Consider the following 57671-nt stretch of genomic DNA (forward strand, 5'->3'; position numbering starts at 1 on the left):
TTGACTGCCAGTCAAGCGCTCTAGCCAACTGAGCTACATCCCCAAATGTCTTATATACAGCGTTTAATAAGGCTTTACGCCCTTTAACTAGTGATGCATTTTGTTAAAACTATGCAAATGTATACATTTAATTACAAAAACCCACTACCAAAACCCAGAACCAAATAAATATATTATTTAAAATAATTATGATTATTTATTTGTAGAAAGTATCTTTAAAAAGTGTATTATATAAATACACCTAATGGTCATATATACAAGTAAACATATCCATTTATTAGATGTCATTAGAGAAAAAATTAAAAAAATATGAAAAGAACCGTTTTACTTTTATTCACTGCATTAATTCTTTTTAACTGTAAAAAGAGCGAAAATAAAGAGGGACAACAAAGTTCGATTGAAACAACTGAACCTAGAGGAGTTGAAAATGTCGCCTATAAGTGGGGATATATGGCGTTGACAGCTCAAGCTAATGATACTGAAAAATTTAAACCAAGACCAACTGTTACCTCTCGGTATTTGGGTTTGATATTCGTTTCCATTTTTGACGCTTGGTCAATGTATGACGAAAAAGCGACTCCTGTCTATCTTGAAGGAGCTGATAGAAGACCCACAACAGAGCATACGCTTAAAAATAAAGAAATTGCTATTAGCTATGCGGCATTTCGGGCAATGAATGAATATTATTTTTCAGATAAGGAATTGTTTTCGAACTTCATGAAAAAATTGGGCTTAGACCCAATGAATGAATCATTAGACTCTACAACACCCGAAGGTATTGGTAACTTAGCGGCTAAAGCTGTAATAGAGGCTCGAAAAGGTGATGGCTCTAATCAATACGGTGAAGAAGAGGGTTCGAACGGTGAGCCTTATTTTAATTACGTGGGGTACGAACCCGTTAATTCAGCTGATAAAAATGTTGACCCTAACCGCTGGCAACCAAAATATTTTTCAGATGGCAAAGGAGGGAAATATGCTCCAGGATGCTTGACTCCTTTTTGGGATAAAGTTAAACCTATCGCATTAAAATCAGCAGACCAGTTTCGTCCAGGACCTCCACCTATGATAGGTTCGGAACAATTGGAAAAAGAAGTTAAAGAGGTTATCGAAATGCAAGCTAACCTGACCGATTATCAAAAAGCTTTGGTGGAGTTTATGCGAGATGGGCCTCAATCAGTGCAGCAAGCTGGACATTGGTTGAAATTTGCTCAAGATGTCTCCCGAAGAGATAACCATACACTTGACGAAGATGTAAAAATGTATTTCTACAATCAGGTAGTTGCAATGGATGCTTTTATTGCTTCTTGGGATTCTAAAATGTTCTATGATTATGCAAGACCCTATGCATTGGTTCATCAATATTACGATAAACAAATAATCAAAGCTTGGGGTGGGGAAGGAAAAGGAATGATAAATATCGACGGAAAAGAATGGAGACCATATTCTCCCGAAATATTCTTGTGTCCTCCATTTCCAAGCTACACTTCTGGGCATAGTACTATCAGCGGAGGTTGTGCGGAAGCTTTGAAAATATGGACCGGAAGTGAGAAGTTTGGTTCCGAAGCAAAATTAGTTGCAGGAGCTTTAACAGAGCCTAATAATTTAGGAGACACAATTACCCTGAAATTTCCAACATTTACTGAGACTGCAGAAATGGCCGGTATTTCCAGAGTTTTAGGCGGTTATCATATACAATCTGATAATGTTGCTGGATTGGAATTGGGTAGAAATGTGGCTAAAGAAGTTTGGAAATTTTACAAAAAACATATAGGGGAAGAATAACAACACAAAATAAAGAATTAAATTAAATACTAACTTAAGATATCCATAAACCATATACACAGCCATAAGAAACACTAATTGTAATAATTATGAAAACAGATACAGATATAACTAAGTCTTGGCCTGACGAATTAGATGCTTTAACCGCTGCACCAAAACATCACAACCTGTTATTAGAAAATGATACTGTTAGAGTTCTTAACACGCTTATTCGTCCAAATGAAATGACAGCACTTCATACTCACAAATGGCCAGCAACACTTTATGTTTTGAGTTGGTCAGATTTCATCAGATATGATGACAAAGACAATGTTGTAATCGATTCGAGAAATTTTGATAAATCACCTCTATCGTCAACTTCCGTTTGGACTGAACCATTGCCACCTCATAAATTGAAAAACGTAGGTGAAAAGGACATACATATTATAAGTGTTGAAATCAAAAACAAATAAAAAGGCAGCTTTTACATATATATCCTGAGTTGAAAATATCTCAAATACAAGGGATACTAGAAATTAAGAATTCTGCCCTCATTAGATACCAATCAAGGGCTCTAGACAACTTAGCTGCATCCCCAAAATATTATTTGAGTCCACTTAAAACTAAAACCGGAATTTCACTTGAAAAATCTTTTTTCAGTATTACATTTTTTTCCCATTTTTTAGTAAAAAATCCTCTTTTTCGTCTTACTACACACAACATATCTGGATTGTGCGATTCATAATGTCTCAAAACACCGTGAAATGTTGTTGCATTTTCGGTTTTTAAAACCTCATCAACTAATGATGTTAGCTCTTCGTTAACATCAAAATCTCCTTCTTTATGATAAGGTGTTTTTACTAACAACAGATTTATTTTACTATTAAATTTTTCTTTGAAAAACCTTAGAGGATCTAAAACATGTTCTTTTTTAATAATAGCAGATTTCATTGCTGCTAAAATATTCTTCACTGGTTTATAGGTATACCCTTCTGGAACTATTAAAGATGCTGGACCGTTCATTTGCTTGATGATTTTTCCAGACGTTTCTCCAAGAAAGACCTCCTCTTCAATAGAGTTAGTTCTAGGTTGAATCAATATCAAATCAATGTTCGCTATCTTACACACCAAGTCTAAAGTATCAACTATTTTTCCTTTCAATACTTTTGCAACTATTTCGACATTTTTTGTGTCAATTTTAGAAATAAGTTCATTCAAATATTCTTTACTCTCTCGTTCAACTATATGATCTAAATTAATCATTGTTCCAGCTTTTGTAAAAACTTTATAGATATGAACAATGTAAAGTTTAGCCTCAAATGCCTCAGCAAAATCAACAGCATACTGCAAATGACTTATGGTGTTTTTTGAGGTTCCAACTGGTACTAAAATATTTTTCATGCGTAAAATTTTAAAATTTAAATTTACAATAAAAATGCGGTACAAAATTAAACATAAAAACGACTTGGAAGATAACTCTTAAATATATTCATACTTTTAAAAAAAATAATCAAGAAACTCTGTGAATTTAGATATCAGTATAAAAAACATAAATAGATTAGCTATTCCTGCTTTAATATCGGGAATTTCTGAGCCTATTATATCATTAACAGATGCCGCAATAGTTGGTAATATTCATGTTAATGCAACAGAGTCTTTAGCAGCCGTTGGTATAGTAGGTACTTTTTTATCAATGTTAATATGGGTTTTGGGTCAAACGAGAAGCGCAATTTCTTCAATTGTTTCACAATATGTAGGTGCTAATAACTTAAATAACGTTAAAAATCTTCCTGCTCAAGCCATTTTCATCATCACATCAATTAGTATTTTAATTATTGTATTTACTTATCCCTTTTCAAGATCTATTTTTAAACTATATAACGCGTCAGATTTAATTTTAGATTACAGTACTATATATTACAAAATACGTGTGTTTGGATTTCCTTTTACTCTCTTTACTTTTGCAATTTTTGGTTCATTCAGAGGTTTGCAAAACACCTATTACCCAATGATTATATCTCTTTTAGGTGCTATTATTAATATTGTTTTAGATGTGATTCTAGTATATGGTATTGATGGTTTTTTTGAACCAATGAATATTAGGGGAGCAGCTTATGCCAGTCTAATTTCACAATTCGTTATGGCTATCAGTTCTGCTTATTTTTTGATAAAGAAAACACCAATTTCTTTAAAAGTAACCTTTCCTTTTAACGAAGAGATAAGACGATTCGTTATTATGATTCTTAATCTTTTTATAAGAACTATTGCCTTAAATGTTACTTTATATTTTGCCAGCGCTTTTGCTACAAGTTATGGTGCAGAATATATAGCAGCTTATACAATTGCGATTAATCTTTGGTTTTTAGGAGCCTTTATTATTGATGGATATGCCAGTGCTGGTAATATTTTATCCGGGAAGTTATATGGTGCCCAGGCCTATAATTTATTAATACAATTAAGCAATAAACTTATTAAATACGGTATTATAGTTGGATTAATAACAGCCATAGTTGGTGCTATTCTTTATAAACCTATTGGCCATATTTTTACTTCAGATCCTGAAGTATTAAATGTTTTCTATGATGTATTTTGGTTGGTATTAATCATGCAACCCTTTTGTGCTTTAGCCTTTATTTTTGATGGCATGTTTAAAGGTCTTGGGAAAATGAAATATCTAAGGAATGTATTGTTATTTGCGACATTTCTTGTTTTTCTTCCTATTCTATTTTGGTTAGATACTTTGGGTTATAAATTATATGCCATTTTTATAGCCCTTACTGTTTGGATAATTGCGAGAGGAATTCCTTTAATTATCAAATTTAGACGCTTGTTTTTACCTCTTATTTAAAACTATTAACTTTGAAACTAATATTGATTTAAAATGCTATTATTAAGTCTAATTCAAGACATAAAGATTGAAGATAAAATTAAAAATGCTCCAGATTCTAGTTATGAAATCGGTGTTTTTATAGGATCTATGCTACCATTTGTTATTTTAGTAGCTTTAGCTTATTGGATGTATGCATATAATAAAAAAATAAAAAATAAAGACTAATAGATTTTCTGAATTTTTTAAGTGGTAACGGATTGTTTTTAATTCTAGGCTTAATACTAGTAGTCATTTTCATAGTTAACAGAGTAAAAAAACACTAATCAACGGGTTTTTAGCCATCCGGTAATACTTAATCGTTCTGTATTGACTGGTTTAACTTCATGCTCAATGATTTGACTTTCAAAAATTACAACTCTACCAGGAAATGGATAAATAACCTTTTCTGTTAAATTCATATGACCGGTCGGGTAAAGAACCAGTTCGCCTCCATTTTTAGGCTGCCATCCATCTTCATTTAAATAGCAAACAAAAGATAATTTGCGTCTGTCATCATTTTCAAAAGTATCAATGTGACGTTTATAAAAGGTGCTTTTTGGGTAAAGTGCATAATGAAATTCTTTATGTAAAATACCCATAAAGCAAGTTCTGTTTAAATAGGCTATTAAATCATTAATTTTTTTGAAAAACAAGGCTTCTGCCGTATCATATTTATGTTCATCTATCCATAAAATAACATCGCCCCTAATAGATTTTTCTATGGTTTCATTGACTCTATTTCCAATGGCCGCTTTTTTAAAGGCATCTTCTTTATATTTTTCCAACAAAGAGTGTCTGAGTAATTCGACCTCTTCGTTTGTGAAAAAATGTTCAACAATACTATACTTTTTTTCAATAATATCAGATATAATCTGCTCATAAAGCGGGTTTTCAACAAAATTAATAGCCTCAAAAAGATGATTCATATTCTAAAGAGTTAAAAAAACTACCAATTCATTTTTAAGAAAAGTGCCCAAATGTAATCTAAAAACCCATTACTTTCGCAAAATGAATATCTTTGTACTTTAATTTATAATAAATGGGAAACATTCGTATTACAAAACAATTTTCTTTTGAAACTGGTCATGCTCTTTATGGTTATGATGGTAAGTGTAAAAATGTGCATGGTCATAGTTATAAATTGTCTGTTACTGTTATTGGAAAACCAATAAAAGATACTACCAATGTAAAGTTTGGAATGGTGATTGACTTTAGTGATTTAAAGAAAATAGTAAAAGAAGAGATTGTAAATGTATTCGATCATGCCACTGTTTTTAACAAAAATACGCCACATGTTGAACTGGCCAAAGAACTCGAGAACAGAGGGCATAATGTGTTATTGGTCGATTATCAACCTACAAGCGAAATGATGGTAATTGATTTCTCTAAAAAAATTAAAAACCGATTACCTAATCATATAAAACTTCATTCCTTAAAACTTCAAGAAACTGATACCTCTTTTGCCGAGTGGTACGCAAGCGATAATGAATAGTAGCCACCAAATAACGGTTCCAAAAGGACAAAAAATATACTTTGCTTCAGACAACCATCTGGGCGCACCATCATATGAAAGCTCATTACCACGTGAAAAAAAATTCATTTCATGGCTTGATGAGATAAAACAAGATGCTGCAGCCATTTTTCTTTTAGGTGATTTGTTCGACTTTTGGTTTGAATACAAAACAGTAGTACCAAAAGGGTTTACTAGAACTTTGGGTAAATTAGCCGAAATTAGTGATTCAGGAATCCCTATCTATTTTTTTGTTGGGAATCACGATATGTGGATGGCTGATTATTTTAAAACAGAATTAAACATTCCTGTTTATCATAAATCCGAAGAATTTCAATTAAATAACACCTTATTTTTTATTGGGCATGGTGATGGTTTAGGCCCTGGGGACAAAGGTTATAAACGCATGAAAAAAGTATTTACAAACCCATTATTTAAATGGCTGTTTAGATGGTTACATCCTGATATAGGCATGCGTATTGCCCAATATTTATCCGTAAAAAATAAATTAATTTCCGGTGATGACGATGCTAAATTTCTTGGTGAGGAAAACGAGTGGTTGGCCCAATATAGCAAGAAGAAGTTAGAAGAAAAACACCGTGATTTTTTTGTGTTTGGCCATAGACATTTACCATTAGAAATTAATCTTTCAAACCGTTCAAAATATATTAATCTAGGTGATTGGATTCAATATTTTACCTATGGTGTTTTTGATGGAAACGAATTTGAACTCAAAACATATTAATCTTCTTTTTCGTGCTCCTCAATATCTTTAGTAAGATCTAATTTTCTAAATGATGGTAGCACTAATCCCGTTGTAACTACCGTAATTAAAGTCATTGTTCCACCAAAAACAACGGCGGTAACCGTGCCCATAAGTTTAGCGGTTAATCCACTTTCAAAAGCACCAAGTTCATTGGAGGATCCAACAAACATAGAGTTTACCGAGGCCACACGTCCGCGCATATTATCAGGTGTTTTTATCTGCAAAATGGTTTGCCTAATCACCATGGAAATACCATCAGTCACACCACTAAAAAATAAGGCTATTACCGAAATCCAGAACATCGAAGACAAACCAAAGACAATAATACAAACGCCAAAACCAAAAATAGCACCTAAAAGTTTCATCCCTGCATTTTTGCTTATTGGAATATATGCCGTAATCAACATGGTTAAAAAAGCTCCAACAGCTGGAGCTGCTCTTAAAACGCCAAACCCTTCTGAACCCACCTTTAAAATATCTTGTGCAAACACTGGTAATAAAGCAACGGCGCCACCAAATAAAACAGCAACCATATCTAAGGTTAAAGCTCCCAAAATAGCTTTTGTTTTAAAAACAAAGCGAACACCCTCTTTTAAACTTTGAATCACAGGTTCTCCTAATTTTGGATTCAATATGGGTTTTTTCTTAATCTGTAATAGAATGATTAATGATAAAATAACCAAACTAAAAATAATACAAAGCGACCAATGAACGCCAATCCAACCAATTGAAAATCCAGCAAACGCTGGTCCTAAAACCGATGCCATTTGCCATGTAGAACTGCTCCAGGTTGCAGCATTAGCATATGATTTTTTAGGAACAATAAGTGCAATTAATGAAAAGATAGTGGGACCAAAAAAAGAACGTAATAACCCTCCGAAAAAGACCAACGCATATATTGAATATATTATTCTTTTCGTAGACCATGTTGAAACTACAACCGGCCACGTAAGTAAAAAAAGTCCTAAACTAATCAAGGAAAAAAAGGCAATACATATGGCTAATAGATTTCGTTTTTCTTTTTGATCTACAATATGACCAGCAAATAATGCCATAGAAAGTGCTGGGATAATCTCCATTAAACCAATAAGACCTAATGATAATGGATCTTTAGTAATACTGTAAACCTGCCATTCTATCACAATAAACTGCATAGACCATCCAAATACTAAAACGAATCGCAACAATAAAAAAATCTTGAATTCTTGAATTCTTAAAGCTGAATAAGGATCGGTTTTGGCCATTTGTTTTTAGGCTTGCTCTTTAATATCCCTTAACTTTAATTGCAAACTTACATTGCCTTGCCATTCATTTTCATCAATAGAATAAACCGTTTTAAATACTTTTTTATTTGAAATTAAATCGTATTTATCTCCCATTCCAAAACCAATGCAAACGAGACTATTTGATTTTGGTTGTTTCACAGTAATTCTTAAATGAGTTTTATCGTCTCCAACACATTTTCCATAACCAGTATCAGTTAAATTCTCAGTCATAAAAACAGGTGTCATATTTTCTGGTCCAAAGGGAGCAAATTGTTTAAGTATTCTATAAAACTTAGGGGTGATATCCTTTAAGTTAATAGTGGCATCAATCTTTATTTCTGGAATTAATAACGATCTATCAATGGTCTTCGACACTTCATCTTCAAAGGCTTGTTTAAAAGCCTCATAATTTTCTTCTTTAAGTGTTAGTCCTGCAGCATATTTATGTCCGCCAAACTGCTCAATGTATTCACTGCAAGCTTCTAAAACATTATAAATATCAAAGCCTCTCACAGATCTTGCTGATGCTGCTAGTTTATCACCACTCCTGGTAAAAACGAGGGTTGGTCTGTAATAGGTTTCCGTTAATCTAGAAGCTACAATTCCTATAACGCCCTTATGCCAATCTTCTTGATAAACAACGGTCGCTAGTTTGGTTTCTTCTTTGTTTGTTACTATTTGTTTTAGTGCTTCTTCCGTGATACGCTTATCTTCTTCCCGTCTATCAGAATTATAGTCATCAATTTCACTAGCATACTGCTGTGCAGTTTCGTATTCCTCCTCAATTAACAATCTCACGGCATAATTACCATGTTTCATTCTTCCCGCTGCATTAATTCTTGGTGCAACAACAAAAACGACATCTGTTATAGTGAGTTCTGTTTTATTTACCTGTTCGAGAATTGCCTTTATTCCAGGTCTGGGGTTTGTATTAATAACTCGTAAACCAAAATAAGCCAGAATTCTGTTTTCCCCTGTTATAGGAACAATATCTGCACCAATAGCTGTGGCCACTAAATCGAGATAAAATATTAATTCATCAACGGTTTTTCCTTGTTTTGAAGCCAATGCCTGTATCAATTTAAAACCAACACCACATCCGCATAATTCTTTATAAGGATATAAGCAGTCGTCTTGTTTAGGGTCTAAAACAGCCACCGCATCCGGCACTTCTGCTCCTGGTCTGTGATGGTCGCAAATAATAAAATCAATACCTTTTTCTTTTGCAAAAGCAATTTTATCAACCGCCTTAATACCACAATCTAAAGCAATAATAAGCGTGAAATCATTATCTAAAGCAAAATTAATTCCTTTGTATGAGACACCATAGCCTTCATCGTATCTATTAGGAATATAAGTATAAACTAAGGGATATTCGGTTTTTAAAAACGAAGCCATTAAAGCTACTGACGTGGTTCCGTCTACATCATAATCACCAAAAACCAAGATATTTTCCTGATTAGCCATAGCTTTTTCAATACGCGCCACCGCTTTATCCATATCTTTCATTAAAAACGGATCATGCAAATCTTCTAAACTTGGCCTGAAAAACTTTTTAGCTTCATCAAAAGTTTGAATATTTCTTTCTAAAAGCAATGCAGCTGTAACAGCATCTACATTAAGCGTTTTTTGCAAAACTTCTATTTTTGAGGAATCTATTTTTGATTTAAGTGTCCAACGCATAGCAGCATTAATTTATTAACCAATAGAACTATTGGTTATGAAAATATGTTTCTACATTTAATTCTGAAAATTGACGAAACATCTCCATAACACCACAGTATTTTTCAATTGATAAATCAACGGCACGTTGAAGTTTGCTTTCGTTAAGTTCTGTTCCAAAAAAATGAAATGCCATGGTTACCTTATCATAAAATTTAGGATGCTCTTCAGTAAGGTTTGCATCTATTTCAATTTTAAAATCATCAACTTTTAGCTTCATTTTTTTTATTAATGACGCCACATCTAAACCAGAACATCCAGCAAGTGCAGACAGCATTAACGCTTTAGGACGATACCCTTCACCTTGTCCGTCGTTTTCTGGGCCTGCATCAATAAACAAATTATGACCTGAAGGGTTCGTGCTTTCAAACTTCATGCTCCCTAACCATGTTGTCGTAATATGATTTTCCATTTTTTTGAGTTTTTATTCCTTGTAGATATCAAAAATACTATATATTAACTTAAAACAGTATTACATGTTTTTAGATATTGATAAAAGCTCTGTTAAATTTTGATGAATATTCTACAATTAACTTACCTGCTATTGTGCCAAACAATGTGTTAACATCATCTTCGGCACCTATCTGCTTGGAAAAAAACGTTCCGCTTTATTAAAAATAGATAGTTTGATGTTTGAACTTTCGTAAAAGATTCGCATTTGTTTATACTTTGTAAAAGAATCTTCTAAAATTTGGTATTTGTTGAGAGTTATAAATAAGCGGTGTCAGCAAAAAATATTATCAACAATCATGTATTTCTAAATTAAAGAAACGCCTACTCCATTTAAAGAGCTATATGCTATTACTCCTTGTTTAATAGTAACGCCTGTTGCGATATCTTCTTCTAAAAGCAAAGTGCCATCCATATCTACATAATTTAAAAGCGGAAGTAAATGGGCAATGGCAGAAATTCCAACCGAAGATTCTGTCATACAGCCTACCATGGTTTTCATGCCTAAATCTTTAGCATGAGTGAGCATCCGTCGTGCTGAGGTTAAACCACCACATTTTACCAACTTTACATTAATACCGTGAAAGTGATTATGACACTTCGAAACATCGGCTTCAATCTGACAGCTTTCATCGGCAATAATAGGCAAAACCGATTTTTTAAAAACTTCTCTATGCGCATCCCAGTTATCTGCTTTCATGGGTTGTTCCAAAAATTCAACACCTAGTTCTTTTAAAGCTATGGCGTTTTTAATGGTTTCATCGACTGTCCATCCGCAATTAGCATCAACTCTAAAAATGGCGTTCGTATGTTTTCGTAATTCGGTTACTATTTTAATATCTTCTTTGGTTCCTAGTTTTATTTTATAAATCGGCCATGGCATTTCTTTCATTTTAAAAACCATTTTTTCAATAGTGTCAATTCCAATCGTATAATTCGTTAACGGATTGTTTGAAATATCGTAATTCCATAGTTCATGAAGTTTTTTACCTTTTTTACGAGCGTATAAATCATTGTAGGCCAAATCTAGCCCACACAAGGCAAACATATTATGTTTTAAATATGGATACATACTATCCCAAAATTCTTCTGGAGTACTTTGTTTTATTGCTTGAATTTTTGATTTTAGAGACATAATATCATCCATCATTTTTTGGACAGTAACGCCATAATATGGTTTAGAGGTTGCCTCTCCATAGCCTGAATATTTACCATCTTTCAGCGCAACAATTAAATTGGGTTGTGCATTATAAGATTCTCTTGAAATGGTAAACGTGTATCTTAATTTTAATTCGTATGGTTTTAAAATAACCTCCATAAAATAGCTTTAAATTATATATGAAAGTTAATAAAATTATACCTTTGATAAAAACGAAAACTTGAATTTATGCCTTTAGTTACACCGCTTTCAGCAGACCACGATTTGGAAACCAAAAAACTTGCCGAGTTCTTTAATGAAACCCTTGGGTTTTGTCCTAATTCGGTACTAACCATGCAACGCAGACCAGCCATTAGCAAAGCGTTTATTAATTTGAATAAAGCTGTAATGGCTAATGAAGGGCGCGTAACCTCTTCATTAAAACGCATGATTGCTTGGGTAAGCAGCAATGCTACGGGTTGCCGTTATTGTCAGGCACATGCTATACGAGCGGCAGAACGTTACGGTGCCGAACAAGAGCAACTCGATAATATTTGGGAATACAGAACCCATCCTGCTTTTAACGAGGCAGAACGTGCCGCCTTAGATTTTAGTTTGGCAGCATCTCAAATTCCTAATGCTGTCGATGAAACTATTAAAACGCGTTTACACGAACATTGGAATGAAGGCGAAATAGTAGAAATGTTGGGTGTAATTTCATTGTTTGGATATTTAAACCGTTGGAACGATTCTATGGGAACCTCTATTGAAGATGGTGCCGTTGAAAGTGGCGAACAATATCTTGGAAAACATGGATGGGGAAAAGGAAAACATGTTTAGATTGTTAGATAGTAGATTTTAAAATGCTTCGCTTATTTTGATTAACGATTAACCTATCTCACGATAGGTAGATCTACCAATAATTTTATTTAAGACCTTTCCGGAAATTTTTAATATTCTTTTTTAATATAATACCTCATTATAACTTTGATTCATAAAATATAGCTAATTAAAAAAATAATTAAGTGCCTTAAGGTTTCCCGCCAACTACAATCACAATCTCCCCTTTTGGTGGTTTGTTGGTGTAATACTCTAAAACCTCTTTAGCTGTTCCTCTTATGGTTTCTTCATAGAGTTTAGTAAGTTCTCTAGAAACCGAGACTTGCCTATCTTCACCAAAATACTCACAAAAATGAGTCAATGTTTTAATCAATTTATGTGGAGATTCATAAAAAATAATGGTTCTAGTTTCTTCTGCCAACAATAATAATCGTGTTTGTCGGCCTTTTTTAACGGGCAAAAATCCTTCAAAAATAAATTTATCATTAGGCAAACCTGAGTTTACTAAAGCAGGTACAAAAGCGGTAGCTCCTGGCAAACAGTCTACTTCAATATTGTTTTCAATACAGGCTCGCGTTAATAAAAATCCAGGGTCTGAAATAGCAGGTGTCCCAGCATCACTAATTAATGCAACCGTGGTGCCACCTTTTAGTTTTTGAATTAAATTTTGAACGGTTTTATGCTCATTATGCATGTGATGAGATTGCATATGCGTACTAATTTCAAAATGTTTTAAAAGTTTTCCAGAGGTGCGTGTGTCTTCAGCAAGAATTAAATCAACGTCTTTTAAAACCTCAACAGCTCTAAAGGTCATATCCTTTAAATTGCCTATTGGTGTGGGAACAATATAAAGTTTACTCATGAATTAAACTTGCTTTCAATAATTTCCATCAAACGATCTTCAACGTCTTCTTTACCAATCCAATTGTTATAGTCTGGTTTTACAATATTTTGAATAAGTTTACTCGCTTCGAAAAAACTACTAGAAGTATTTATTTGAGATAACACGCGTTCATAGTCTTCTGCTTTGCCTTCAAACAAGTGTTTAATAAATGCTAATTTATCATTTAAGCCAATATTTAGTGTATTCGCTTTCAACCTATCATTTAATGTTTTTTGCCTGTTTACTTCTACTTTATTGGCGTCTATAACAGGCTCAAACTCTGGCATATTTTTAAAACCTGCTGTTAATTCTTCAAAATCGGTTTCATAAATCCGTTTGATAGGTTCATTATCATCAATATCAGAATCGTCTTCCTCGGGCATATGCTCAACCATATCTTTAATGGTTTTCATACCTGGTTCCATAATGGAACCTTCATCTGCATCGTCAAGGTTAATGTAGATTTTATCTTCAACTTCTATGGTATCACTCAAGGTATTATTAAAAGCATTGTCAAGCATGCCAAAAAATGACGAATCATTTCCAATTGACGGAATATTATCTTCAAAATTATCATGGGCAAACTTTAATACAGACAATTTTTCAAAAAGAACGGATACTTCTGCATGCATTTTTATAACATCCTCTTTCCCTTTTAACTTGAGAATTCTGTGCGCTATACTTATCAATTCAGATTCCAATTTCTTCTTCATTGTTTTAATTTTTTAGAATTATATTATTTGGACTTTTATTTTTAATAAATTTACGTCACCTTTATGCAAACGAATATTTGATTTGTTTTAGTGTTAAAATTACAAAATGTTTCTTGAAAATACAGTAAATCATAAAGAACAATTTGGGTGGATTGAAGTAATCTGCGGCTCTATGTTTTCTGGTAAAACAGAAGAACTAATTAGACGTCTTAAACGTGCTCAATTTGCAAGGCAAAAAGTGGAAATTTTTAAGCCTGCAATTGATGTGCGCTATGATGAAGACATGGTAGTCTCTCATGATGCTAATGAAATACGCTCAACACCTGTTCCAGCGGCGGCAAATATTCCTATTCTTGCTGACGGTTGTGATGTGGTGGGCATTGATGAGGCTCAGTTTTTTGATGATGAAATTGTTCGTATATGCAATGATTTAGCCAACAAAGGGGTTCGGGTTATTGTAGCTGGTCTGGATATGGATTTTAAAGGTAATCCGTTTGGGCCAATGCCTAGTTTAATGGCAACCGCTGAGTATGTAACCAAAGTACACGCCGTTTGTACACGAACAGGGAATTTGGCACAATATAGCTACCGAAAATCTAAAAATGACAATCTTGTTATGTTGGGTGAGGTAGAAGAATATGAACCCTTAAGTAGAGCGGCCTATTATAAAGCCATGATGCGCGATAAAGTCCGTAATATGAAGGTTAATGATGCTGAAGAAGTGATTTCAAAACCTAAAAATTCGGATGCCTAAAGCCAAAGAAACCATCCTTGAAATTGATTTAAAAGCTCTTAAACATAATTTTGAGTATATAAAATCTAAAATTTCTCAAAAAACCAAAACTTTAGCAGTTGTTAAAGCGTTTGCATACGGCAGTGATGCTATTGAAATAGCGCTTTATTTACAACATCTTGATGTTGATTATTTTGCGGTCGCTTATGTAAAAGAAGGTATCGCTTTAAGACAAGCTGGAGTTAAAACACCTATATTGGTACTGCATCCACAGTCTGTAAATTTTAAAAAACTAATTGATCATTGTCTTGAACCTAGTTTATACAATGCTAAGATTTTAAATGAGTTTATAAAAGTATCTTCTGAAGAAAACCAAACGGATTACCCAATTCATATAAAATTCAATACAGGTTTAAATCGTTTAGGTTTTTTAGAACGCGATATTGATTATCTGGTATCTAAATTAGAAACAACCAAAAGTGTAAAAGTAAAATCTATATTCTCACATTTAGCGGCAAGTGAGGATTTAAACGAAAAAGAATTCACTTTAAATCAAATAAAAACCTTTCAAGTTATTTCTAAAGAATTTTGTTCTAAAATTAAAGATAAACCTTGGCTTCATATCTGTAATACATCTGGAATTCTAAACTATCCTGAAGCACATTTTGATATGGTTAGAACTGGCATTGGTTTATATGGTTTTGGTAATTCAGAAAAAGAGAACAAACACTTTAAACCTATTGGGACTTTAAAAACTATTATTTCACAAATTCATGTCATTGAAAAAGGCAAATCGGTTGGTTACAACAGAGCTTATAAAAGTGATACTGTCGTAAAAACTGCAACACTTCCAATTGGACATGCCGATGGTATAGGAAGGCAATATGGCAATGGAAAAGGATTTGTAATAATTAACAATCAGCAAGCGCCTATTATCGGAAATGTTTGTATGGATATGATTATGGTAAATATTACTAATATTGAATGCGAAGAAGGAGATGAAGTGGTTGTTTTTGGACCAAAATCTACGGCTGAGGAGTTGGCTCAACAAACAAACACTATTTCTTATGAGCTTATAACAGCCATTTCACAACGCGTTAAACGCGTCTTCATAAAATAATATTAAAAAGAAACTTTAAGTTTAGCTTTTTTGATTATTTTAGATTTTCACTAACTAAAACGTATAATCATGTTAAAAGAATTTAAGGAATTTGCAATGAAGGGCAATCTCGTTGATATTGCCGTTGCTTTTGTTATGGGTGCTGCTTTTAATAAAGTAGTGGCATCTTTCACTGGAGGTATTGTATCTCCATTAGTTGGATTAATTTTTAAATCAGACTTTAAAGATTTAAAATGGATTATTACTGAAGGAGTAGCCGATGAAGCAGGAAACCTTACTGGGGAAGTAGCTGTGCTTTATGGAAGTTTTATTACCAACTTAATAGACTTTATTATTGTTGCCTTTGTCATGTTTATGTTAATAAAAGGTATTACTAAAATGAAGAAAAAGGAAGAAGCAGCTGCACCTCCTCCACCTCCTGGTCCTTCCCAAGAGGATTTATTGACAGAAATAAGAGATTTGCTTAAAAAATAACTTTATGTTAAATAAATAACACTTTGTTATTTATTGTTAAAAAGACCTCGTTTTAAAAAAATGAGGTCTTTTTTTGGTTTTAAAAATAGAATTAATGCCTAATTTTGTTTACCAAATTTTATTAAAATAAAAAAATGAAAGTAGCTGTTGTTGGCGCCACTGGTATGGTTGGCGAAGTAATGCTGAAAGTTCTAGCAGAACGTAATTTTCCAATTACTGAATTATTGGTAGTGGCCTCAGAACGTTCGGTAGGTAAAAAATTAACGTATAAAAATAGTGAATACACCATAATAGGCTTAGCTGATGCTGTTGCTGCAAAACCAGATATTGCTATTTTTTCAGCTGGTGGAGGCACTTCATTAGAATGGGCTCCTAAATTCGCTGAAGCTGGAACTACAGTAATCGATAATTCTTCAGCATGGCGTATGGATCCAACCAAAAAATTAGTGGTTCCAGAAATAAATGCACATGAACTAACAAAAGACGATAAAATTATAGCAAACCCTAATTGCTCAACCATTCAAATGGTCTTGGCATTATCGTCACTTCACAAAAAATATAAAATGAAACGTGTGGTCGTTTCAACATATCAGTCGGTTTCTGGCACAGGCGTAAAGGCGGTTAAACAATTAGAAAATGAAATCGCTGGTATTGAAGGTGAAATGGCTTACCCTTATCCAATTGGTAGAAATGCATTACCACATTGTGATGTGTTTGAAGATAACGGCTATACTAAAGAAGAAATGAAATTAGCCAAAGAACCTCAAAAAATATTTAACGACAAAACGTTTTCTGTGACTGCTACAGCTGTTAGGATCCCTACTTCTGGAGGGCATTCAGAATCTGTAAATGTAGAATTTGAAAATGATTTTGAATTATCTGAAGTACGACAATTATTGAGCGAAACACCCGGAGTTATTGTTCAAGATAATACGGCAACAAACACCTATCCAATGCCTATTCTTGCCCATGACAAAGATGAGGTTTTCGTCGGTCGTTTAAGACGCGATGAATCACAACCAAACACATTAAACATGTGGATTGTTGCTGATAATTTACGTAAAGGTGCTGCAACTAATGCCATTCAAATTGGAGAATATTTAATAGAAAATAATTTAGTATAATCAACTTTAACAAACTAAACTTATACTAAACTTTAAGCTTCTACATTTTTTGTGGAAGCTTTTTTCTTTAAGGTTTATTTTTTTGACATCTTTAAAAGATATTATGGTAAATTTATTTGCAAAGTAAACACCCCTTTTTAACTAAAATATTTTTATATATTTTTGACATTAACCATCATTACATAACTTTGAAATATCCTAGAACAAAAACTATAAACACTGTTGACACCCATTTTGGTGTTGATATAAAAGACCCTTTTAGATGGTTAGAAGACGACAGAAGCAGTGATACCAAAGCTTGGGTAGACGCTCAAAACAAGATCACCTTTGATTATTTAAATAAAATCCCCTTTAGAAAAGACCTTAAAAAGCGTCTTACAAGTTTATGGAATTATGAAAAAATAGGAGCGCCTTTCGTTGAAGGAGATTACACCTATTTTTCAAAAAACAATGGGTTACAAAATCAAGATGTTTATTACAGAAAGAAAGGAGATGCTGAAGCTGAAGTTTTTTTAGACCCTAACACCTTTTCAAAAGACGGTACCATTTCACTTGATGGATTAAGCTTTTCAAAAAATGGAAAAATACTTGCCTATTCTATCTCTGAAGGAGGAAGTGACTGGCGTAAAGTGGTTATTATAGATGTTGAAACAAAAAATATTATTGAACAACCACTGATAGATATCAAATTCAGCCCTATTTCATGGTATAAAAATGATGGCTTTTACTATTCAAGTTATGATAAACCAAAAGGAAGCGAGCTGTCTGCAAAAACAGATCAACACAAAGTATATTACCATAAACTAGGAACTCCACAAAAAGAAGATAAATTAATTTTTGGTGGAACAGCAAAAGAAAAGCATCGTTACATCTATGGGACCGTTACAGAAGATGATAAGTATTTAGTATTAACACCGCGTATATCTACATCTGGGAACAAGTTGTATCTAAAGGATTTATCCGTTCCAAAAAGCAAATTGATAGCCATACTTAATAATACAGATAGTGATACTTTTTTAATTCAAAATCAAGAAAGCAACCTGTTTCTTATCACCAATCTTAATGCTCCAAATAAACGTGTGGTAATGGTTGATGCACAAAATCCAACACCAGAACATTGGGTTGATGTAATTCCAGAGACAGAACATGTATTAAATATTTCAACAGGGAATGGTTATTTATTTGCCGAATATATGGTAGATGCTATTTCAAAAATAAAACAATACGACTTTAACGGGACATTAATCAGAAATATTGAGCTACCTGGACCTGGTTCTGCTGGTGGTTTTTCAGGAAAAAAAAGCGATACTACTTTATATTATTCATTTACTAATTATAATACACCTTCAAGTCTTTATTCTTTAAATCCAAAAACAGGGGAAACTGCATTATATTGGAAACCTAGTATAGATTTTAACTCTAGTGATTTTGAAAGTAATCACGCGTTTTATACATCTAAGGACGGAACAAAAATCCCTATGATGATTACTCATAAAAAAGGGATTGAATTACATGGTAAAAATCCAACCATATTATATGGTTACGGCGGATTCAATATTAGTTTAACGCCTTCCTTTAGCATTACAAATGCTGTTTGGATGGAACAAGGAGGTATCCTAGCTGTTCCCAATTTAAGAGGTGGTGGCGAATATGGACGCGCATGGCATGATGCTGGAACGCAATTAAAAAAACAAAATGTATTTGATGATTTTATCGCTGCTGCCAAATACCTAATAACCAACAACTATACGTCTTCAGAATATTTAGCATTGAGAGGTGGTTCAAATGGAGGTTTATTGGTGGGTGCGGTTATGACGCAACGTCCTAATCTGGCTAAAGTAGCATTACCCGCGGTAGGCGTTTTAGATATGTTACGATATCATACATTTACAGCAGGTGCAGGTTGGGCTTATGACTATGGAACCGTTGAACAAAGCAAAGAAATATTCGAATACCTTAAAGGCTATTCTCCTGTTCATAATGTAAAAGAAGGCGTCAATTATCCTGCAACTTTGGTAACCACGGGAGATCACGATGACCGGGTAGTACCTGCGCATAGCTTTAAGTTTATCGCCGAATTACAACGAAAACAATCAGGAAACAACCCAACTTTAATTAGAATTGAAACCGATGCTGGTCATGGCGCAGGTACTCCTGTGAGTAAGACTATTGAACAGTATGCGGATATATTCGCTTTTACTCTATACAATATGGGTTATATCGCTTTACCCAAAAAAAAATAACCCATATCTTAAAAATTAAAACTACATGGAATTCAAGCGATTTTTTTATGGTATTTTTACAACATGTTACAGGTAAAAAACATTTCATTTGGCTATGGAAGTTCTCTCATTTTAAAGAATATTTCTTTTGAAGTTAATCAAGGCGAACACTTCGCTATTATTGGTGAAAGTGGTTCCGGAAAAAGTACGCTTTTAAAATTAATTTACGGAACATACGACCTAAATGAAGGACATATGTTTTGGAAAGAACAAGCTATTTTAGGTCCAAAATTCAATCTGATTATCGGACCTGATTATATGAAATACGTTGCTCAGGAATTTGATTTAATGCCTTTTACAACAGTTTCAGAAAACATAGGTGAATTTCTATCAAATTTTTATCCTGAGGAAAAACAAGAACGGATTACAGAACTTCTACAAGTAGTAGAATTAGAAGCTTGGGCTAACACTAAAGTAAAATTGTTAAGCGGCGGACAAAAACAACGTGTCGCCTTAGCAAGAGCCCTCGCGAAAGAACCTGAAATATTATTATTAGATGAACCTTTCAGTCATATTGACAATTTTAAAAAGCAATCTTTAAGAAGGCGATTTTTTAAACACTTAAAAGAAAAAAATGTTACTTGTATCGTGGCAACACACGATAAACAAGATGTCCTTGGTTTTTCTGATAAGATGATTGTTATTCACGATACTAAGGTTATAGCACAAAACACGCCCCAAAATATTTATAAAAATCCTGAAATTCCACTTATAGCTTCATTTTTTGATGAATTTAATATTTTTAAACCGCAAGGAATTAAATATGCCCATGAGCTTAAAATTGTTGACCAATCAGGTTTAAAAGGAATCGTAAAAGCCTCTTATTTTAACGGAAACTCATGGCTTATCGAAGTAGCATACAACGCTAAGACTATTTTTATTAAACATCATTCTCAATTAAAAGAAAACACCACTGTCTCTTTTAAAATAATTAACTAGCCTATTTGTCAAACGATTTTAATAACGCGGGTAAATAAAATATATCTGTAATTAAGGCTATGGCGACCGTTATAGCACATAGTAATCCAAAATCTCTAACCGAAGGTACCGCACTTGAACTTATTATTAAAAACCCAGCTACCAAAGCTATGGTCGTTGAAAAAAGGGCACTTCCTGTATAAAGCATGGCATTATTCATTCTCTTTTCTGGCGAACCAGAAATGGTTTTACTGCGACGGTATTTATAGACTAAATGAATCGTATCGTCCATCGCGATACCCAACATAATAGGTGTAATCATAGCGGTTGTAACATCCAACGGAATTTGTAAAAGACTCATAAAAATGGCTAATATCGCCAAAGGTAAAATGTTAGGTATTAATACCAAAAGCGTTGTTTTTATACTTTTAATAAAAAACCATAAACATAAAAAGGCAATAAAAAAGGCAGCGAAAAAGGACTTAAACTGCGTCTCTAAAATAAAATTATTGAGTTGTGCAAAAACAACCGCAAAACCATTAATCTTTAATGAATAATCCTTTGAATTAGGTGTACTATCAAAATCATTTTGAATATCTAATATTAGCTGTTCTAACTCAGCCGTGTTGATTTCTTTAAAACTTAAAGTAATTCCGGCAGATTTAACATCTTCAGAAAATAATTTAAAAAAGCTATTGTCATTATTATCGATTCCTGATAATGTATTCTCTATTGTTTCTTTGGATACAGTACCAAAAGAAGCTAGTTTGTTGCGCTTCTCTAAAAACGATTTTATATTCACTACGGAAACTGGAGCAGAAATAAACGGATTATTTTCAAGTTTCGTCTGAAAGTTTTCAATGAATGTAATCGCCTCTTTATTTACGATAGTTTCTTCACCTAATGTCGTGATATTTAATTGCAATCTTGAGCTTCCTTGTAATTGACTTTCAACGACTCTTAAATCTTGTTTTGCTTTACTTTCAGCCAACAGATCAAGAGAATTCGTGTCTATTTTAACCTGAAAAATGGCATATATTCCATAGATTAAAATAAGGGTAAATATTACAACAATACTTATATTATATTGGGATGTAATTCTGTTTAGCCATCCTATAAAATTGGTTTGGCTGATTTTTTTAAAGGACACTGTGGGTTTGGCTGATTTAAAACTCAAACTCATAAAACTAAACCCGATAATAGTAATAACATAAACCAACAAAAAGCTCAAAAACAAGCCTATACAGGTAAAAATTCCCATGTTTTTAAAAGCGGGTAATGGCGACAAGTATAAGGCAAAATAGCCCACAAAAGTTGTTAAAGTTGTATAAAAACAAGGGGTAAAACTCTTTCGAACCGCGAGCGCTATCAATGCTCTTTTTTGTCGTTCGGTATTAGCGATGCCTTCCTTATGATAAATATTAATAATATGCACCGCATCGCTTACACTATACACCATTAGAATGGTTGGAATAAGCATAGAAATCATATTCAAAGTAAATCCAAATGACGTAATAATACCAAATAAAAGCGTAACAGGAACCGCAACTGAAAGCAGCGAGACAATTAAATAACGCCTGTTAGGCAGCAAAAATAACAACATTAATGTTATGACCAACACCGTTAAAACACCAAACATTAAGCTTTCTTTGAAAATGCCTTGGCTGTAGGCTTCGTTTAAAACAGGCGGGCCGGTTAGATAATAGGTTTCATACTCTTTATCTATCTTATTTGTAAGTTCCCCTAAAATATGTTGACGTTGATTTTCAATGGTTGGAGTTGGATTAAGCTGAATGTAAAAAAATAGATTTTTATAATCGTTAGAAACCAATTGCGATGTGATATTCGGTAATTTAGAAAAGAGATTTTTTAAACCGTTTTCACTTCGTTTGGAATTATATAAATCATCAAATACTATTTTTTTATTGGAGTAAATAGGATATTTTGCCTTTGCTAAACTAAAGGTGGTTTTTACATACGAAAGCGAATCTATCGCCCGATGAAGTCTCGATAAAGTCTCGATTTCGTTAGAATCCAACGCATTTTTAGCTGGAAACATGGCAATATATATTTCATCGGAGCCAAATTCTTCCTGAAAATCGATATATGCTTTATAACTTGGGTCGTCTTCTAAAAACCAAATAGACAACGAATTATCTATTTTAAGATTTTTTAGTGTTTGAAATCCTGAAACCCCCATTAAAACAAATAGGATAGCAATGATTGCGAATCGATACCTAATAATTTGTTTTATAATCTGTTCTATTTGCTTCATCGCTAAATTTTATAAAATCTCCCTTTAGGTAATTTTGGTGATAGCAAAAGTACTGTTTCTAAATTGAATAGAATCCCCAACTTGCTTTGCTAACAAAGCTTTTGCAATAGGTGTTGAAAAAGAAATCGCATAAAATTTATCGTTGTTATAAAGTAACTCTCCAGCGCTAATGGATATAAAATAATGATGTTGCGACGTATAAACCAAACTTCCTAAACCGACTTTATTTGAGGTCGTTTCTATGTTAATTTTTCGAAGTCCTTGTTTTAAATTTTGAATACCTGCTAATTGTTGCCCTAGCTTTTCACGGTCAAGCTGAAGCATCGCTCTACCCGTTTCATGCTTATCGCCAGCAGTGCTTTTTGTTTCTGAAGACAATGATTCATACACTTCGCTAATCGCTTTTTGAATGGTATTCAAACGCGCATCAACAAAATTCAGACACTGTTTATAGAGTGCTTTTTTAATCTCTAAATCGGTATTCACTCCTTAATATTATAATCTAATTTGCCAAAGAAATTCATCTGTCTAACAATCCAGTTTTTTCTGCCTTGAATATAATTAGTAGCGGGATTCGCTCTGTATTTTAATGGATTTGGAAGAATAGCCGCGATGGCAGCCGCCTCATTTTTATTCAGTTTTATGGCCGGTTTTTTAAACCAAAATTTTGAAGCTTCTTCAACGCCATAAATACCATTACCCATTTCAATACTGTTTAAATATACTTCCATAATGCGTTCTTTAGACCAAAATAATTCAATTAAAAAAGTAAAATATGTTTCGAGTCCTTTTCTAAACCAACTGCGTTGTGGCCATAAAAATACATTTTTAGCTGTTTGCTGACTAATCGTACTACCGCCTCTTACCCGTCTTCCTTTTTTATTATAATCAATAGCCTTTTCAATGGCTTCAATATCAAATCCACGATGATTTAAAAAGTTTTGATCTTCACTACATATAACGGCTAATTGTAGATTTTTAGACATCTCTTCAATGGAAATCCAATCATGTTTTAAGACTACTTTTTTGTCGTTTCGAAGTTGTTCAACGTTTCTTATTAGCATTAATGGTGTGATTGGTACCGGCACCCATTTGTATAGAATAACAATAGCGACGGAAAACACAAAAAACCATAAAATCAGTTTATAAATAAATATGAAGAGTTTTTTTATCATGTTAATCTATTAACTGGGCTAAATCATTACCAATTATAGACCCAATGGCAACACCCATACCTCCAAGCCTGACACCACAAAACACATGATTTGATACCGGTTTTACAATGGCCTTCTTTTTATTTCCAACGCCCATAATGCCGCTCCATCTATGTTCAATTACAAAAGGAGTATGAGGCAAAATGGTTAATTTTAATAGATGTTCTAATCTGTTTTGAATGAACGCTGTTTGGTCAAAACTCATGGTTTCTTCTCCTTTAAAATCAAGATTTCTGCCACCACCAAACAAAATTCTATTATCAATATTTCTAAAATAATAATAGCCTTTATCTAAATGAAACGTGCCTTTAATGTGTAAATTATTTATAGGCTTTGTTATTAATACTTGCGCTCTTGCTGGTTTTACGTGTTCATTAATAAGTTGTGAAGCAAAACCATTGGTAGCAATCAATAATTTTGAAGTAGAAAACTCCAATAGATTTGTTTTTACAGTTACTGAATGGTGTAACTCCTTATGCGCCTCAACCGTAATATTATTTAATATTTGAATACCTTTATCTCTTGCTTTTTTTAGCAAAGATTTCATCATGTTTCCTGTATCGATCTGCCCTTCAAACTTATTAAAAATATACTGTTCGTGAATATTATTAAAACCGAAACTATTTTCTTGTACACTAAAAACATCGGCATTAAAAAGGGGTTTTAAAAAGGTGTTTATTTGTTCTCTTTGCGATAAACAATGTTCAAAAAGAGCGGTATCGTCTTTAGAAAAAAGTTCGTACCCTCCATATTGCAAATACTTTAGGTTTTTATCGCCTAAGTTTTTTCGTAAAAGATGTAAGCCTTGAACACGTTTTTTTACAATCTCAAAAACCTCTTCTTCTGAATGTGTTTTTAAATCGTCAAGAATTTCACTGAGACTTCCAAAACAAGCAAATCCTGCATTTTTTGTACTTGCGCCTTGTGGAAGTGTTCCCTTTTCAAGCACTAGAATATTGGCTTTAGGGAATCGTTTTTTTAGAGATAATGCACAACTTAGTCCCACAATACCGCTACCAACGATGGTATAATCTATATTTGAAAACCACGATTTTATTTCCCAGTATGATAAATTCACTCCTAACATTTTATTATGGGAATTTACTAAATTTTGTGTTAAGGATGGAAGCGGCATCCTTTTTGTTTTTTACAAAAGATATAGCGTACAGCCCGACGGTTCTTTGGGAAAAAAGAAAACGTAACACCATAAAAAAAGCTCCGAAAAAAATTTCAGAGCTTTATGTTTTATTCTTCGATTTGATTTTCTATAACAAAGTCTTCCATAAACTTGGTGGTATAATTACCTGCTATGTAATCTGGATGCTCCATTAATTGCCTGTGGAATGGTATGGTTGTTTTGATACCTTCTATCACAAACTCCTCAAGAGCGCGTTTCATTTTGTTAATGGCTTCTTCTCTAGTTTGCGCCGTAGTAATTAACTTGGCGATCATAGAGTCATAATTTGGCGGAATGGTATAACCTGCATACACATGCGTATCTAAACGAACACCGTGACCACCTGGTGCATGTAATGTTGTTATTTTTCCTGGCGAAGGTCTAAATCCGTTATAAGGATCTTCAGCATTAATTCTACACTCAATAGCATGAAGCTTTGGTGTATAGTTTTTTCCTGAAATTGGCACACCAGCTGCTACCAGAATTTGTTCACGTATTAAATCGAAATCAATAACCTGCTCGGTTATTGGATGTTCAACCTGAATACGTGTATTCATTTCCATGAAGTAAAAATTTCTGTGTTTATCGACCAAAAATTCGATGGTTCCTGCGCCTTCGTATTTAATATATTCTGCCGCTTTTACAGCAGCTTCACCCATTTTTTTACGTAACTCTGTAGTCATAAATGGCGAAGGTACTTCTTCTGTTAGTTTTTGATGACGACGTTGAATAGAGCAATCTCTTTCTGATAAATGACAGGCTTTTCCTGAAGAATCACCTACAATTTGTATTTCAATATGTCTTGGTTCTTCAATAAGTTTTTCCATGTACATATCGTCATTTCCAAAAGCTGCTTTACTTTCTTGACGTGCAGAATCCCAGGCATCTTTTAGGTTTTCAGGTTTAAAAACACCTCGCATTCCTTTACCACCACCACCTGCAGAGGCTTTAAGCATAACAGGATATCCTACTTCTTCAGCTACTTTTATACAATCTTCAAATGACTTAATAATGCCATCACTACCTGGTACACAAGGCACACCTGCAGCTTTCATAGTTGATTTTGCATTGGCTTTATCGCCCATTCTATCAATCATCTCTGGAGACGCTCCTATGAATTTAATCCCGTGTTCTCCACAAATTTTTGAGAATTTAGAGTTTTCAGATAAAAAGCCATAACCTGGATGTATCGCATCGGCATTTGTGATTTCTGCAGCAGCAATAATATTAGACATTTTTAAATAGGATTCGGTGCTTGATGGTGGACCTATACAAACAGCTTCGTCTGCAAATTTAACATGTAAACTTTCTGCATCTGCAGTAGAATAAACGGCCACTGTTTTAATGCCCATTTCTTTACAGGTTCTAATAACACGTAATGCTATTTCCCCCCTATTGGCAATTAGTATTTTTTTAAACATAACGTTTGGTATTAAAAATTTCAAATTCCAATCGCCAAATTCCAAATATTGGATTTTGAGATTTGTATATTGGAATTTTTAATGGTTATGATGGATCTACTAAAAATAATGGTTGATCGAATTCAACAGGAGAAGAATCGTCAACTAATATTTTAACAACTTTTCCAGAAACTTCAGATTCAATTTCGTTAAAAAGTTTCATGGCTTCGATAATACACAGTACATCACCTTCAGCAATCGTTTGTCCGACCTCAACAAATAAAGGCTTGTCTGGAGAAGGCTTTCTATAGAAAGTTCCTATAATGGGTGATTTAATTGTTATATATTTTGAATTGTCTTCGGCACTTGATGCAGGTGCTTGAGCTTCTGCTTGAGGTGCTGATTCTGCAATTGGAGCAACTACTTGAGGCATTTGTGCTGCTACTGGAGCATATTGTATAGCTGTGGCTTCTGGTTCTGATCCTGTTTTGATGGTAATTTTAATATCCTCCATCTCAAGTTTAACCTCACTTGCTCCTGATTTGGCGACAAACTTGATTAAGTTTTGAATGTCTTTTAACTCCATAATTTTGGTTTTAATTAATTAGTTTTTTGAATTATATGCCCATTTTAAATAAATGGCTCCCCAGTTAAATCCTCCTCCAAAAGCAGCGAAAATTAAATTATCACCCTTTCGAAGTTGTGATTCGTAATCATTTAATAATAACGGTAAAGTAGCCGATGTGGTATTTCCATATTTGTGTATGTTCATCATCACCTTGGCTTCTTCTAAATTTATTCTTCTGGCTGTCGCATCAATAATACGTTTATTCGCTTGATGTGCTACCAACCAATCAATATCATGATTAGTAAGGTTATTTCTTTCTGAAATTTTCATAGCAGCGTCTGCCATATTAAACACCGCATTTTTAAATACCGTTTGCCCTTCTTGAAACGCAAACTGTCCGCCTTTTTCCAGTATTTCTGGAGTCAGCGCAAATGAAGACCCCCCATAAGTGGCTTGTAGAAATTCTCTGCCAGTACCATCGCTTCTTAAATATTCGTCTTGCATTCCTAAATTTTCTTCATTAGGCTCAAATAATACAGCGCCCGCCCCATCACCAAAAATAATACAAGTCGCTCTATCTTTGTAATTAATTAAAGATGACATTTTATCGGCACCTATTAAAAGCACATTTTTATAACTGCCAGATTCAATATACTTGGCAGCAACAGACATACCAAACAAAAAGCTGGAACATGCTGCATCTAAATCGAATGAAAATGCATTAACCGCTCCTATATTAGTAGCTGTGTAAGCAGCTGTAGATGCTGCTTTCATATCTGGAGTTGCAGTTGCAACAATTACCAGTTCAATATCTTTAGGGTCTATTCCTTTTTTATTAATAAGGTCTTGAGCCGCTTTAATAGCAAGGTAAGAAGAACCTTTACCTTCCTCTTTAAGAATTCGGCGTTCTTTAATACCTGTTCTAGAAGTTATCCATTCATCATTCGTATCAACCATAGTCTCAAGAATCTGGTTGGTTAATACGTATTCTGGTACATAAGCACCTACAGCGGTAATGGCTGCTGATATTTTACCCATAACTTTTCTAGTTAATTTGACCAAAAAATCATTAAAATGACCAAAAATTTCAAAAATTTGTTCAAAATACTAATTTTTGACCTAATTATGACGCAAATTAAGTTGTTTTTGGCTGATAGAAAAACTTATCATAAAAAAAACGCTCACTAAGGAGCGCTTGATACGATACATTTATTGTTTTTTAAGCAATGTTTTCAACTGCTTCAGTGTTGTCAATTAAAACTTGACCTCTGTAGTATAATTTACCTTCGTGCCAGTGAGCTCTGTGGTATAAGTGAGCCTCACCTGTTGTTGGACACGTTGCAATCTGTGGCGCAGTTGCTTTGTAATGCGTTCTTCTTTTATCTCTTCTTGTTTTCGAGATTTTTCTTTTAGGATGTGCCATTTTTTATATTTATTTATCCGTTAATAGTTTCTTTAATGTATTCCAACGAGGATCAATGTCCTTATCTTCTTTAGTTTCGTCGTCAAGCTTTGGGCTTAACTCTTTTAATTTTTCAAGTATATCTGAATTTAATGTTCCGTCTTCAACACCAGGATGCACACGTTTAATAGGGACAGCTAATACAATTAATTCATAAATATATTGCTGTATATTAATTTCATAAGCGCCATGAGGAAGAATTAGAATGTCGATGTTTTCATCATTATATTCTTCTCCAAAATTCACTACCAATTCAAAATCATTATTAATGACTTGGTCAAATGGCTCATTTGTTAAATCACAATTTATATTAACTGATCCTGAGATTTTAAAATTTAGCTCTAATAATGTGGTGTTTTTTAACAGTGAAACATCAACATGTACTTTAACATCATTAAAATCTTCATACTCAAAATATTCAAAGAACGCTTTCTCAATTTCAAAATTAAAATGATGTAACCCTAATTTTAACCCTATAAAAGGGATTGTAAACTCTTTTAATGGCTTCATCATCACTTCTAATTTGAGCCTGCAAATATATAAATTTTTAATTTATGCAACAGCACTTATAAACATTTTTTTGTTTATAATTTTTTTTCTGTTTGCTTTAATGAATTTGATGTAAGCTGTTCATAATCAAATCTATTGTTAAAAATTTGAATGGCCGTGAAAACGGCTTCTTTAAAAGACCCTTCGTCTGCAATTCCTTTTCCCGCAATTTCATAAGCAGTTCCATGGTCTGGAGAGGTTCTTATTTTACTTAAACCGGCGGTATAATTGACGCCTTGACCAAAAGAAAGTGTTTTAAATGGAATTAATCCTTGATCGTGATAAGAGGCTATAATGGCATCAAAATTTTTGTAATTATTAGACCCGAAAAAACTATCGGCTGCATAGGGTCCGAAAACAAGCTTACCACTTTCTTTAATTTTTTTCAGCGTTGGTCGCATAATGTCGTCGTCTTCATTTCCTATAACACCATTATCCCCTGTATGCGGATTGATTCCTAAAACCGCTATTTTGGGTCTGTTTATTTTAAAATCTTTCTTAAGTGTTGTGTAAATAGTATCTATTTTCTTTTCAATTAAATCTGCCGAAATCTTAACGGCCACATCTTTTACAGGCACGTGATCTGTTAGCAAACCTACTCTTAAGGTATCTCTTACCATGAGCATGAGGCTATCACCTTCAAGTTGTTCTGCTAAGTAATCTGTGTGTCCAGGAAATTTAAATGTTTCAGACTGAATGTTATGTTTATTAATGGGTGCCGTTACCAATACGTTAATCGTATTGTTTTTTAATGCTTTTGTGGCTTCCTGAAGGGATTTAATGGCATATTCTCCTATTTTAAAATCCTCCTTACCAAATTCAATAGTTACCGGTTCTTTCCAACAGTTTAAAACATTCACCCTGCCGTGCACCAATTGATTAATAGCATTAATATCATTAAAGTTAATGGTTGATTTAAAATGATTTTTTAAGAAAGTCATAACCTTTGATGATGCAAAAATTACGGGCGTACAAAATTCTAAAATTCTAGAATCTTCAAATGTTTTTAACACAACCTCTCCGCCAATACCATTTAAATCTCCTATGGATATTCCCAGTATTATATTTTCTGCTTTCTTCATTAAAAATGATACGTTTTGTTTGTAATTTTGTTACTGCAAATTTAACTAAATAAACAGATAATAATATGTTTACCGGAATAATTGAAGATATGGGTATTGTAACTAATTTACGTAAGGATTTAAACAACCTTCATATTTCAATAAAAAGTGGAATTACTCCTGAATTAAAAATAGACCAAAGTGTTGCTCACAATGGTGTTTGCTTAACGGTCGTTGATATTAAAGACGATGTTTATACCGTTACCGCCATTAAGGAAACCTTAGATAAATCAAACCTAGGTGTTTTAAAAATTAATGATAAAATTAATTTAGAACGCGCTATGAAACTTGGTGACAGGCTCGATGGCCATATGGTTCAAGGGCATGTAGATCAAACCGGTACGTGTACCGAAGTTTTAGAAACTGAAGGCAGTTGGATGTTTACCTTTCAATATGATTCAACTTTAAATAACATTACTATCGAAAAAGGATCTGTTACCGTTAACGGTACGAGCTTAACTGTTGTCAATTCTAAAAAAGATTGTTTTAGTGTGGCTATTATACCTTACACGTATGACCACACCAATTTTTCTACCTTTAAAATAGGATCTATAGTCAATTTAGAATTTGATGTTTTAGGGAAGTATGTCTCTAAGTTGCTTGATTTAAAAAAGTAACTATTTGTTACTTAATATTTTTTTTACACCATAAAAGATAGCAACAAAGGCTCCTAACAATACACCTCCATCAATAGGAAAACCCGGTGGATCTGGAGGAGGGCCAGGTGCTGGTAGCTGGGCCATGCATACAAAACTTATTAATACAAATAAGATTGAGGCAGAAAGTCTTTTATTTTGCATATTCATTTCACGGCAAATGTATAAAAAAAAGCGAGTATCCAATAAAATTAGAATCCTTTTTGCTAAAAAAATATCTATAAAATACGCCTTTTCATCGACGAAATACTTAATCAGCTCTTTCGTTTTTCTTTTTAAAAACGTAATTAAACTTAAAAAAGTGTGTTCTAATCAATAAAATAATTCTTAACATTTCACCATACCGTAAATATACAGACATATTAGTTTTTATATAGATTTTTGCTTTGCTATTTATTTAAAAATGGGATTTAAAAATAGTGTATATAAATAAAAAAGGAGCGGTTTGTTTGTATTAAACAAGCCGCTCCTTTTAACTGTATTCAGATACTACATCTGTAAATAAGTTATTATTGTCTTACCAATTTCAAGCTAGAAAATCCTTTATCTGTATAGATTTTAGCAAAATATAATCCTGATTTAAGTTGAGAAGCATCAATTCTAGCTTCTACAGCTTCAGGTTTTAAAGAGATAACACTTTTACCTAAAATATCGAACACTTCAATAGATGACATTTTAATATTTTGTGTTTTAACTGTCCAGCTATCTTGAGAAGGATTAGGGTATGCGCTAAGACCAGCGATTTCAATACTCTTAGTACTAAGGGTTGCGACATTTTGGATGTCATCAAAATAGAAAGTAGAAGCAGCTGTACCATCTCCTACTACGGTAAGATCAGGTATAATTACAAACTTATTTTGATTCATATTTGTGACTGCAGAAAAGTCCCAAACTAATGTTTCCCACTCGGCGGTCTTTGTAGTTAGTTGTATCTGATCACCACTATTATTACCTCCATCACCACTATTTTCTGATTTTAATGTAATCTGACTACCAATCGGTGCTTCAGTCCAAATGTTTAATACAATGTAAGGTTTTGCAGCAAAATCAAAATCCGTAGCCGTTAATATAAAAGCACCTGCCCAAGGCTGTCCGCCATCTCTAACAATTTTTAAAAGGTTAGTACTGGTGTTACCAGTGCTTTGTGGTGCTGCAACTGGCTCAACGGTAGCTGTAGCGCCATCAAACGCAATAACATCTGCAGTTACAGGAGTGGTTTCAAAATCATATGGCATATCAACTTGAGCAAAACCAAGTGACGCCATTAAAATAAAAATCAATAAAGTAATTTTTTTCATCATAAGTATTTATTTATAGTTAATAAAATTAATTAATGGAAATTTAGCAATGACAATATGTTCAAAAACTAATTCCAAGTGTCTAATATAAAGAATAAAATTTAATAAAATAGATTTACACCCAAACAAAAAATATACAATGTAAAAAAAGGCATGTTTTAAAATAAGTGCAATACAGCTAATTAAACTGACGCTTTGTCGATTATTACGATCGTTATAACCATCTTACATAATATGTGTTGTGGTAATGTTGTGGTAAAACAGATATTGAGGTGTGTCTTAATTAACAACAGGGTATAAAACATTTTGTAAAACCATATTATAAATTACTAATACATAAATTTCATAAAGACTTTTGTTATATTTATAAAACTGAATACGCTAATTATTATAGCGGAATATACTTAGTGATGCGTTATTATTAGTGACCAAAATTAAGTCTTTACTGTTCACTTTTATGGTTTTAACTAATCGACTATCAGTTGGACTATAAAAGCCGCTTTGCGTAGGAGGCATGAATTCAAAATTATTTTTGCCATCTCCTATTAACACGCTTCCAAAACCTGCATCATAACGTGTTGTTTCAACCTCAACACCGTAATGATTACCAACAATAAGTATATCTTTATATCCATCGTTATTTACATCGCAAATTAAACTAGATTTAATTGGAGATATTTGTGCTTCAATGGGTAATTGTTTTCTAATAAGCTTCCCATCTTTATTGATTAAAATGATGCTTTCGAAATTATTGATTCCATAAACAAAAGCCTCATCTACTTTTTCTTTAGGTAAAATATCAACTAGTTTGGATGAAGCGAAACTATGGTAGTCCTTAAATTTTTCTGCTACAAAAGGCATTTGTTGACTGGTACACTCTCTGCCACGAACAGGTACATAATCATCTTTATAAAATTTTGCTAAAACAATATCGTTAGTTCCATTATTATCAAAATCATTTGCATACAATTTAAAAGGGTGTTCTTGGGATGCCTTAAATTTATTATTATTCCCAAGATTACCAATAATATAATCGTCATCACCATCACCATCCAAATCACCTGCTGTAATAGACCACCAAAGTCCTCTAGTATCTTCTAAACCATACTCTTTTGAGTGATTTGAAAATATTCCCTTATTGTTTTTTAAAAGAGTTATTTCCATCCACTCTCCAACAACAATTAAATCTTCATCGCCGTCCTTATCAATATCTGTAAAGGCAACATCTGTAACCATGCCAATATTTTTTAAATCAGGAGCTATTTTTATTGGCGCTTTTTTAAAAGTGCCGTTGTCGTTTATCAGAAAATAGCTGCTTGCAGGATATCCATACTGACCAGGAACGAGACGTATGCCAACGAATATATCCAGATCACCATCATTATCGATGTCAGAGGCTTTTATACACTGTGAACTTTCAAAAATATTTGGAAGTGAATTTAAATCTTTGATAAATTCTCCTTTTCCGTTATTTATATATATTCTGTCTTGTAATAGGCTATTACCTCTTTTTACTTCACTACCACCACTAGCAACATATAAGTCTAAATCGTTATCGCCATCAATATCTATAAACAAGCAACCTAAATCTTCTGAAGTTTTATCATTTTCCCATGGTTGAGACCTACTTTTGACGAATTTCGCGTGATTATTTTGAATATAAAGGACTCCACTTTGTCCAGCTGCACCTCCTAAAAATAAATCTTCTAAACCATCATTATTAACATCTGCTATAGCAGTAAAAGGTCCGTTTTGAGAAACATTATGCGGTAATAATATTTCTTCCTTTAACTCATCGAATTCATTTTCTTGATGTTTATATAAAATCCCGGTTTCTATGGGGTTAACCGCCGTTAAAATAGGATCGTTGGTTTCTTTAGTAGTAACAGAAACAGTTGCATTAGTATGTTTAACAGTTAAGGTTTTATTTGCACCCACATTATTGATAATCTGAGTTTTTCCGTCTGGCCAAATTATTTCTACTTTTTCAACTTGAATATCTTTCCCTAACCCAAAAAAGAGTCCAGGCTGTACAGAAGACAGATAACCTCGTGATACAAAATTATTAGCTATTTGTGTTTTTCCATTATGCTGAATGATTGCTTTTGCTCCATATCCATAGGTATTACTTAAATATCCTTCAAATTCAATTTGAATTGAATTTCCAGTCGCTTCATTTTCGTATATGGAAGCTGGCGCATCCATATTATTAGTAATAATGTCTAAATCACCATCATTATCTAAATCACCATAAGCCATACCACTTGAAAAACCAGGATTATTAAACCCCCAATCGTTTGTAACTTTTTGAAATTCTAGGTTGCCTTTATTTCTAAATATATAGTTAGGCAATGGTATTGAAGGGGCTAATTTGCTAATCTTAAAAAATTCCTCACTTGAAATATTAGGGTCAAGATTATTTACAACAGTTAAATAATCATTATTTCTAACATCTTTTTTTATACCATTTGATATTACAACATCTTTAAAACCATCATTATCCAAATCAGCTAATAAACCAGCCCAACTCCAATCACTTAGGCCAACTCCTGCCATATTAGCAACATCATAAAAATGACCATTTCCTGTGTTCACTTGCAATGTATTGAACATATATTGATAATGTTTACCTAAACTAACTACTTTATTAAATTCTTCAGTACTCATCGATCCCATATTTGTTTTAGAACGATAATGGTCATCCGAAGACATGTCTAATGTAATAAGATCTATTAACCCATCATTATTAATATCTCCAGTATCCGTGCCCATACAAAACCTTGAAATGTGTTTTAAATTTTCATGTATTACATTTTTAAAGGTGCCATCACCGTTGTTATAATACATAAAATCTGGTTCTTCATAATCGTTTGATACGTATAAATCAACGAAACCATCGTTATTAAAATCTGTAGCATTAACACTTAAACCATATGTTAAATCAGTCGATATTCCCGCCTGTTTGGAGATGTCTATAAATCTACCATTATCATTTCTATATAATTTATCTGTGTAAAATTTTATTTGACTATTTGATATGTTATGAAGAAGAAACATTTTTTGATCTGGAGGCTGATTTGCTTGGTACATATCTAAATCGCCATCATTATCCATATCAAAAAAAACAGCTTGAGTTGAGAAACCTACATCAGCTAAACCGAATTTCATTGCTGATTCAGTAAATGTAAGGTCCTGATTATTTATATATAATTGGTTTCTGCAATCTTCTAGATTCAAAGAATTTCCATTTCTGCTTACATAAATATCGAGATAACCGTCCGCATTCACATCAGCCATAGTTACCCCCCAGGTCCAACCAGAATTTTTTGCAGCCTTTGATTTTTTAGTAATATCTTCAAATTTAAAATTCCCTTTATTAAGATATAACCTATCTGAAACTTGATTTCCGCCAAAAAAAACGTCTGGTAAGCCGTCATTATTTATATCTCCAATGGCAATACCGGCTCCATTATAAATTTGACTATAAAAAAAATGATTAAAGGTTTTGGTTTCATTGATTGAATTGTTAAAATCTATTCCTGTTTCTTCAGATGGTAACAATTTAAATCCTCCAACTAATTTATCGGGGTTTAGATTTCTCTTAGCTTTCTGACAAGAAATAAAAAAAATGCAGACTAATATGAAACTTAGATACTTTTTCATGACCATTTAATTTGACTTAAAACAATAGATTTAAATATAAAGAATTCCTGTTGTAATATCATAAAGTTATCTGTTAATTTCAGATATGGAAAACTCCTATTGCTAATCTAATTATTAGCCAATAGGCCTCTCATAACCAATTTAGGTGTTCTATCAATTTTAAATAATCCCCAATGCTTTTCGGGCTCTAGAGGCTCTGGAGATCCTTTCCATTCTTCATCAAATGCTTCAAAAACAAAGGTTAGTATTTGTTCTTCGTTACTCCAGCTAACCAAATCGTGGTAATAAATTTCCTGGTTTTCTTCGCTTACATTTGAAGGGTCAATCCCTCTCCCATTAGAATTGGTTGCCCAACCTGCCTCTGTAATCACTACTGGTACGTCTGGATATTTATTAGCCACCGCATAATAATTGTGCTTGGTATATTCTAAGGCATCATGAATATGTTTATATTCCCAAACCGGATAGGTGTGTATCGAAATAAAATCAATTTCTGCTACCAAATCTTGTAGCTTGTCTAGCCAAGGTGCATAATTTTCACAAAAGGTTACCGGTTGTTTAGCGCCTTTCTTAATCGTTTTCACAAAATCAATCACTCTTTTTACAGGAACATAATGATCGGTCCAATCAACACAAGCCTCATTACCAGCAGATAATGAAAATATAATGTCGGGAAATTGATTTGCTAAACTAACGAGTTTATTAATCTGTTTTTCATTAATCTCCATATTTTCCTCGAGCTGTTCCTCAGAATGAGTAGCACCCCAAGGGCAACCGAAATTATTCATTTCTGCAACAATATAAGCGCCCAGCATAACTTTAAAATCTAATTCTTCTTTCTGTATAACCTCTAGGACAATTTCTGCATGTTTATCGCAATCATAAAGTCTAAGGTATTTCCATTGTCCTTGCAGAATTAAAAGGTCTTCTTTAATTTGATTGTAAGTTGGATACACTCCACCTGGATGTTGTCCTTTTCTAAAACCCGAATAGCAAATAGCATTGGCAAAAGGAAGGTTTAATTTATTGGTTAAGTTCATCTATAACTACTACTTTTTTAAACTGATTAAAATTTAACTTTTCATGTTTGTATCTAAGTCCGCAATAAATAATAAATAATTTTTGAAATCAAATTTGTGCATAGAAATTCGTCAAGACTCCTATTTTAACCTATAACCGAAAAAAAAGCGTCTTAAAAAGGGTAAAAAAAATCAATACATGTTATGGTAATTCATATAAAAGTGCGAGCCTAAATTAATAGGCTCGCAAGTAATACAATTAAAATTTTAGCTTTTCATGTTTATCCCAAAGCCCCCAATAAGCCCCTACATCGCCTTCTGATCCTACTTTCCACGATTCATCAAACGATGAAAAATAGAACATGTCGATATCATCTTCTTCCGACCATTTTTGGGCATTTATAAAGTATTTTAACGCATTTTCATGTCCGGGCTGTGCCCCGTGAAACAACTCACCAACACTTGGCCAGCCTGTTTCAGAAATTATTACTTTTTTCCCATTTGCGGCGCTTACCGCTTGATTGTACATGTCTTTCATATATAACAACGAATATTCTAAACTGCAGCCTTCCCAATACGGATAGCAGTTTGCTAAAATGACATCACAGGCTTCCGTTATTTTTGGTCTATGTGAAAACTCATAATAGGCATCGACATATCCCATAGGAATTTCTGGAATTTCCCTTTTTACCCGATTCATAAATACTAGGAGTTCATCTTCTGTTAAGTCTTTTCTGTACATCACTTCATTCCCTACAGCAGCAATATCTACATAACCTTCTTTTCCCAGTTTAATAAGACCCGAGATTTCCTTCTCATTTATTTCATCATCACTTCCTAACCAAGCTCCTACCAAGGTTTTTATTCCGTACTCTTTTGCTATTATTGGAATTAATTCATTACCGTCTGTACATGAAAACGACCTTACCCATTTGGTATAAGGTTTTATAATCTCCATACGTCTTCGAATTTGAGCCTCAGTAATTTGAGTACCTGGTCCTTGTCCGTCTTCATAGGTGCTAAAACACAATCCATGCATCCCATTATCAAGTACTTTTCTAAATAATGATTGTAACTCATCTGAAGTTTTATTAGCATGATCTATTCCTACTAATGCTTTAATTTTTCCTGCTCTTATTGACATTTTCCTAAATCTTTTTAATTTAATACTTTTCTATAGTTTTATTTTACAATAGTAAAAATTATAATTTTTAATTACTCAATTCCTTACGGAATTTTTTATTAAAACTTGAGTTTTTCATCCTTATCCCAAAGCCCCCAATAGGCACCAACATCGCCTTCGGCTCCAACTTTCCACGACTCATCAAACGATGAAAAATAAAAAATCTCTATATCACTTTTAGAAGACCATACCTGAGTATTAATAAAATATTTCATGGCATTTTCTCTTGATGATACCGCGCCTCTTAAACTACCGCCTTCACTTGGCCAACCTGTTTCGGTAATAATCACTTTTTTACCTTTACCAGCATCTGAAGCCTGATTATACATTTGCTGCATATGGTTTAAAGAATGCTCTATACTACAGCCTTCCCAATAAGGGTAACAGTTTGCCAAGATAACATCACATGCTTCGGTAATTCTTGGTCTATGTGAAAACTCATAATAAGCATCGACATATCCTACTGGAATTCCTGGCAACGCTTCTTTAACACGATTGATATAAGCTATTAATTGGTCTTCTGTTAAATCGCCACGATACATCACTTCATTACCTACTGCTGCAATATCTACACATCCTTCTTTTGCCAAAGCAATAAGACCTTCAATTTCGTCTTCATTCATGTCAAGATCATCACCAAGCCAAGCCCCAACTAAGGTTTTCATTCCATTTTGATGCGCAATACGTGGTATATGTTCATTACCCTCTACACATGAAAACGAACGAATCCATTTCGTATAAGGTTTTATTATTTGCATTCTTCTTTTTACCTGTTCTTCTGTAATAATATCTCCTGGTTTCTGACCGTCTTCATACATACTAAAACAAAGGCCATGCATTCCTTTTTCAAGTGTTTCTCTCCAAAGTTTTTCTAATTTCTTGGTTGAAAGTTTACTGAAGTCAACGCCTACGTTTTCGGTGTAATCTGTACCTTCTAAGGTATAATGATAATCTCTTCTATATGACATCGTATTATATTTTGATTATTTAGTTTTTGATTTTTAATATTTGAATTTTTCCTTGGCATCCCATAAACCCCAAGAGGTTCCAGCCCATCCTTCAAAATGTATTTTCCATGACTCATCAAATGAAGAAAAATAGAATAATTCTACGTTTTGATTTTGGGCCCAAAGTTGACACTTAATATAATAGGTCATTACATTTTCTTCAGAAGGCATGGCTCCACCGTTCTCTCTTCCTATACTTGGCCAGCCCGTTTCTGCAATAATAACTTTTTTACCTTGAGCAGCTTCTACCGTTTTGCTGTACATTTCCTGAAGATAATATCCTGCGATTTTAATATTGGCACCTTCCCAGAATGGGTAACAGTTAGCAAGAATAACATCACACGCCGCTACTAATTGAGGTCTATTAGTAAATTCATAATACGCATCTACATAACCCACTGGTACGTTTTTGGCAAACTTTTTAACTTCCTTAATATAATTTATAATGGTTTGTTCGTTTAGCTCTCCTCTGTAAAGCACCTCGTTTCCTACAGCTGCAACATCAACAAGATCGTTTTTTAATAGCTCTTTTAGTGCCGTGATTTCGCTATGATTCTTCTCAATATCATTATCTAACCAAGCTCCTACCATCGTTTTTAATCCCATTTCTTTTGCAATTTTAGGGATTTTTTCATGTCCACTTGTACAAGAGAAAACTCGAATCCATTTTGTATGAGGTTTTAAAACTTCCAGTCGTTTACGTATTTGTTCTTCTGTAATATAATCTCCAGGTTCTTGTCCACTTTCATAGGCACTAAAACAGATACCAGACATTCCTTTTTGAAAAACATCTGTAAATTCTGTTTTAATCTCTTCTTTTGACAAGGAAGCAAAATCCAATTTCGATGTATAAAAATGAGGGAATCTCTCTTTAATCTCTTTTTCTGAAATGAGATCAATATCAATTTCTGAAAGTAATTTCATATTGGCATAACCAGAAGGCTTAAAAGCTTTTCTCCTTTTCAATTGCACCCCAATATCAACGGCTTTTTCTTCGGTTAAATCATAATTTCTCATGATAAACATAGCCGTAAGAGTTCCTAATATAGGTAGTCCTGTGAAGAATATTCTTAATCCGGTTAGTCCGGCAATTTCACCACCAGGCGGAACAATTGCCTCTGGATCAAAACCTACCAGTGTCATAATAGCGCCACTTAATAAACCTGCAATAGCAAAACCGAATTTAACCATCCACCAGTAAATAGCCCCAAAAATACCTTCTCTTCGTTTTCCAGTGTTTAACTCATCTAAATCGCAAACATCGGCTGTCATAGACATCATTAAGGTGAATAAACTACCAATTCCAAAAGAGAAAAAAGGCAGCGCAAAAAGAAACATATACGGTTTTCCAGGTATTAAAAGGAACCATAACATGATATAGCCAATAATAGAAATCCCTTGAGACAATAAAAATGCATTCTTTTTTCCCATTTTTTTTGACATCCAGGCAACAATTGGAATTACCACAAAGGTGGTTACCAACGCACCCATACTACCAAAAAGTGTGGGCCATATCCAAGCACCGTCATCACCTGTTATGCCATTAAACAAAAAATAAACAATAATAAAAAACGTAAAAGTAGCAACCGTATTAAACGCATTAAAAATTAAGAATGTAGAAAAGCATAATTTTCTGAACGCAGGATAGCCAAAGGCTTCTTTAAATCCTTTTAAAATTTCTTTCAAACTTCCACCAATCGTTTTTACAGTAAGCGGCGCAAGACTTTCGTCATTTTTGGTAGATTTACTTTTAATAAATATGGCCGGAACCATCGCTAAAATAGCACATCCAACGCCGACCCATATCGCTAATGTCCTTGTTGCAGTATCTGCATTGGGGAACCACTCCTGATCATACATAACCACCCAAAACCAAGGTGCAATTACCCATGCCCATTGGCCTACCCATTGTGCAACTGCCATAATACTTGTACGCTCATGAAAATCATCACTCATTTCATAACCCATGGCTACATAAGGAACACTAAAAATGGTCAACCCTAAATAAAATACTAAAGACCATAACAAAAAGTAGGTGAAATTATAATTTACACCATCTTCTCTGTACAATTGCCACATCAAAACAAATGAAATACCCATAATGATAGCACCTAAAAACACATATTGTCTGCGCCTTCCCCATACAGATCTCGTGTTGTCTGAAATAAAACCCATAATAGGATCTGTAATGGAATCGAATAATCTTGGAACGAAAAATAAAACGCCCCACATCCATCCCGGGAATTTTAAATCTTGCACCAGTACAACCATAAAAATACCCAAGGCTGCTGGAAACATTTGATTTGCTAACATACCAAGTCCAAAGGCGACTTTTTGTCCAAACGGCACCTTATGACTTGCAATTGCTTTATTATTTGACATGATTTTAGTTTTAGTTTAGTTAGTGATCTATTTATATAGTTAGTTATGTTTTAGGAATTATTATTGTTTGAATTGCCTGCGCTTTTATTTGAATATCAACATTGCTTTCGTTTAAAGAAAGTTTAAAATTCTTTGCTTCTGACCCTTGATTGAAAACAACCACAGCGATAGAACCATCAGGATTTTTTGCCGCTGTCACCATAATAGACTCATCGGGGTTTTCAAATCCAATTCTTACGGCTCCAGGTCTTATGTATTTACTAAAATGAGTTAATATATAGTAAACAGGTGTAAAATATACCTCGTCCTTATCTGGATCAACAATTACTGGCGCTAGACACCAATTTTCAAACCAGTTTGGCCCCCCTTGTTTGTCTAGAACCATGTTCCAATCAATCCATCCGTCTACCCAATTATTTAAACAGCCAATAATATCTCTTGCATACCGATTAACAGGTGCATATTTTGGATGCAAATATTTTTGATCTTCTGGGGCCCAATCCCAACCCCAATCGGTCGCTTCTTTAGACCAATACCATTGGTCGTCAAGCCATTTTGGAATTTCAGAATCGCTGCAAGCCTCCGATTGAATTAAATATTTATTAGGTGCTTTTTCGTGTGCGTATTGAAGTGATTCTGGAAAATAATCATACGTACTTGCATACCAATGAATCGCTGTCCCATCATAATATTTTGAAGATGCCTCATCTTTATACATCACATCTATCCATTCTATGAGTTCGTCACCTCTGTTTTGATCATACCCTAAAATTTTTACATTGTGACCATCTGCTTCCAGTTTTGGTCCCAGATGATGCTTTACAAAATTGGTCATCTCTTCGGCGCTAAAATGCATACTCTCCCAATTATTGTTATTCCCTAAAGGTTCATTTTCAACAGTGAAACCCCAAATATCAATACCCTCTGCTTTGTAAGCGTCTAGATATTTTGAAAAGAATAAGGCCCATGTATCATTATACTGTGGCAGTAATTTACCGCCTCGCCAATCGTCATTATCTTTCATCCAAGGTGGCGCGGTCCAGGGTGATGCCAAAATTTTAAAACCGTCTTTAGAAATTTTCATAGCATCTTTAATCATTGGAATCAAGTCATCCCTATCTTCATCAATGGTAAAATTTTTCAACTCTAAATCTCCTGCAACAGGTGCATAGGAATAATTGTTCAATGAAAAATCACATGAGTTCATGTGCGTTCTTGTAAGGGAGTATCTTGCGCCATCATCACTAAAATAAGCTTCTAGTATTCTATGTCGGTTTTCCTCACTTAACCTGTTCAGTAAATAAGCCGAAGCTTCTGTAAATGAGCCTCCAAATCCTGTAATAGTTTGATACGCTTGATTGGGTAATAATTGGATATTAATTGGATTATCTACACCTGAAAACTCTGTTAGTTTTTTTAACTTATTTCCACTTGCTGAGGTTTCATAAACTTCAACATTTAATTCGTTAAACTTTGTATTACAACTTATCACTGTGATTAGTACTAACATAGAACTCAAGTAACTGAATGCTTTCATTTGTTATTAGATTTATATCCTTCTTTTAAAGTATTAAATGCTTTTTTCTTACTTCTGTCAATATTCACAATACCCCAATATTCTTCATTAGGAGCTCCATCATAGGGTACTCCAATACTATTTGGTGCCCAACCACCCTTATTTTGGACATTATTTTCTCCAGCTTTCCACCATTCATCAACAAATGCAAACATCGTTACGCCAGAGCATATATTAGGTGCTCCAAATATTTCGTCAATAATTTTTTTTGTTGCATCAGCTTGTGCGTCTTCGTTAACGCCTTCTGCATACTGATCTCTTGCAATCGTCATATAACTATCTGCTCCAGCTTCCGATAGATACATTGGCTTAGAACTAATAGCCTCCCATTCAGGAAAAATTGTTTTTGGATTATCCCAACGGTATACATTCATTCCCCAGATATCTACATTAGAGCAAAGTTCAAGAATCTCCTTATTTGGTAACTCACCATGAGCTGTTGCCACTGGATGATTCGTATCATTTTTATGAATAAGATCAGCTGCATTATTAAGTGCTATATACCACGTATTAATATCACCTTCGAACCATTCAGGATGATAATTATATTCGTTTCCAAGCTCCCAAAACAATATAGCTTTGTGATTTTTGAAGGTGTTTATATAATCAATAAAGGAGCCTGAAAGGATATCATACTTACCATTTTGGGTATACCCAAAATGCATAATAACTTTTATCCCAGCTCGGGCTATCTCATCTAACACAAATTCTTCTTCAATTGGCTGATAAACTCTTATCGTGTTTATGCCAGCTTCAAGCATTAATGTTAAATCTTCTGTTAGATTACCAAAGTCTCTTTTATCACTACCTATTGGCACTGGATGATAACAAATCCCTTTTATCGTATAAAGTGAATCATTAACATATATATGACGGCCTTCTATAGAAACAATTTCATTTTTTGAATTGCTCTTACAAGACATTAATGCGCCAATTACTAATATTAAAACTATGTATTTTTTCATTTACTTTTTGTCGTATCGGGTACCAAAACCGTTTTCAATAATGCTTTTTTATTTCCATTAAACGTTTTTTCAATAGAATTACCATTTCTTGTTAATCCTTTAAATATTCCTTTATCTACTGCGTCCCAAAGAGCGTATTTTGCTTTCCCATCTACGGTAAATAATCCAAAGTGCTTTTCAGAATTTCCCGAATTATCACCACCCTTCCAAGGTTCGTCAAATCCTTCGAAATAAAAACACGACATTCCTGATTCGTTAGTCCAGTCTCTCATATGTTGATAGTAAAGAGCTTCTTTATATTCATCGCAAGCTTTTGATCCACTAGCACCATAATAGCCTGAAGAAAAACTTGCCCATCCCGTCTCACCAATATGAATTGGTTTATTAACACCAAGGCTCTCCATATATTTCTTTACGTTTTCATACTGCATCATCGCATACTCCTTTGCTCGTAACATAGAGATTTCAATCTTTTCCATATCGGTTTTACCTTCCATACCTTCGGCATTCAACCAAAATTCTGGCTGATAATGTGTGTCATGCATGGGATACGTGTGAACAGAAAGAAAATCTACAGCTTTAATTAATTTATTTAGATCTTCTACATGGTATTCTTCGCCACCGCCTCCCCAAGAAGCAAAATTATCTGAACTCGTTACCCATAAATCTTTAGATAGTTTTCCTTCATTTTTTAAGTTCTGAAGGTAATTTACCCACTTTAATATAATCCATGGCTCTACATAATAACTCGCTGCCCATTTAACCATAGCTTCATTGCCAACAGCGATTACTTTTACGATATCTGGATATTGATTGGCTAATGCAACCGCCTTTTCTATTTGTGGTTTGTTAGCCTCACTTTCTATATCATGAATAGGTTCTTGCTCTGTCCAAGCATTTTTACAATCTATCCAAGCGCCAAGCATCACATACATTTCAAAGCTTGGATCCTTCTGTTTTAACTCACTAATAGCTTTTAAAAGGTTTTCGGCTTGAGGCAAATGAACTTTATAGGTTCGAACCACTCTAATTCCTAGAGCGTGCAATATTTTCATATCTTCTTTTAGCTCTTCTAGTGTAGGTTCAATACCGTGGTCTGTATGTCTATAACCACCATACGACATAGCTAAATACACAGGATTCCCTAAAATATCTTTAGCTGATACTTTTTTTGTTTGAACTTCTTTCACATCATTATTTTTAACTTTACCACAAGACCATGTAAAACTGATTAAAAATATCAGCAGACAATTTCTTATGATTGATAAATAATTTTTCATAATTAATGTTTTAAACTTTTTCTTATGCCAATGCTAATGGAGGAACAAGGGCCTCCAGTAGTAAATCTTCTTTATTCCCATTAAAGGATTTAGTTATTGGCTTCCCATCTCTAGTTAAGCCATTAAACACCCCTTTATCGACTAAATGCCATATGGCATACTTAGCTTGTCCTTTAAGGTTTATCAGTCCAAAATGGTTTTCTGAACCACGTTCGTTACTAGCATCTTTCCATTGTTCATCAAAAGCCTCAAAATAAAAACATGACACTTTTGCTTTATTACTCCAGTCTCTAATAAGCCTATAATATTTTCCAGACTTATACTCATCTGCCGCTTTAGATCCATCGGCGCCATAAGGCCCATTAGAAATTGTTGCCCAACCCGTTTCTCCAATATGAACAGGTTTGTTTTCCCCTAAGCTTTTAACAAAGTTTGAAACAACTTCGTATTGCTTTGTTGCAAATTCAAGAGCACGTTGCATCCCTGCTTCAATTTTTTCTTTATTTGAAAAATTCCATTCATTGTTTGGCACAACCCAAAATGCAGGATTATAATGCGAGTTATGCATTGGATAGGTATGCATAGATACATAATCTACTGCCTTAATAAGATCAATTAAATCCTGTGTGCGATAAATTGGATCTCCACCTCCCCATGATGAAAAATCATCAGAACTTGTAATCCATAAATCTTTAGGGAGCTCATCATTCTTTTTTAATTCTTGCAAATGATTCACCCATTTTAAGATCACATTAGGGCGCACAAAATAGCTTGTTGCCCAATGTACCATAGCTTCGTTTCCTACAGCTATAACTTTAACAATATCTGGGTAGGCTTTTGCTAATGCAACAGTCCGATCGATTTCTGAAGCATTTTGTTCGCTTTCAACGTCGTGATTAGGCTCCATATCTGTCCAAGCATTTTGACAATCTATCCAAGCGCCTAGCATGACATACATTTCGAACGAAGCATCTTCTTTTTTCAACTCGCTAATAGCCTTTAATAGGTTAGGAGCTTGCTGCAATTGAACATTATATGTTCTTAAAACCTTAACTCCCATGGCGGCTAAGATTTTCATATCTTCTTTGAGCTGTGGAATTGTAGGCTGAATATCTCTGGATTTCTGTCTATATCCTCCATAAGAAATCGCTAAATAATCGGGATTACCTAATATCTCTGCTGCAGTTATATATTTTTGTTTTATCACTTTTTTTTATCGCTTATTTACTTTTTTTTCTAGATGTAATAGCAAAAAAAATGGTTTATAAAATATTATTATAATTTATAAATCATCTATTCCTTTATAGAAGCAATTATTTGATTAATCTCTCCTGTTCTTTCAAAAACTTTTTTACTTATTGCCGTGTCTAGTTTTAAACTGTTAAAATCAACTTGATTACCATCATTAAAAACAACACTAAGACCTTCTTGATTAGCAAGTTTATAGATTACTGGCACTTGACAATATGTAAAACCGAGTGAATCCTTTTCTAATTCTATAACTCGTTTTTGTTTATTAACATCGGTATATTCAAAGTGATTCGAATCTTTTAAATATTCACTTTTTCTTAATAACCTCGGGTTGAAAAATATAGATCCACTCTCAACAAAAACGCCTAATTCTCCTATTCGGCTTAAAATATCTTCCTTAACCTGACCAGTCATTCCTGGTTGCTGTGCGCCTTTATTTTCTGGTGTGTGTGAATATGGATCTGTTGGGAATGCCCCATACAACTCTGGTGATTTATGTACGCCTATGCCCGCTTCAATTTCATAATAATGGTCTAATAATTTACCGATTACCACGTCACTTGCATTTGTGTTAACAGCCAATAAACAGTTTTCTTGAACCGCTAATAACAATTTAGAAACCATGTGCCAGTAAATAGAGCCTAAGCCTTCATATCCAAAAAAGGTTCCTGAGCGACCAGTAAATGATTTATGATCAAAGGTTTCTTCAAAAAGGTCTAATAAATATTTGGTGTCTTTATTAATAAGTGATTGATACGTTCCTTCTGGCAAACTCGACAAAGCATCCTTTAAACTACCCGCATTATGAAAACTACCACTAAAATGATAATTACCTAATACATCTTTTTCTACAATTTGAGCATTGCCATCTTTTACTAGTTGTTTGAGTAATTCTGATTTTTCAAACTTTACTGAAGGAATGTTATTCTTTTTATCAAACCTTGGCAATTCTTTATTTGGGTATAAAATGTAACTGTATTGATCTGGCCTGAATAATGCGCTGTTTTTTAAACCATCTAACAAGTCTAAAGCCTCTTGTGGTGTTAAATAGCCAGAGCTTAAAGCAGATACTTGCCCTTCCAACATTTCAGGTAAATAAGAAATTGAAACCTCATCATTTTCAACGGTCATAATGTTATAGGCATGATATAACTTATCTTCTCTTTTGTTGGCTTCAATACTGTGGTCAAGATATTTTAAAGTAATGGTTATAAAACTTAGGATGTCTGATTTACTAATAGCCTTCTTATTACCAACAAATCCTTCTTCATAAATTTTTAATCTGTAATCACTACCTGCGGTTCCTAATTTATCTAAAACTGATTTTCTGTCTTTATCAGAAACTTTTCCTGAAAGAATTGATTCATGTTCATTAAGAGCAGTCACTATTTTATTGAAAAATTGAAGAAGTTCTTCAGATACTTCAACTTGATTAGTGCTTGCTTTGGTAACTATGCCTTCAAAGAAATTTAAAAATCGTCGCAAGTAATACAGGGTAACCATCGAAACACCATTACCTACTAAAGCATTATTCGCATCATTCCATTCTGGACGTTGTGTATTTAACCAAATACCACCTTCTGGAATAAAGTTAGAGACCTTTGCCAAAACCGTTGCCAGTAATTTTTCGATTAAATTAACTTTATAAATAAAGTAATCTTTATCTCTTAGTAAAGCACCGTCAACACCAAGCTCGGCTTTCTTCCTAAATATTTCTTCATTTAAATGATTATCGAAATCAATGGTGTCTTTAGGATTTTGGAGTGTTTCTTGATAACTCTTAATTTTGTAAGGTACATTAGCGTATACAAACAAATCCTTATTAAATTGACTCTCTAAACGATTCGGGTAATGATTTTCGATAAACTCTAAGAATTTTAATAAGTAGATAATTTGATGATCTCCCCAATATCCTATGTAAGACCATGGGTCATCTTCTTCAATTTCTTCCCAGTCAAAACCTCCTTTAGTGACTCGGTACGGGTTATAGCCTTCAAATGTTGTGGCATTTAAAAACTTGTGAATCATGCTTTCAATAAACTCTGGATACGAATGTGCTAAAGCTTCCCAGTTTTGAAAAATATCACGCCAATTACCTTCATAATCTAAAATTTTAGAGCCGTCAATTTCACTTCTGGTGTTAATTGAAAATCTATTCCACGGTCTACTTGGATCCCCATGGCGTCTACTAAATTTTAGCGGTAGATATTCAAAACAAAGACGTTTAAAATTTTTATCGTCATCTTCATCCGCAACATTCTTAATAAACTTTAATGAAAAATATTCTGGCAAGCTGTTAAGTATGTCTTCTTTTTTCTTTAAAACTTTTCTGTTGGCATTTGCAATGTATTTAATAAAATCTTCCTTTTCAATCGTATAGTCATCATCAAAAATACCACCACGCATAATATTAAAAAGGGTATTCGCAAAATGCCGTGTATTTGTTAACGCATCTGCTGTTTTTTGCAAACCATCTGACGTGCCTACCAACCCAATTAAATTAGTAGTCCCTTTATCAATATCATCTTGAACCAGTTTTGCTAAATTGACTTCGGTTTTAATTAAGTTTGAAACATAGTTGACGCCGCTTATAGATTGGTTCACGTTAGTAATCGTCATCCAACTCGTTTCAGATTGCCCATTTAACTCTAAATTACAACAAGAAAAATAAGCGCCTTTTTCAGCTTTTATATCCACTTCTTGGGTGATGTTTTTCCCTTGTCTGAAATCATTAAGTTGTAATGATGACAATAAATATGTTGGATTATCATTCCCAATAGACCATACAATATTTGCTTTTAAAGCTTCACTCGGTTCTGCTTTATCTACTATAAAAGCACTTAAAGCAAAAATTCCAATGCCAACTTCACTTTCTAACTCGCATTTTTTATAAGCATCAACCAAATTGCTACTCGCATTTTGCAAAGCAGAATTAACGCCTGATGGTAATATATTTTGTAGGCCATCTAAAACTGTAGCACTTGTTTTAGAGGTATCATTATTTACCAGTGTTGATTTTTTTACAAAGCCATACGTATCACTTGAATTCCATTGATATCGAAATGACAATTTTAAATCATGATTAATTTCTTCAAAGACAACTTTATTGCCATAGATATTTTTATACAGGTTTCTGGTAACATTATAAATACCTTCATATCTGTTTGAAAAAGGCTCCCATAGGTATGTTTTGCCATTTTTAGACACATGCATGATGGTTTTACTTCCCGTAGTTTCAGCTGATTCGGTAATCTTATCATCCGTATAATAGGGAAACAATGATGATTCCGAATTTTTTCTTCCTGCTGATAATCCGCCATTGCTTGATATAAACATCCAATGATCGGAATCACTAACAATACTCATGAAAAAAGGGCGCATAGTGCCTGAATTTGAAATTTTATAATAATTTTCATTTTCAAACTGAACCATTTCGCCAGTTATCTCCTTATCGGTTGATTGTACTTTCAGATTACCGATATACATATCTTTAATACTCATTAATTTTGTTTTTTTAAATTAATAAACCATAAATGGTTTGTTTGGTTTTATTGTTTGAAATTTGTTTTAAGTCTTAGTTACTCATCAGGCCTTTTTAAAAATTATGGTCTGAATAGAATGTGGTAAAGCATTCAAATGGGCTGTTTTAGAATCCATATTTAATGTGAAATCTAAGGCTTTATCATCTTGATTCATAATAACGATAACGATGCTGCTATCTGTATTTGCAAATGCTGTACTCAATAAACTATTAGTACTCGATACACTTGTGATTCTTTTTGCTCCAGGACGAATAAATTTTGAAAAATGGCCTATGTAATAATATGAGTTTGTAAAGGTTAATTCGTCGGTTTGCGTATTGCCATGAACCGGCGAAAAACATAAATTACCAACATGATTAGGTCCCCCTGTTTCATCTAATAATATATTCCAGTCTGTCCATGCCACGGTACCGTTATTGAAATCATTTATCATAGACCTTCCATATCTTTCGGCTAGTTTTGGATCTTCGTTCTCTATTCTGCTCCACTCAAATTTTTCATTACAGCCTTCAGTAAAAATTAAATTTTTATCAGGATAATTTTCCTGAACACGTTTTACAGCATCAAACATAGGGATACCATCCTTCCAATCTTCATACCAGTGAAACCCTGTTCCCCAGACATATTTTGCTGCTTCAGGATCATTCAGAATGACATTGGCTCTTTGAAATAATAAATCTCTATTGTGATCCCACACAATAATATTTTTATCGCCTAACCCTTCTTTTTCTAGAGTAGGGCCTAAATAGTTCTTTAAAAAATCCCGTTCTTCTTCAGCTGAATAAATACAAGACTCCCAGCGTTGTACTGCCATGGGTTCATTTTGAATGGTTAATCCCCAGATTGGAACACCCTCCTTTTCATAAGCTTTAATAAATTTTGCATAATAATTTGCCCATGATTGATAAAACTCTGGCTTTAATTTGCCGCCATGTAGCATGTTGTTGTTGGTTTTCATAAAAGCCGGCGGGCTCCATGGACTTGCATACATAGTTAAAGTGCCACCAGCAGCTTCAATAGCTCTTTTAGTGAATGGTAACCTAAATGTTCTATCATGATCGATGTTAAAGGTTGTAAGACCTTTGTCACCTTCTTCGATATAAGTATAGCTTCCAGAAGAAAAATCACAGCTATGAATAATGGTACGCGCTAAAGAATAACCAATACCTTTGTCTTGGCTATAGTAAGCTTCCAGAAAACGATCTTGATTTTGTTTGGATAATTTATAAAAGGTCTCGGCAGAAGCATCGGTTAATGCCGCTCCAATTCCTAAAAAGGTTTGAAATTCTTTCGTAGGGTCTACTTGTATCGACGCATCTACTTCTTTTGGTTGCTCAAAGGGTCCAAATTTAACAGTGCCTGAATTAGTCAGTTTTAATAACGTATCATGAGCTGTTTTGTAAACCTCACTTTTCATTTCTGATAAATCAAATAATGGTTTATTTTCTAGTATATTATTTACATCCTTATTTTTGTTCGATGTACATCCCATGAGCATTATAAATAATACAATAAATGTCCATTTAAAATAGTTTGTTTTGGTTTGTGTTTTCATGTATTAACTCAATTTGTTATTAATAAATAAGGTTTAAAAATAACGAATAACAAAAAATTAAAGGGGCAGTATAAAAAAGAATGTTTAAAGTTTTAAAAAAGGCTAATTTTTTTATCAAAAAGCTTGAGTGAGTCATTACTCACTCAAGCTATTGATATATTTTAATACACCCATATTAAGGTGCTGGTTTTATAACTACATTATCTACATTCAACTTAGCTGGACTATTAACTAATTCAACTGAAAAGGAAATACCTCCTTCTACTTGATTTGCATTAGGAGCCGTTGTAAAAGTGAATGTTTTCGTTTCCCAAGTTGTTGCTAAAGACGTTGTATTATCTGTAAGCGTGTGCAGCGTTGCGGGTACACTTCCGCCATCAGCACCTTCGGAAAATGTAAATGCTTTAAAAACGCCTCCGTCACCTAAAGGTCCATCAGCTATTACATCAAATGACACTGTATAAGAAGTATTAGGCTGAACCACACCTATTGCAAACCTTTCTTGTTTGATTAATATAGCTACACCTGCTGCTCCTTGGATTTCAGCCGAATTACTACCACCATTACTAACGGTAGTAGAAATAGATGTACCAGCGAAAAATTGCCAGCAACTTTCACCTGCTTCAAAATCACCATTAGATAATAACTCTCCCGTTGGAGGTGCAGGGCAATCACCTGTTCCGCCGCCGCCGCCGGTGCCAGACCCATCGCCATAAAGCATTAAATCGTCAAAATAATACGTGTCTGTGTTATTTGCATTTAAATCGAAGAAAATAACAATCTTATTAAATTTGTCACTATCAGCAGCTGTATAAGGGAACGTTAATTCTTCCCAACCACTGGTTACAGAAGTTGTTAAAAACTTCTCAACATTATTACCTGAATTTCCTATTTCTTCTAATTTTAGTCTAACTTCTGTATTTGCTCTACTAGACCACACTTTTATTTTCAGTCCTGTATTATTGTTAAAATCTAATTTCGCATCTAAATCATATTGATTATTGTCATATGGAAACTGACCACTTTTTACTACTTGACCTACTTTACATGACTTGTTAACATCATTATTTGAATCGGGGTTATCTATCCATGAGAAACCAGCACCATCTGAAATAAAATCGGCACTTGGGTCTGTTAAGAACGTCATATTTAAATCGGCTGCATTGTAAGATTCGGTAGTTTCTGCATTACATGCATTAGGATCAGAAACTATAACCGTTCTTGTAACTTCTGTAGCTGCATTACCTGAGGCATCACTCACATTATAAGTAATTGTATAGGTACCCACTGTATTTACATCTACAGCATCTCCTGCAACAACTATGTTAGCGGTAATATCTCCATCTACATCATCTGTAGCCGTTGCTCCCGGATCGGTAAATGATTCTCCAAGTGAAACATTTATAGTGGCACTTCCAACTAACGTGATTACTGGTGCTACAACATCAGCAGCAACTATAACGGTTCTTGTTCTTTGAGTCGCTGCATTTCCTGCGGCATCACTTACATTATAGGTAATGATATACGTGCCTGCAGTATTTACATCAACAGTATCGCCACCAACTACAATATTAGCGGTGATATCTCCATCAACATCATCAGTAGCGGTTGCTCCTGGATCAGTAAATACCCCACCAATCATAATATTTATCGTGGTATCCCCAAGTAACTCGATTACTGGCGCTCCAACATCTGAAATTACGATTATATCCTCAAATGAATCTGATGCTCCTCCTACATTGGCTGCTGTTAAAACAACTTTATATTCGCCTGCTGAATAGAATTTTACAGGGTTAATAAGGGTTGCAGTACTTCCATCTCCAAAATCCCAACTATAATTCGTTGCATTTGTTGAAAGATTAATAAAAGTCACCACACCTGTATCTACATTAAGAGTATACGTAAAGCCAGCAAGAACTTTTGGTAAATTTGTGTCATCATCCTCGCAACCTAAAAAGGTAACTGCCAAGATTAAAATTGCTATTTGTTTAAATGTTCTGATTAATTTTTTCATTGTCTTTTTTTATTAGTTGTTATAGCTTTTATATACTCTTACGTAATCTACCAGCATCGTTTGAGGAAAAACAGTGTTTTCATTAGGAGATCCATCAAATAAACCACCCACAGCAACATTCAATATCATATAGAATGGCTGATCATATACCCATTGGTTCCACTTTTCTTTATATAAGTCATATTCTATAGGATTTGTAAAAATATCGTCGTATTCTTCTGGAAAAGGATTATCTGGCAAGTCGTTAGGAGTTATTTGGTTATATAGTACATCATCTATATAAAAATTTACATAATCTGGTCCCCATTCGATACCATAAACATGAAATCCGGTGTCAACACGTTCGTTTTGCAAATCATATTTTTTTAATATCGGCATACCTCCAGAATACCCAGGTCCATGAATAGCTCCACTTACTATCGTTGGTTTTGATCCCGCATTTTCCATTATATCAATCTCACCACAAAATGGCCATTGATAAGTATTAAGGTTATCATCAGGTTCTTCTTCTATATTAGTACCTAACATCCAAAATGCAGGCCATATACCTTTGCCATTAGGAAGTCTCATGCGGGCTTCAAAACGCCCATATTTTTGTTCAAATTTTCCCTTAGTTAAAAGCCTAGCCGAAGTATAATCGGAACCTTGAAACGATTCTTTTCTTGCAGTAATTATTAGCATACCATTTTGAACCGTTACATTTTCTGGGCGTTTTGTGTAATATTGTAATTCTCCATTACCCCATCCATTAACCCCTGTACCTTCCTCATAATCCCAAATATCAGGATTAAGAACACCATCGGTGTCAAACTCGTCTGCCATTACCAATTCTGTAAACCTAGCAACAGTTTGTGTCTCATCTGTCGAACAGCTCGTAAACACAGTAAATAAAACTAATAATACAGGACCCAGAAAACCCAATACTAGTTTTCCTTTTCTATATATTAGATTCTGCTTAAAGATTTTTGTTTTCATTCTTATTATATTTTTTAAATTCATAGTATTAAATATTAATCTCTAAATGCAGTATTACTCACTATAGAAATAGATGTTATCTAAATAAAAACTTCTTAATGATGAAAAATTGATATTCTCATATATAATCTGTCCTATACTATTTCTACTAGAAATTGTTATAGGAAAATCCAGTGAAATCCATGTGTTTGCAACCCAAATAGATTTATTGAAAAATATTTGTTCTCTTGTATCATCACCCCCACCTTGGACTTGATCAATACCAAAATCGACAATCGTGATTAAAAAGTCCATATCTGAAGGTACCTCACCTGGAATGTACATGTCAATATGAAGATTTGATTTTTCTGTTGCATCTACCGTTGGGTTAGAAAATTGGTTTCCAACAAAATTAAAGTTTGTGTAGTTTAACACGTTATTACCATCAATTTCAAAATCGGCAGATAGTGTTGTTTGATATGGTTCCCAGTATCCATTAAAAAAGTCTACCGGAGAATTTGTATATGAGTCACTAAAAATAGAAGTCACTTTATCAGGGTCTCTTGTTGGAATAGGTGCCAGTTCGAAATCGCCTAATGTATTTATTGTTAATGATCCTAAGGCCTCAACACCAGCTAAGGCTGCTGTTATAACCGGTGAACCTTCTGCGATAATGTTAACAACCCCTAGTTCGTCTACTGATGCTATACTAGGATCAGAGGATGTAAAATCAAAATAACTTGGCGCCACATTAACTGTTTGATTAATACCTGTGCCTAAATTAAATGTTTGTGTTAACCCTGTTACTTCTAGGTTAATACCTGTATAGGTGTCTTGTATAACATTTTCTCCATTAACAATAGCTGGTTTAGGCTGGCCAATCGTTCCTAATTTTTCAAACTTCAAGTCGTCTATCCAAAAGGTATAACCAAATCCGCCCGTATTTTGTGTTCCGGCAGAGTACCAAAACATTCCTCTTTCTTCGATAAGTTTTGAAGGATCTGGTAACGGAATAACATATTTAACCCAATTTGTAGATAAATTTATATTTGATCTTGTTACTTGGTATTTATTTTCTCCAAAATCTTGACCAAAACCCATTTCGCCTATCGCAACACCTTGTGAAGCTTTTGCCCAAAACGTTAAGGCATCATAACCAGTTAGGTTTCTTCCAGAGCCATCTACTCTAAATATAGCGCCAGCGTAACTTCCTTCTGGATCATCAGCATTGGGAACATCGAAACGCATCGATGCATTGCTATTATAACCTTGAGTTTCGTCTACCGTCCAAGCAGTTGCTTTTGAACCTGCAAATGGAAAGTAAAAATCTGTACCTAATCCTACTGGTGAATCTGTAAATATCTCAGGATTCGGTGAAAAAGATGCAAATACAGCTTCATCTGATAGTTCTCTTTCACAACTGACTAAAATTGTAAAAATGAAACCAAAAAGCAGTATCATTTTTGTATATGTAAATTTTGTATTTTTCATTTTAATCTTTTTTTATTTGCCAATATTAATGTGTACGTATGTTCTAATCTCCCATTCGCTTCCATTACCAAATCCTACAGGACTTAGTGCGGGTACTGCTGGATACGTATTTGGTGGAATAGCGTTAGGAGAGTACCTAGGTGAGTTTGTGTCTAACGATCTCCATGTGCCACGAATACCAATTTTAGTATCAGGAAGAATATACCAGTCTGGTTTGCCTAATGATGTAGAAATATCAATCATATTTTGAACCGGGAACGTAAGGTTAAAATCGCGATGGTAATCGAAAGGTCCCCAATCATTAACTTTGAAACCATATTCTATTTTCCATTTTTTGTAGATCATTCTAATATCTCCACCAAAACGTTCTATCGTTCTATCGCTATCGCCATTCGCCTGAGCGTTACCTCCGTAAAGATTTCCAATAATTCCTAAATCTCTATTTACTTTAGAAACGACACGAGAACTTATTTCCCAAAGGTCTTTTGAAGGAGCAGATTGTGCAAAAGCGAAAAAGCTACGATTGGCCAAAAACCCTATCGCTGCATCTTGAGCTGTTGGATGATGACGGTATACAAAACCTAAGTTGAACGCTATCTTTGCATCTTCTGAACGATCGTTATCCCACTCATAAAACCAAGACCCAGGTGTTGGGTCGAACGTTAAGAGTAATTCGCCCGCTGTAGTCTCTCTGTTGCCTCTTACAGCAAATGGATCGTCTATAAAGTTTCTTAATCTTCCAGGTGCATTAATATCATTAGGCATTGGAGCCACCAAAGGTTTCTGCCAAAGGAAATTTGGAGCTATCTGCCAATTACCTATTGTGTAAGTAAAACCAGAAAGTACATTTGTTTGGTTACCGCTTCCGGAATCTTTTAGCTTCCAACCTGTAAATGTTCTTGTGGCATCGGCACCACCATTGGCAACTAAGCCCATATAAGCACCTTGTGCATACCAATTAAACCTACCTTTTTCGTAGGTTATTTTAGCTTTTCCACCCCAGTTATCATCTGAGTTTATTTTATCTTGATAAACCACATAGTTTCCTGATTCACCAGTCACGTCTTGATACGTACTTCCATTTAATGGACTACCTCCCCATATACCCCCTAAAGCAATACCGAAAGGTCCAAACTCTCTTTCTAAAACTACGGTAGCACGTTCTGTAGGCCATGGTGGTATCACACCACTTACAACCTGATTAGGGTCAAGTATCCTTTGTCCGTTTAAATCGAATTCTAAACCTGTATCTAAATCTCTGTGATAAATACCTGTGATATCCCAATGACTCAAATTAGTTTGATACTTTAAAAGTACGGTCGGATTTGCTCCCCACCATAATTGTGGACCAAATGCTGCCTTAAGACCTTCTAAAGCACCTTTTCCGTCAATCTCCATTCCCAGTATCTCACCATTATAAATATCTAGGTTAGGGCCATAATTAGCTTCTGGGTATAAACCGAAAAAATCTCCCTCGTATCCCCAATGGTAATGACCTGTT

Annotated in this window: 49 protein-coding genes (1 of these 49 running past the window's edge); 14 read left to right on the forward strand and 35 right to left on the reverse strand. The window is 33.9% G+C overall.

The window, feature by feature from the left end; translation table 11 throughout:
- The first annotated feature begins 309 nt into the window (after nt 1-309).
- Together AC15TD_RS13410 and AC15TD_RS13415 are read left to right on the forward strand one after the other, a co-directional pair.
- The gene (locus AC15TD_RS13410; RefSeq protein WP_484452661.1) at nt 310-1782 is read left to right on the forward strand and encodes a vanadium-dependent haloperoxidase; all 1473 of its coding nucleotides are present in this window, start codon (nt 310-312) and stop codon (nt 1780-1782) included.
- An 89-nt stretch (nt 1783-1871) separates the two neighbouring features.
- Nucleotides 1872-2234 (forward strand): hypothetical protein, encoded by a 363-nt coding sequence (locus AC15TD_RS13415; RefSeq protein WP_484452662.1) that lies wholly within the window; start codon nt 1872-1874, stop codon nt 2232-2234.
- 130 nt (nt 2235-2364) lie between these two features.
- Here the strand turns inward: AC15TD_RS13415 and AC15TD_RS13420 are convergent, their stop codons facing one another.
- Nucleotides 2365-3162, reverse strand: a complete 798-nt coding sequence (locus AC15TD_RS13420) for a universal stress protein (protein WP_484452663.1) — start codon at nt 3160-3162, stop codon at nt 2365-2367.
- Between the two features lie 121 nt (nt 3163-3283).
- Here AC15TD_RS13420 and AC15TD_RS13425 point away from each other — a divergent pair, with 121 nt between their 5' ends.
- Nucleotides 3284-4609 (forward strand): MATE family efflux transporter, encoded by a 1326-nt coding sequence (locus tag AC15TD_RS13425; protein WP_484452664.1) that lies wholly within the window; start codon nt 3284-3286, stop codon nt 4607-4609.
- 33 nt (nt 4610-4642) lie between these two features.
- Nucleotides 4643-4816 (forward strand): hypothetical protein, encoded by a 174-nt coding sequence (locus AC15TD_RS13430; protein WP_484452665.1) that lies wholly within the window; start codon nt 4643-4645, stop codon nt 4814-4816.
- A 98-nt stretch (nt 4817-4914) separates the two neighbouring features.
- Here AC15TD_RS13430 and AC15TD_RS13435 read toward each other — a convergent pair whose 3' ends face one another.
- Nucleotides 4915-5556, reverse strand: coding sequence for a 2OG-Fe(II) oxygenase (locus AC15TD_RS13435; RefSeq protein ID WP_484452666.1), 642 nt, complete (start codon nt 5554-5556; stop codon nt 4915-4917).
- 113 nt (nt 5557-5669) lie between these two features.
- Between AC15TD_RS13435 and AC15TD_RS13440 the strand changes: the two genes are divergently transcribed.
- Both AC15TD_RS13440 and AC15TD_RS13445 read left to right on the forward strand, forming a co-directional pair.
- Complete coding sequence (locus AC15TD_RS13440) at nt 5670-6122, forward strand: 6-pyruvoyl trahydropterin synthase family protein (protein ID WP_484452667.1); 453 nt, start codon at nt 5670-5672, stop codon at nt 6120-6122.
- Between the two features lie 10 nt (nt 6123-6132).
- On the forward strand, nt 6133-6885 hold the full coding sequence (locus tag AC15TD_RS13445) for a UDP-2,3-diacylglucosamine diphosphatase (protein WP_484452734.1): 753 nt from the start codon (nt 6133-6135) through the stop codon (nt 6883-6885).
- Here AC15TD_RS13445 and AC15TD_RS13450 read toward each other — a convergent pair.
- The 4 genes from AC15TD_RS13450 to AC15TD_RS13465 all read right to left on the reverse strand — a co-directional run bounded on the left by AC15TD_RS13450 (nt 6882) and on the right by AC15TD_RS13465 (nt 11661).
- Nucleotides 6882-8150 carry an MFS transporter gene (locus tag AC15TD_RS13450; RefSeq protein WP_484452668.1) on the reverse strand — a complete coding sequence of 423 codons (1269 nt, stop codon included), beginning with the start codon at nt 8148-8150 and terminating at the stop codon, nt 6882-6884. The two genes, AC15TD_RS13445 and AC15TD_RS13450, sit on opposite strands and share 4 nt — an antisense overlap.
- Before the next feature lie 6 nt (nt 8151-8156).
- Nucleotides 8157-9854 (reverse strand): single-stranded-DNA-specific exonuclease RecJ, encoded by a 1698-nt coding sequence (gene recJ, locus AC15TD_RS13455; RefSeq protein WP_484452669.1) that lies wholly within the window; start codon nt 9852-9854, stop codon nt 8157-8159.
- A 28-nt stretch (nt 9855-9882) separates the two neighbouring features.
- Nucleotides 9883-10305, reverse strand: coding sequence for an OsmC family protein (locus tag AC15TD_RS13460; protein WP_484452670.1), 423 nt, complete (start codon nt 10303-10305; stop codon nt 9883-9885).
- Nucleotides 10306-10650: 345 nt separating this feature from the next.
- Complete coding sequence (locus AC15TD_RS13465; protein WP_484452671.1) at nt 10651-11661, reverse strand: dipeptide epimerase; 1011 nt, start codon at nt 11659-11661, stop codon at nt 10651-10653.
- A 69-nt stretch (nt 11662-11730) separates the two neighbouring features.
- Here AC15TD_RS13465 and AC15TD_RS13470 point away from each other — a divergent pair, with 69 nt between their 5' ends.
- Nucleotides 11731-12321, forward strand: coding sequence for a carboxymuconolactone decarboxylase family protein (locus tag AC15TD_RS13470; RefSeq protein ID WP_484452672.1), 591 nt, complete (start codon nt 11731-11733; stop codon nt 12319-12321).
- Between the two features lie 190 nt (nt 12322-12511).
- Here the strand turns inward: AC15TD_RS13470 and rsmI are convergent, their stop codons facing one another.
- On the reverse strand, nt 12512-13183 hold the full coding sequence (gene rsmI / locus AC15TD_RS13475; RefSeq protein ID WP_484452673.1) for a 16S rRNA (cytidine(1402)-2'-O)-methyltransferase: 672 nt from the start codon (nt 13181-13183) through the stop codon (nt 12512-12514).
- On the reverse strand, nt 13180-13917 hold the full coding sequence (locus tag AC15TD_RS13480) for a hypothetical protein (protein WP_484452674.1): 738 nt from the start codon (nt 13915-13917) through the stop codon (nt 13180-13182). Before AC15TD_RS13480 ends, rsmI begins: the two co-directional genes overlap by 4 nt.
- Before the next feature lie 106 nt (nt 13918-14023).
- Here AC15TD_RS13480 and AC15TD_RS13485 point away from each other — a divergent pair, with 106 nt between their 5' ends.
- The 6 genes from AC15TD_RS13485 to AC15TD_RS13510 all read left to right on the forward strand — a co-directional run bounded on the left by AC15TD_RS13485 (nt 14024) and on the right by AC15TD_RS13510 (nt 20589).
- On the forward strand, nt 14024-14671 hold the full coding sequence (locus AC15TD_RS13485) for a thymidine kinase (protein ID WP_484452675.1): 648 nt from the start codon (nt 14024-14026) through the stop codon (nt 14669-14671).
- Nucleotides 14664-15770 (forward strand): alanine racemase, encoded by a 1107-nt coding sequence (alr, locus tag AC15TD_RS13490; RefSeq protein WP_484452676.1) that lies wholly within the window; start codon nt 14664-14666, stop codon nt 15768-15770. The genes AC15TD_RS13485 and alr overlap by 8 nt, the downstream gene beginning before the upstream one ends.
- 69 nt (nt 15771-15839) lie before the next feature.
- Nucleotides 15840-16244 carry a large-conductance mechanosensitive channel protein MscL gene (mscL, locus tag AC15TD_RS13495; protein ID WP_484452677.1) on the forward strand — a complete coding sequence of 135 codons (405 nt, stop codon included), beginning with the start codon at nt 15840-15842 and terminating at the stop codon, nt 16242-16244.
- 134 nt (nt 16245-16378) lie between these two features.
- Nucleotides 16379-17368, forward strand: coding sequence for an aspartate-semialdehyde dehydrogenase (locus AC15TD_RS13500; protein WP_484452678.1), 990 nt, complete (start codon nt 16379-16381; stop codon nt 17366-17368).
- A 182-nt stretch (nt 17369-17550) separates the two neighbouring features.
- Nucleotides 17551-19611, forward strand: coding sequence for a prolyl oligopeptidase family serine peptidase (locus AC15TD_RS13505; RefSeq protein WP_484452735.1), 2061 nt, complete (start codon nt 17551-17553; stop codon nt 19609-19611).
- A 63-nt stretch (nt 19612-19674) separates the two neighbouring features.
- Complete coding sequence (locus AC15TD_RS13510; RefSeq protein ID WP_484452679.1) at nt 19675-20589, forward strand: ABC transporter ATP-binding protein; 915 nt, start codon at nt 19675-19677, stop codon at nt 20587-20589.
- Nucleotide 20590: 1 nt separating this feature from the next.
- Here AC15TD_RS13510 and AC15TD_RS13515 read toward each other — a convergent pair whose 3' ends face one another.
- From AC15TD_RS13515 to pdxA, 10 genes are all read right to left on the reverse strand, one after another.
- Nucleotides 20591-22843 carry an efflux RND transporter permease subunit gene (locus AC15TD_RS13515; protein ID WP_484452680.1) on the reverse strand — a complete coding sequence of 751 codons (2253 nt, stop codon included), beginning with the start codon at nt 22841-22843 and terminating at the stop codon, nt 20591-20593.
- A 24-nt stretch (nt 22844-22867) separates the two neighbouring features.
- Nucleotides 22868-23329, reverse strand: a complete 462-nt coding sequence (locus tag AC15TD_RS13520; RefSeq protein ID WP_484452681.1) for a 3-oxoacyl-ACP synthase — start codon at nt 23327-23329, stop codon at nt 22868-22870.
- Nucleotides 23326-24018, reverse strand: coding sequence for a monofunctional biosynthetic peptidoglycan transglycosylase (gene mtgA, locus AC15TD_RS13525; RefSeq protein WP_484452682.1), 693 nt, complete (start codon nt 24016-24018; stop codon nt 23326-23328). The genes AC15TD_RS13520 and mtgA overlap by 4 nt, the downstream gene beginning before the upstream one ends.
- A 1-nt stretch (nt 24019) precedes the next feature.
- Nucleotides 24020-25135 carry an NAD(P)/FAD-dependent oxidoreductase gene (locus AC15TD_RS13530; RefSeq protein ID WP_484452736.1) on the reverse strand — a complete coding sequence of 372 codons (1116 nt, stop codon included), beginning with the start codon at nt 25133-25135 and terminating at the stop codon, nt 24020-24022.
- A gap of 167 nt (nt 25136-25302) precedes the next feature.
- On the reverse strand, nt 25303-26655 hold the full coding sequence (accC, locus tag AC15TD_RS13535; RefSeq protein WP_484452683.1) for an acetyl-CoA carboxylase biotin carboxylase subunit: 1353 nt from the start codon (nt 26653-26655) through the stop codon (nt 25303-25305).
- An 85-nt stretch (nt 26656-26740) separates the two neighbouring features.
- Complete coding sequence (gene accB, locus AC15TD_RS13540; RefSeq protein ID WP_484452684.1) at nt 26741-27220, reverse strand: acetyl-CoA carboxylase biotin carboxyl carrier protein; 480 nt, start codon at nt 27218-27220, stop codon at nt 26741-26743.
- Between the two features lie 18 nt (nt 27221-27238).
- A complete protein-coding gene (locus AC15TD_RS13545) occupies nt 27239-28240 on the reverse strand; it encodes a beta-ketoacyl-ACP synthase III (RefSeq protein ID WP_484452685.1) in 1002 nt (333 codons plus the stop codon).
- 181 nt (nt 28241-28421) lie between these two features.
- A complete protein-coding gene (gene rpmF, locus AC15TD_RS13550) occupies nt 28422-28625 on the reverse strand; it encodes a 50S ribosomal protein L32 (RefSeq protein WP_484452686.1) in 204 nt (67 codons plus the stop codon).
- Nucleotides 28626-28634: 9 nt separating this feature from the next.
- Nucleotides 28635-29174: a YceD family protein gene (locus AC15TD_RS13555; protein WP_484452737.1), complete on the reverse strand. Its 540-nt coding sequence runs from the start codon at nt 29172-29174 to the stop codon at nt 28635-28637.
- 74 nt (nt 29175-29248) lie between these two features.
- Nucleotides 29249-30295, reverse strand: a complete 1047-nt coding sequence (gene pdxA, locus AC15TD_RS13560; protein ID WP_484452687.1) for a 4-hydroxythreonine-4-phosphate dehydrogenase PdxA — start codon at nt 30293-30295, stop codon at nt 29249-29251.
- A 65-nt stretch (nt 30296-30360) separates the two neighbouring features.
- On the opposite strand from pdxA, the gene AC15TD_RS13565 reads away from it, so the two are divergent.
- Complete coding sequence (locus AC15TD_RS13565) at nt 30361-30951, forward strand: riboflavin synthase (RefSeq protein ID WP_484452688.1); 591 nt, start codon at nt 30361-30363, stop codon at nt 30949-30951.
- Here the strand turns inward: AC15TD_RS13565 and AC15TD_RS13570 are convergent, their stop codons facing one another.
- The 17 genes from AC15TD_RS13570 to AC15TD_RS13650 form a co-directional block, all read right to left on the reverse strand.
- Nucleotides 30952-31077 carry a PID-CTERM protein-sorting domain-containing protein gene (locus AC15TD_RS13570; RefSeq protein WP_484452689.1) on the reverse strand — a complete coding sequence of 42 codons (126 nt, stop codon included), beginning with the start codon at nt 31075-31077 and terminating at the stop codon, nt 30952-30954. It abuts the gene before it with no gap.
- Between the two features lie 422 nt (nt 31078-31499).
- Complete coding sequence (locus tag AC15TD_RS13575; RefSeq protein WP_484452690.1) at nt 31500-32291, reverse strand: T9SS type A sorting domain-containing protein; 792 nt, start codon at nt 32289-32291, stop codon at nt 31500-31502.
- 378 nt (nt 32292-32669) lie between these two features.
- Nucleotides 32670-35951, reverse strand: a complete 3282-nt coding sequence (locus AC15TD_RS13580; RefSeq protein ID WP_484452691.1) for a VCBS repeat-containing protein — start codon at nt 35949-35951, stop codon at nt 32670-32672.
- 107 nt (nt 35952-36058) lie between these two features.
- Nucleotides 36059-36991 carry a glycoside hydrolase family 17 protein gene (locus AC15TD_RS13585; protein WP_484452692.1) on the reverse strand — a complete coding sequence of 311 codons (933 nt, stop codon included), beginning with the start codon at nt 36989-36991 and terminating at the stop codon, nt 36059-36061.
- A 238-nt stretch (nt 36992-37229) separates the two neighbouring features.
- Complete coding sequence (locus AC15TD_RS13590) at nt 37230-38114, reverse strand: glycoside hydrolase family 17 protein (protein ID WP_484452693.1); 885 nt, start codon at nt 38112-38114, stop codon at nt 37230-37232.
- A gap of 98 nt (nt 38115-38212) precedes the next feature.
- Nucleotides 38213-39121 carry a glycoside hydrolase family 17 protein gene (locus AC15TD_RS13595; protein ID WP_484452694.1) on the reverse strand — a complete coding sequence of 303 codons (909 nt, stop codon included), beginning with the start codon at nt 39119-39121 and terminating at the stop codon, nt 38213-38215.
- A 33-nt stretch (nt 39122-39154) separates the two neighbouring features.
- Nucleotides 39155-41542, reverse strand: a complete 2388-nt coding sequence (locus tag AC15TD_RS13600; RefSeq protein WP_484452695.1) for an MFS transporter — start codon at nt 41540-41542, stop codon at nt 39155-39157.
- A 43-nt stretch (nt 41543-41585) separates the two neighbouring features.
- Nucleotides 41586-43079, reverse strand: coding sequence for a glycoside hydrolase family 30 protein (locus tag AC15TD_RS13605; protein WP_484452696.1), 1494 nt, complete (start codon nt 43077-43079; stop codon nt 41586-41588).
- On the reverse strand, nt 43076-44083 hold the full coding sequence (locus AC15TD_RS13610) for a glycoside hydrolase family 2 TIM barrel-domain containing protein (protein ID WP_484452697.1): 1008 nt from the start codon (nt 44081-44083) through the stop codon (nt 43076-43078). Before AC15TD_RS13610 ends, AC15TD_RS13605 begins: the two co-directional genes overlap by 4 nt.
- Nucleotides 44080-45363, reverse strand: coding sequence for a glycosyl hydrolase family 17 protein (locus tag AC15TD_RS13615; RefSeq protein ID WP_484452698.1), 1284 nt, complete (start codon nt 45361-45363; stop codon nt 44080-44082). The genes AC15TD_RS13610 and AC15TD_RS13615 overlap by 4 nt, the downstream gene beginning before the upstream one ends.
- A gap of 22 nt (nt 45364-45385) precedes the next feature.
- Nucleotides 45386-46570 (reverse strand): glycoside hydrolase family 17 protein, encoded by a 1185-nt coding sequence (locus AC15TD_RS13620; protein WP_484452699.1) that lies wholly within the window; start codon nt 46568-46570, stop codon nt 45386-45388.
- A gap of 86 nt (nt 46571-46656) precedes the next feature.
- Entirely contained in the window at nt 46657-50115 is a 3459-nt protein-coding gene (locus AC15TD_RS13625) for a hypothetical protein (protein ID WP_484452700.1), read from the reverse strand.
- An 84-nt stretch (nt 50116-50199) separates the two neighbouring features.
- Nucleotides 50200-51711 (reverse strand): glycoside hydrolase family 30 protein, encoded by a 1512-nt coding sequence (locus tag AC15TD_RS13630; RefSeq protein WP_484452701.1) that lies wholly within the window; start codon nt 51709-51711, stop codon nt 50200-50202.
- A gap of 175 nt (nt 51712-51886) precedes the next feature.
- Entirely contained in the window at nt 51887-53725 is a 1839-nt protein-coding gene (locus AC15TD_RS13635) for an immunoglobulin-like domain-containing protein (RefSeq protein WP_484452702.1), read from the reverse strand.
- Nucleotides 53726-53737: 12 nt separating this feature from the next.
- Nucleotides 53738-54700 carry a glycoside hydrolase family 16 protein gene (locus AC15TD_RS13640; protein ID WP_484452703.1) on the reverse strand — a complete coding sequence of 321 codons (963 nt, stop codon included), beginning with the start codon at nt 54698-54700 and terminating at the stop codon, nt 53738-53740.
- Between the two features lie 54 nt (nt 54701-54754).
- Nucleotides 54755-56170, reverse strand: coding sequence for an Ig-like domain-containing protein (locus AC15TD_RS13645; protein WP_484452704.1), 1416 nt, complete (start codon nt 56168-56170; stop codon nt 54755-54757).
- A gap of 12 nt (nt 56171-56182) precedes the next feature.
- A protein-coding gene (locus AC15TD_RS13650) for a glycoside hydrolase family 2 TIM barrel-domain containing protein (RefSeq protein ID WP_484452705.1) crosses the window boundary here: on the reverse strand, nt 56183-57671 show its final stretch. It continues 1700 nt past the right edge of the window; only the last 1489 of its 3189 coding nucleotides appear in the window; its start codon lies off the right edge, out of view — the gene reads right to left on this strand; its stop codon occupies nt 56183-56185.

The sequence above is a fragment of the Yeosuana sp. genome (genome assembly GCF_057126245.1).

Bases quoted from the DNA above. Each gene is read 5' to 3' on its own strand.
- AC15TD_RS13410 (WP_484452661.1), top strand. From the start codon at position 310: ATGAAAAGAACCGTTTTACTTTTATTCACTGCATTAATTCTTTTTAAC.
- AC15TD_RS13415 (WP_484452662.1), top strand. From the start codon at position 1,872: ATGAAAACAGATACAGATATAACTAAGTCTTGGCCTGACGAATTAGAT.
- AC15TD_RS13420 (WP_484452663.1), bottom strand. From the start codon at position 3,162: ATGAAAAATATTTTAGTACCAGTTGGAACCTCAAAAAACACCATAAGT.
- AC15TD_RS13430 (WP_484452665.1), top strand. From the start codon at position 4,643: ATGCTATTATTAAGTCTAATTCAAGACATAAAGATTGAAGATAAAATT.
- AC15TD_RS13435 (WP_484452666.1), bottom strand. From the start codon at position 5,556: ATGAATCATCTTTTTGAGGCTATTAATTTTGTTGAAAACCCGCTTTAT.
- AC15TD_RS13440 (WP_484452667.1), top strand. From the start codon at position 5,670: ATGGGAAACATTCGTATTACAAAACAATTTTCTTTTGAAACTGGTCAT.
- AC15TD_RS13450 (WP_484452668.1), bottom strand. From the start codon at position 8,150: ATGGCCAAAACCGATCCTTATTCAGCTTTAAGAATTCAAGAATTCAAG.
- recJ (WP_484452669.1), bottom strand. From the start codon at position 9,854: ATGCGTTGGACACTTAAATCAAAAATAGATTCCTCAAAAATAGAAGTT.
- AC15TD_RS13460 (WP_484452670.1), bottom strand. From the start codon at position 10,305: ATGGAAAATCATATTACGACAACATGGTTAGGGAGCATGAAGTTTGAA.
- AC15TD_RS13465 (WP_484452671.1), bottom strand. From the start codon at position 11,661: ATGGAGGTTATTTTAAAACCATACGAATTAAAATTAAGATACACGTTT.
- AC15TD_RS13470 (WP_484452672.1), top strand. From the start codon at position 11,731: ATGCCTTTAGTTACACCGCTTTCAGCAGACCACGATTTGGAAACCAAA.
- rsmI (WP_484452673.1), bottom strand. From the start codon at position 13,183: ATGAGTAAACTTTATATTGTTCCCACACCAATAGGCAATTTAAAGGAT.
- AC15TD_RS13480 (WP_484452674.1), bottom strand. From the start codon at position 13,917: ATGAAGAAGAAATTGGAATCTGAATTGATAAGTATAGCGCACAGAATT.
- AC15TD_RS13485 (WP_484452675.1), top strand. From the start codon at position 14,024: ATGTTTCTTGAAAATACAGTAAATCATAAAGAACAATTTGGGTGGATT.
- alr (WP_484452676.1), top strand. From the start codon at position 14,664: ATGCCTAAAGCCAAAGAAACCATCCTTGAAATTGATTTAAAAGCTCTT.
- mscL (WP_484452677.1), top strand. From the start codon at position 15,840: ATGTTAAAAGAATTTAAGGAATTTGCAATGAAGGGCAATCTCGTTGAT.
- AC15TD_RS13500 (WP_484452678.1), top strand. From the start codon at position 16,379: ATGAAAGTAGCTGTTGTTGGCGCCACTGGTATGGTTGGCGAAGTAATG.
- AC15TD_RS13510 (WP_484452679.1), top strand. From the start codon at position 19,675: ATGTTACAGGTAAAAAACATTTCATTTGGCTATGGAAGTTCTCTCATT.
- AC15TD_RS13515 (WP_484452680.1), bottom strand. From the start codon at position 22,843: ATGAAGCAAATAGAACAGATTATAAAACAAATTATTAGGTATCGATTC.
- mtgA (WP_484452682.1), bottom strand. From the start codon at position 24,018: ATGATAAAAAAACTCTTCATATTTATTTATAAACTGATTTTATGGTTT.
- accC (WP_484452683.1), bottom strand. From the start codon at position 26,655: ATGTTTAAAAAAATACTAATTGCCAATAGGGGGGAAATAGCATTACGT.
- accB (WP_484452684.1), bottom strand. From the start codon at position 27,220: ATGGAGTTAAAAGACATTCAAAACTTAATCAAGTTTGTCGCCAAATCA.
- AC15TD_RS13545 (WP_484452685.1), bottom strand. From the start codon at position 28,240: ATGGGTAAAATATCAGCAGCCATTACCGCTGTAGGTGCTTATGTACCA.
- rpmF (WP_484452686.1), bottom strand. From the start codon at position 28,625: ATGGCACATCCTAAAAGAAAAATCTCGAAAACAAGAAGAGATAAAAGA.
- AC15TD_RS13555 (WP_484452737.1), bottom strand. From the start codon at position 29,174: ATGAAGCCATTAAAAGAGTTTACAATCCCTTTTATAGGGTTAAAATTA.
- pdxA (WP_484452687.1), bottom strand. From the start codon at position 30,295: ATGAAGAAAGCAGAAAATATAATACTGGGAATATCCATAGGAGATTTA.
- AC15TD_RS13565 (WP_484452688.1), top strand. From the start codon at position 30,361: ATGTTTACCGGAATAATTGAAGATATGGGTATTGTAACTAATTTACGT.
- AC15TD_RS13570 (WP_484452689.1), bottom strand. From the start codon at position 31,077: ATGGCCCAGCTACCAGCACCTGGCCCTCCTCCAGATCCACCGGGTTTT.
- AC15TD_RS13575 (WP_484452690.1), bottom strand. From the start codon at position 32,291: ATGATGAAAAAAATTACTTTATTGATTTTTATTTTAATGGCGTCACTT.
- AC15TD_RS13580 (WP_484452691.1), bottom strand. From the start codon at position 35,951: ATGAAAAAGTATCTAAGTTTCATATTAGTCTGCATTTTTTTTATTTCT.
- AC15TD_RS13585 (WP_484452692.1), bottom strand. From the start codon at position 36,991: ATGAACTTAACCAATAAATTAAACCTTCCTTTTGCCAATGCTATTTGC.
- AC15TD_RS13590 (WP_484452693.1), bottom strand. From the start codon at position 38,114: ATGTCAATAAGAGCAGGAAAAATTAAAGCATTAGTAGGAATAGATCAT.
- AC15TD_RS13595 (WP_484452694.1), bottom strand. From the start codon at position 39,121: ATGTCATATAGAAGAGATTATCATTATACCTTAGAAGGTACAGATTAC.
- AC15TD_RS13600 (WP_484452695.1), bottom strand. From the start codon at position 41,542: ATGTCAAATAATAAAGCAATTGCAAGTCATAAGGTGCCGTTTGGACAA.
- AC15TD_RS13605 (WP_484452696.1), bottom strand. From the start codon at position 43,079: ATGAAAGCATTCAGTTACTTGAGTTCTATGTTAGTACTAATCACAGTG.
- AC15TD_RS13610 (WP_484452697.1), bottom strand. From the start codon at position 44,083: ATGAAAAAATACATAGTTTTAATATTAGTAATTGGCGCATTAATGTCT.
- AC15TD_RS13615 (WP_484452698.1), bottom strand. From the start codon at position 45,363: ATGAAAAATTATTTATCAATCATAAGAAATTGTCTGCTGATATTTTTA.
- AC15TD_RS13625 (WP_484452700.1), bottom strand. From the start codon at position 50,115: ATGAGTATTAAAGATATGTATATCGGTAATCTGAAAGTACAATCAACC.
- AC15TD_RS13630 (WP_484452701.1), bottom strand. From the start codon at position 51,711: ATGAAAACACAAACCAAAACAAACTATTTTAAATGGACATTTATTGTA.
- AC15TD_RS13635 (WP_484452702.1), bottom strand. From the start codon at position 53,725: ATGAAAAAATTAATCAGAACATTTAAACAAATAGCAATTTTAATCTTG.
- AC15TD_RS13640 (WP_484452703.1), bottom strand. From the start codon at position 54,700: ATGAAAACAAAAATCTTTAAGCAGAATCTAATATATAGAAAAGGAAAA.
- AC15TD_RS13645 (WP_484452704.1), bottom strand. From the start codon at position 56,170: ATGAAAAATACAAAATTTACATATACAAAAATGATACTGCTTTTTGGT.